35 protein-coding genes and 1 pseudogene (1 of these 36 only partly in view) are annotated in these 56,056 nt (G+C 67.6%); 24 read left to right on the forward strand and 12 right to left on the reverse strand.

The window, feature by feature from the left end:
- Both HUA78_RS19845 and HUA78_RS19850 read left to right on the forward strand, forming a co-directional pair.
- Positions 1 to 162 carry the 3' end of a class I SAM-dependent RNA methyltransferase gene (locus tag HUA78_RS19845; protein ID WP_174476922.1) on the forward strand. Its footprint begins 1,149 nt before the window's first position, so 162 of the gene's 1,311 nt are visible here — the last part of the coding sequence; its start codon lies off the left edge, out of view; it ends in the stop codon at positions 160 to 162.
- The gene (locus HUA78_RS19850; protein WP_174459111.1) at positions 162 to 1,559 is read left to right on the forward strand and encodes a VWA domain-containing protein; all 1,398 of its coding nucleotides are present in this window, start codon (positions 162 to 164) and stop codon (positions 1,557 to 1,559) included. Before HUA78_RS19845 ends, HUA78_RS19850 begins: the two co-directional genes overlap by 1 nt.
- A 21-nt stretch (positions 1,560 to 1,580) precedes the next feature.
- On the opposite strand, the gene HUA78_RS19855 is transcribed toward HUA78_RS19850, so the two are convergent.
- The 4 genes from HUA78_RS19855 to HUA78_RS19870 form a co-directional block, all read right to left on the reverse strand.
- Positions 1,581 to 2,504 (reverse strand): JmjC domain-containing protein, encoded by a 924-nt coding sequence (locus HUA78_RS19855; RefSeq protein ID WP_141644402.1) that lies wholly within the window; start codon positions 2,502 to 2,504, stop codon positions 1,581 to 1,583.
- A gap of 57 nt (positions 2,505 to 2,561) precedes the next feature.
- The gene (locus tag HUA78_RS19860; RefSeq protein ID WP_174476924.1) at positions 2,562 to 2,990 is read right to left on the reverse strand and encodes a YciI family protein; all 429 of its coding nucleotides are present in this window, start codon (positions 2,988 to 2,990) and stop codon (positions 2,562 to 2,564) included.
- Positions 2,991 to 3,121: 131 nt separating this feature from the next.
- Entirely contained in the window at positions 3,122 to 3,418 is a 297-nt protein-coding gene (locus HUA78_RS19865) for a hypothetical protein (RefSeq protein WP_141644404.1), read from the reverse strand.
- 144 nt (positions 3,419 to 3,562) lie between these two features.
- Complete coding sequence (locus HUA78_RS19870; RefSeq protein ID WP_174466269.1) at positions 3,563 to 4,207, reverse strand: glutathione S-transferase family protein; 645 nt, start codon at positions 4,205 to 4,207, stop codon at positions 3,563 to 3,565.
- 226 nt (positions 4,208 to 4,433) lie between these two features.
- On the opposite strand from HUA78_RS19870, the gene HUA78_RS19875 reads away from it, so the two are divergent.
- From HUA78_RS19875 to HUA78_RS19945, 15 genes are all read left to right on the forward strand, one after another.
- The gene (locus HUA78_RS19875; RefSeq protein WP_174476925.1) at positions 4,434 to 5,561 is read left to right on the forward strand and encodes a hypothetical protein; all 1,128 of its coding nucleotides are present in this window, start codon (positions 4,434 to 4,436) and stop codon (positions 5,559 to 5,561) included.
- Positions 5,549 to 6,211, forward strand: coding sequence for a hypothetical protein (locus HUA78_RS19880; protein WP_174476926.1), 663 nt, complete (start codon positions 5,549 to 5,551; stop codon positions 6,209 to 6,211). Before HUA78_RS19875 ends, HUA78_RS19880 begins: the two co-directional genes overlap by 13 nt.
- Positions 6,212 to 6,234: 23 nt before the next feature.
- Positions 6,235 to 6,807 carry an imm11 family protein gene (locus tag HUA78_RS19885; protein ID WP_371745618.1) on the forward strand — a complete coding sequence of 191 codons (573 nt, stop codon included), beginning with the start codon at positions 6,235 to 6,237 and terminating at the stop codon, positions 6,805 to 6,807.
- A gap of 22 nt (positions 6,808 to 6,829) precedes the next feature.
- Positions 6,830 to 7,660: an Imm49 family immunity protein gene (locus HUA78_RS19890; RefSeq protein WP_174476927.1), complete on the forward strand. Its 831-nt coding sequence runs from the start codon at positions 6,830 to 6,832 to the stop codon at positions 7,658 to 7,660.
- Between the two features lie 598 nt (positions 7,661 to 8,258).
- Positions 8,259 to 10,328 (forward strand): hypothetical protein, encoded by a 2,070-nt coding sequence (locus tag HUA78_RS19895; protein ID WP_174476928.1) that lies wholly within the window; start codon positions 8,259 to 8,261, stop codon positions 10,326 to 10,328.
- Between the two features lie 162 nt (positions 10,329 to 10,490).
- Positions 10,491 to 11,012 (forward strand): hypothetical protein, encoded by a 522-nt coding sequence (locus HUA78_RS19900; RefSeq protein WP_174466264.1) that lies wholly within the window; start codon positions 10,491 to 10,493, stop codon positions 11,010 to 11,012.
- Positions 11,013 to 11,085: 73 nt separating this feature from the next.
- Positions 11,086 to 12,474 carry a tRNA (N6-isopentenyl adenosine(37)-C2)-methylthiotransferase MiaB gene (gene miaB, locus HUA78_RS19905; protein WP_174463819.1) on the forward strand — a complete coding sequence of 463 codons (1,389 nt, stop codon included), beginning with the start codon at positions 11,086 to 11,088 and terminating at the stop codon, positions 12,472 to 12,474.
- 26 nt (positions 12,475 to 12,500) lie between these two features.
- Positions 12,501 to 13,016 carry a gamma carbonic anhydrase family protein gene (locus HUA78_RS19910; protein WP_174466263.1) on the forward strand — a complete coding sequence of 172 codons (516 nt, stop codon included), beginning with the start codon at positions 12,501 to 12,503 and terminating at the stop codon, positions 13,014 to 13,016.
- A 38-nt stretch (positions 13,017 to 13,054) separates the two neighbouring features.
- Entirely contained in the window at positions 13,055 to 13,525 is a 471-nt protein-coding gene (locus HUA78_RS19915; protein ID WP_141644409.1) for a cyclic nucleotide-binding domain-containing protein, read from the forward strand.
- A 27-nt stretch (positions 13,526 to 13,552) separates the two neighbouring features.
- Positions 13,553 to 14,572: a hypothetical protein gene (locus HUA78_RS19920; protein WP_174463818.1), complete on the forward strand. Its 1,020-nt coding sequence runs from the start codon at positions 13,553 to 13,555 to the stop codon at positions 14,570 to 14,572.
- 16 nt (positions 14,573 to 14,588) lie between these two features.
- Entirely contained in the window at positions 14,589 to 15,401 is an 813-nt protein-coding gene (locus tag HUA78_RS19925; RefSeq protein WP_174464536.1) for a DedA family protein, read from the forward strand.
- Between the two features lie 154 nt (positions 15,402 to 15,555).
- On the forward strand, positions 15,556 to 16,944 hold the full coding sequence (locus HUA78_RS19930; RefSeq protein ID WP_174455541.1) for an MATE family efflux transporter: 1,389 nt from the start codon (positions 15,556 to 15,558) through the stop codon (positions 16,942 to 16,944).
- Between the two features lie 157 nt (positions 16,945 to 17,101).
- Complete coding sequence (locus HUA78_RS19935; RefSeq protein ID WP_174464535.1) at positions 17,102 to 17,914, forward strand: DUF2092 domain-containing protein; 813 nt, start codon at positions 17,102 to 17,104, stop codon at positions 17,912 to 17,914.
- Positions 17,915 to 17,931: 17 nt separating this feature from the next.
- Complete coding sequence (locus tag HUA78_RS19940; protein ID WP_141641109.1) at positions 17,932 to 18,309, forward strand: hypothetical protein; 378 nt, start codon at positions 17,932 to 17,934, stop codon at positions 18,307 to 18,309.
- A gap of 49 nt (positions 18,310 to 18,358) precedes the next feature.
- The gene (locus HUA78_RS19945) at positions 18,359 to 19,684 is read left to right on the forward strand and encodes a tetratricopeptide repeat protein (protein WP_174464534.1); all 1,326 of its coding nucleotides are present in this window, start codon (positions 18,359 to 18,361) and stop codon (positions 19,682 to 19,684) included.
- A gap of 585 nt (positions 19,685 to 20,269) precedes the next feature.
- On the opposite strand, the gene HUA78_RS19950 is transcribed toward HUA78_RS19945, so the two are convergent.
- Together HUA78_RS19950 and HUA78_RS19955 are read right to left on the reverse strand one after the other, a co-directional pair.
- Positions 20,270 to 21,589 carry a carboxypeptidase-like regulatory domain-containing protein gene (locus HUA78_RS19950; protein ID WP_174464533.1) on the reverse strand — a complete coding sequence of 440 codons (1,320 nt, stop codon included), beginning with the start codon at positions 21,587 to 21,589 and terminating at the stop codon, positions 20,270 to 20,272.
- A gap of 86 nt (positions 21,590 to 21,675) precedes the next feature.
- Positions 21,676 to 23,094, reverse strand: coding sequence for a kelch repeat-containing protein (locus HUA78_RS19955; protein ID WP_174464532.1), 1,419 nt, complete (start codon positions 23,092 to 23,094; stop codon positions 21,676 to 21,678).
- Between the two features lie 424 nt (positions 23,095 to 23,518).
- Between HUA78_RS19955 and HUA78_RS19960 the strand changes: the two genes are divergently transcribed.
- The 3 genes from HUA78_RS19960 to HUA78_RS19970 all read left to right on the forward strand — a co-directional run bounded on the left by HUA78_RS19960 (position 23,519) and on the right by HUA78_RS19970 (position 27,459).
- Complete coding sequence (locus tag HUA78_RS19960; protein WP_174464531.1) at positions 23,519 to 24,460, forward strand: hypothetical protein; 942 nt, start codon at positions 23,519 to 23,521, stop codon at positions 24,458 to 24,460.
- Positions 24,461 to 24,828: 368 nt separating this feature from the next.
- Complete coding sequence (locus HUA78_RS19965) at positions 24,829 to 26,169, forward strand: PQQ-dependent sugar dehydrogenase (RefSeq protein ID WP_174463809.1); 1,341 nt, start codon at positions 24,829 to 24,831, stop codon at positions 26,167 to 26,169.
- Between the two features lie 201 nt (positions 26,170 to 26,370).
- Positions 26,371 to 27,459, forward strand: a complete 1,089-nt coding sequence (locus HUA78_RS19970) for a hypothetical protein (RefSeq protein WP_174464530.1) — start codon at positions 26,371 to 26,373, stop codon at positions 27,457 to 27,459.
- A gap of 201 nt (positions 27,460 to 27,660) precedes the next feature.
- Here the strand turns inward: HUA78_RS19970 and HUA78_RS45950 are convergent, their stop codons facing one another.
- Positions 27,661 to 29,208 carry a hypothetical protein gene (locus tag HUA78_RS45950; RefSeq protein WP_217442544.1) on the reverse strand — a complete coding sequence of 516 codons (1,548 nt, stop codon included), beginning with the start codon at positions 29,206 to 29,208 and terminating at the stop codon, positions 27,661 to 27,663.
- Between the two features lie 544 nt (positions 29,209 to 29,752).
- On the opposite strand from HUA78_RS45950, the gene HUA78_RS19980 reads away from it, so the two are divergent.
- The 3 genes from HUA78_RS19980 to HUA78_RS19990 all read left to right on the forward strand — a co-directional run bounded on the left by HUA78_RS19980 (position 29,753) and on the right by HUA78_RS19990 (position 33,454).
- Positions 29,753 to 30,529, forward strand: a complete 777-nt coding sequence (locus HUA78_RS19980; RefSeq protein WP_174464529.1) for an AraC family transcriptional regulator — start codon at positions 29,753 to 29,755, stop codon at positions 30,527 to 30,529.
- Between the two features lie 180 nt (positions 30,530 to 30,709).
- Positions 30,710 to 32,251: an alpha/beta hydrolase gene (locus HUA78_RS19985; RefSeq protein ID WP_174464528.1), complete on the forward strand. Its 1,542-nt coding sequence runs from the start codon at positions 30,710 to 30,712 to the stop codon at positions 32,249 to 32,251.
- 384 nt (positions 32,252 to 32,635) lie between these two features.
- Entirely contained in the window at positions 32,636 to 33,454 is an 819-nt protein-coding gene (locus tag HUA78_RS19990) for a helix-turn-helix domain-containing protein (RefSeq protein ID WP_174476929.1), read from the forward strand.
- A 170-nt stretch (positions 33,455 to 33,624) separates the two neighbouring features.
- Here the strand turns inward: HUA78_RS19990 and HUA78_RS19995 are convergent, their stop codons facing one another.
- Positions 33,625 to 34,533: an alpha/beta fold hydrolase gene (locus HUA78_RS19995; protein WP_217441636.1), complete on the reverse strand. Its 909-nt coding sequence runs from the start codon at positions 34,531 to 34,533 to the stop codon at positions 33,625 to 33,627.
- Positions 34,534 to 34,639: 106 nt separating this feature from the next.
- Entirely contained in the window at positions 34,640 to 34,993 is a 354-nt protein-coding gene (locus tag HUA78_RS20000; RefSeq protein ID WP_305798532.1) for a DoxX family protein, read from the reverse strand.
- A gap of 404 nt (positions 34,994 to 35,397) precedes the next feature.
- Between HUA78_RS20000 and HUA78_RS20005 the strand changes: the two genes are divergently transcribed.
- Positions 35,398 to 36,492, forward strand: coding sequence for a helix-turn-helix transcriptional regulator (locus HUA78_RS20005; RefSeq protein WP_174476931.1), 1,095 nt, complete (start codon positions 35,398 to 35,400; stop codon positions 36,490 to 36,492).
- Between the two features lie 61 nt (positions 36,493 to 36,553).
- Here the strand turns inward: HUA78_RS20005 and HUA78_RS20010 are convergent, their stop codons facing one another.
- From HUA78_RS20010 to HUA78_RS20020, 3 genes and pseudogenes are all read right to left on the reverse strand, one after another.
- Positions 36,554 to 37,288 (reverse strand): iron-containing redox enzyme family protein, encoded by a 735-nt coding sequence (locus HUA78_RS20010; RefSeq protein WP_174476932.1) that lies wholly within the window; start codon positions 37,286 to 37,288, stop codon positions 36,554 to 36,556.
- Positions 37,289 to 37,343: 55 nt separating this feature from the next.
- Positions 37,344 to 38,156 (reverse strand): GNAT family N-acetyltransferase, encoded by an 813-nt coding sequence (locus HUA78_RS20015; protein WP_174476933.1) that lies wholly within the window; start codon positions 38,154 to 38,156, stop codon positions 37,344 to 37,346.
- 303 nt (positions 38,157 to 38,459) lie between these two features.
- A pseudogene (locus HUA78_RS20020) lies at positions 38,460 to 56,042 on the reverse strand (non-ribosomal peptide synthase/polyketide synthase); the annotation flags it as partial.
- Positions 56,043 to 56,056: the final 14 nt, after the last annotated feature.

The raw sequence follows: 56,056 nt of genomic DNA on the forward strand, positions 1-56,056 counted from the left end.
TACGTGGCGTGTGACCCGGCCTCGCTCGCGCGGGACGCGGCGGGGCTGGTGGAGGCGGGTTACAAGCCCCAGGCGCTCCAGGTGGTGGACATGTTCCCCCAGACGCACCACGTGGAAGCCGTGATGTCCTTCGAGCGGCCGGGCACGGGGAAGGGACGCTGATGGACGCGCGCATCGTCGAATTCGCCGAGGTGCTCCGACAGAACGGTGTGCGCGTGAGTACCTCCGAGGTGCAGGACGCGCTGCGGGCCACCGCCGAGGTGGGGCTGGTGGACCGGGCCCTGTTCCGCGCGGTGATGCGCACCACGCTGGTGAAGCGTGAGCTGGACGTGGACACGTTCAACCGCGCGTTCGACTTCTTCTTCTCCGGCGCGGCGGCGACGTTCGAGGCCATCGACAAGTCCCTTGCCGCGCAGCTCCAGGAAGAGGGCTACCTGGACGGGGACACGCTGAAGATGGTCATCTACCAGATGAACCTCCTGCTGCCGGAGATGTCTCCGCTCGCGCAGGCGGTGCTGGAAGGGGACCGGGCGCGGCTGGCGCAGATCTTCCGGACGGCTTCGCTCCAGTTGGACTTGTCGAAGCTGGAGAGTCCGCTCCAGGGGGGATTCTTCGCACGGCGCATGCTGGCGGGTGCGGGCATGGAGCGGGCTCGCTCCGACATGAAGTCGCTGGAGGATGAGCTGCATGCGCGCGGCTTGTCTCCGGAGGGTGTGGAGATTGTCTCGCGCCACGTCGCCGCGGCGATGCGGAAGATTGAAGATGCCGCGCGCCAGGAGGTGAAGCGGCAGGCAGAGGCTCGCATCCGTCGTCGCACCGACACGGTGCAGGACAAGCCGCTGCATCTGCTCACCCAGGCGGAGGTGGACCAGATGGAGTCCGCCGTGCGCACGATGGCGGAGAAGCTGCGCAGTCGCTTGATTCGCCGGCAGCGCTCGCACCGCAAGGGCGCGCTCAATGTCCGCCGCACGCTGCGCAAGAACATGACGTGGGGTGGGGTGCCCATGCTGCCCCAGTTCCGTCGCCGCCGGCCGGAGCGTCCGGAGTTGGTGGTGCTGTGCGACGTGTCCGACTCGGTCCGCAACGCGGCTCGGATGATGTTGCTGTTCATGCACACGATGCAGTCGCTGTTCGTGCGCGTGCGCTCGTTCGTCTTCGTGTCAGACGTGGGCGAGGTGACGCAGTACTTCAAGGACCTCGACGTGGACGAGGCCATCGACATGGCGACGGCGGGCAAGACGGTGTCCCTGAGCGCCAACTCGAACTATGGCCGCGCGCTGGCGGACTTCACCCGGGACCACCTGGGCAGCATCACCCGCCGCACCACCGTCATGATCATCGGGGACGGGCGCAACAACTACAACGCCAACAACGTCTGGGCGCTGAAGGACCTGCGCCGCAAGGCGAAGCGACTGCTGTGGATCTGCCCCGAGCAGCGCGGCAACTGGGGCATCGGTGACAGCGAGATGCTCACGTACGAGAAGCACTGTCACCAGGCCGTGGTCGTGACCTCCGTCTCCGACCTGGCCCGCATCGCTGACCAGCTCGTTCCGGCTTGAGGGGCGGCTGAAGCCCACGCCCTAGCTCTCCTCCACGATCTTCCGGGCCTCCAACTCCAGGACGTGGGCCTGCAGCTCGTGCAGCAGCTCGGAGAGTCGCGTGTGGCACGCTCCGCTGCGCTCGGGGTCCGGCGAGCCGATTCCATCGGCGAGCGCGCGCCACCGCACGTCCTTCAGCAGCTGCTGTCGCAGCGCCGCGCTGACCACGTCCGCCCAGGTGGGCTGGCTGTAGGTGAAGTTCAGCGCCAGCGTGTCCTCCGAGGCCTCGGTGGAGTGCCAGTAGCCGCGCGGGACGAAGAGCACCGAGCCGGGCTCGAGCGTGATGACCTCGGCACCCTCGGGCATCTGCTCGGGTAGCTCCTGCTCCAGGTAGCTGGCCAGCTCGGGCGAGGGCGGGCCCATGTTCATCGCCCAGCGGTCCGTGGGCAGGGGCAGTTGTGTGTTGGGTGCGAGCGTCCAGCGCTTGGTGCCGCGCACCTGCACGACGATGTTCGCGTTCGCGTCGAAGTGGGGGCTGTTGCCGCCACCCGACGGCGAGGCATAGAAGATGGCCCGCGCCACGGCGTTGCGCGCGAGTCCCAGCTCGAACGCCACCATGTGCAGCCACTGCTCGACCAGGGGGAGGTAGCGCTCCGCCGAGTCGAGGATGAGCGCCATCCCGCTGCGGTACAGCGCCGCCGCGGTCTGCGCCTCCACCCGGATGACGCTGTGCTCATCGCGACGGTCCGGCAGCGCGACCATCACCGGGTTGCGGTAGGTGTGCAGCAGCCGCTCGAGGTCATGGAGCTCGGGGAGCGCCGCGAGCTCCCCGAGCCGTTCGAGCGGGCCGTGGCAGACCAGATGCCGCGTGGGCCAGTACTCCGCCAGGAACTCGCGCCCCGAGTGCGGCGCGAAGAGCTGTTCGAGGAAGGGGCGCTCCGATGACTCCAAATCCATGAGCGACATTAACACGCGAGCTCGTGGGGGCTTCGCAAGTCTCTTACGCGTTCAGGGGCCGCCGCGTCACTGCGACTTCTTGAAGGTCTGGCTCCAGGTGGGGGCTACCTGCTCGATGAGTGTCACCAGCGCCGGCGGAATGTCCCCGGTGCCGGTGAGGGGCCGGACCTCCATCACGTCGTCATTGCCCATCCCGCCCGGGTAGCGGCGGGCCCATTCAATGGCCTCCTCCTTCGACGCCACCTCCAGCACGTAGAAGCCGCCGATGAGCTCCTTCGTCTCCGCGTAGGGGCCGTCCCTCACGCTGGCCTTGCCGTCCTTGAAGACGACGTGCGCGCCCGGGGACGGGCTGAGGCCCTCGGAGGCGATGAGCACGCCGGCCTTGTGCATCTCCTCGTTGTATTTCATCTGCGCGATGAAGACGGCCTCGTCGAAGGCGGCATCCGGGGGTGTGGGCTCCAGCGTGGAAGGTCGGGGGATGAGCATGAAGCGCATGCGGGTGACTCCTGGAGTGGGGATGTGAGGCGTGGCTCCATCCCTACAACGAATGACCGTGCGGCGGTTCGACACGGACATTTCAGGGGACGCTGCCGCGCGCCGGTGGGCCCCTCGGCGCGTGGGGTGGCTCAGAATGTCCGGTAGCAGAACTGGCCCGGGTTTCCCTGGGTGCAGTCCTCGGGGCAGCTCTGCGTCGTTTCACCAGGGCAGCACGCCCTGTTCCCGCAGTACTCGCCAGGAGGGCAATCCGCCGGACAGCGCAGTCGCTCGATGGGCGCGCAGACCCCATCGCCGCAGACGGCGAGCTCGGACTCCGACGTGGCGAGCGCCTCCTCCACCCCGGGGTCCTCCTCCATCGCACCAGCACCACATCCCACGATGAGCCCCACTGTCAGGGCCACTACGACACTCCAAGCCGCCTTCATCGGAACGCTCCTTGTCGGGTCCGCCTGCATGAGGAATGCGCGCAAAGGCTAGCAGGCTTCGCGGACAGGACAACGGGGTGCGCATCCAGGCGTTGTCGCCGCATTGCCTGTCGGATGAAGTGCCCGTGGGGGGCGCGTGAGGCCTCAGGTTCTCACGCTCGCGGATGGCGGCATGGACGGTGCGGTGCGCTTCCACGCCTCGAGCTCCTGCACGCGACCGAGCCAGCTCCGAAGGTTCGCATGCTCCCCGAGAGGCAGTCGCGCCGGTCCGGCGAGGGCGAACGCCGCGGCCAACGAGAAGTCCGCGAGCGTCAGACGTTCCTGTGAGACCCACGTCTTGCCCGCGAGGTGCTCGTCCAGGACGCGCGCGTGCCGCGCGAAGAGCGCCTCGCCCCGTGCGACCTCCGTGGGGTTCGGCGGCCCACGGCCCGCCACCGCCTTCACGAAGTTCTCGAAGACCAGGATGGTGCATGCCTGCGCCATGTGCGCCGAGCACCAGAAGAGCCAGCGCGTCACGTCAGCACGCCCACGCGCATCCGTGGGAAGCAGGGTTTGTCCCGGCGTCATCTCGGCCAGGTACTGCATGATGGCGCGCGACTCCCAGAGCAGGAAGCCATCGTCATCGAGGACAGGAACGAGGCCGTTGGGATTGCGGCCCAGATGCGGCGTCGCGCGCTGCTCGCCGTTTGGCAGGTCCACCACGACGCGCTCGAGAGGTACTTCGAGGTGGGTGGCGACGAGCAGGACTCGGCGCGAGTTTCCGGACAAGGGGTGGAAGTAGAGCTTCATGAAGCGTTCTCCTGGACCGTGCGGATGGATGAAGGGGGAACCTGCCCGCCAGGGGTGACAAGGGCTTGTCAGGTATCTTCGGGCCCGTCCTGAGGCACCGCGCGCCCGGCGTGGAGGAAGGCGTTCGACGCGTAACGCGGAGCCGGCGTCTGTCCTTCCCATGCGCTCGGTGGCATACTGGGAGTTCGGACTCTGGGAGGGAAGTCGGATGGCATCCCACCAATCAATGTCAGTCTCCGTCGGGCTTTGCGCCATGGGCGCGGCGACCTCCCTGGGCCCTGTCACCCAGGCCGCCGCGGCTGCGAGGGCGGGCATCGTCCGCGCCAGTGAATTGGCGTTGAGCACCTGCCTCGATGAGGTGACGTCCGAGCGCGTTGCCCTCGTGGGCCACACCGCTGGCCCCCTGACCGAGGGCTTCGAGGGAATCGGTCGGCTCGTACAACTCGGTGTCGCGGCCTTGGAGGACCTGGAGGCGACCGTCCACGGAGACTGGTGGGGGCAGCTCGACTTTTTCCTCTGTCTTCCTCGAAGCCTTGGACATGGGACGAGTCCGACAAGGGAGTCCACCGAGGTCGCGGGGTTGCTGGCGGCCCGGATCCAGGCCGAGGCGCGCTTCATTCCCACGCCGATGTCACTCCATCTCTTCCAGGACGAGAGAGGTGGGACCATTCAGGCACTCACGAAGGCCATGGAGTTGCTCGCGGCACGGCGGTGCGACCAGGCGTTGGTGCTGGCCTGCGACTCACTCGTGTCGCCAGAACGAATCGAGGCACAACTCGAGACGCGTCGCCTCAAGACGCCCGATCATCCGGTGGGGTATTTGCCGGGCGAAGGGGCCGTGGCCTTGCTGCTGGAACGTCGGGACGCAGCCCGCGAGCGCGCGCGGCCTCCCATTGCCTACCTCTTCAGTCCGGTGACGGCCCAGGAGACGCAAAGCCGCGATGCGAAGGCTCCTCCCATGGGGCGGGCAATGGGGGAGAGCCTCACCATGGCCCTGGTGCGAGCAGGGGCCACGTCGATTCCGGAGGGAAGTCTCTATCTGGACCTCAACGGGGAAGAGTTCCGGGCGAGGGAGTGGGGCCAGACGTTGCTTCGGGCGCGGGACGCATGTCGCGTCGAGGAATGGAGGTCCGTCATTCCAGCCCTGAACTTCGGTGAACTGGGGACCGTGTCCCCACTGGTCTCGGTCTGTCTCGCCACGCGAGCCTTCGCCCGAGGCTACGGCCCAGGACGGCACGCGTTGATTCTGGTGGCTGGCGATGACGGCCACCGCGCAAGCGTACTGCTCGAACGCGGGCCCGACCTTCGGAGTCCGCCGTCGATGACCGCGGGGAGGGCGCAATGCGCCTTGTGAAACACATCGCGAAGACGCGCAAGCGGGAGATCGTCACGCAGCGGGTGAGCGGATTCCAGAAGAACTGCAACACCGGCTTCGAGAGGCCAGGGTTCTGGGAGGCACATCACATCGACTGTGTGTCCTCCGTGGGAAAGCGAAGGGGGGACTATCCCAAGTCGCCGCCAGACCTCGCCGACTACATCGAGGCGTGTCTATGGGTGACGCCGTGGGACATCAACGCCGCTCACAATCTCATCGGACTCCCCTTGAACCGGCAGTACCGGGACTCCGATGGAGAGAGCCCCGTGGACCTTCCTTCCCACCAGGTGGACCACAACACCCGGGATGGGTTCACGGACGAGGTTTCGAAGTACCTGAAGGAGAACGTCTGGTGCTCCCTCACCGCGAAGAAGAAGGTTCATGACGTCGACATCGCGAAGCTGAAGGAGGAGCTGCGAAGCGCCAGTATCGAATTTCGTGGGCGCCTGGAGTCCCGTGGCACGCGAAAAGGCGGCACGAAGCTCTGCTGGAGGAGCCGACACGACGAGGGCTTCGCGCGCAAGTGGTACTACCCCTTCTCGATGGGGAAGACGCCCAGCCATCGTTCTCCCGGCGTGGCGTATTCGCTGCTGGACTCCATCTTCAAGAAGATCAAGCTGCCGTTCTGATACCTGAGGTGAACGTGAGCGTCATGCCCGTCGTCTGGGAGTGGGATGTCGGAGATCGTTTTTGTGTCCTGGATGGCGTCCTGAATGTCGAGGACGAGTATCAGCTCAGCAAGGGCGTCAGCCGGGCACAGGGCTTTCCGGCCGATGCGAGCTTCGCCATGTCCGCCAAGCACCGGAAGTACATCGCCCTGGCGGATAACATCAGCAACCTGAACCGGGCGCTGGTGGTCTCCCGCCGGCTGAAGGACGTGATCGAAGCCAGGCGGCCGCGCGACGTCGAGTATCTTCGCGTTTCAATCATCGACCACAAGAAGAAGGTCGCCAGCGATGACTACTTCATCGTCAATCCGTTCAAGGTCGTCGACTGCATCGACAAGGATAAGTCCAAGTACCGGTGGAACAACATCGACCCGGAGAAGATGAGCTCCTGTACGAAGCTGGTGCTCAAGCCGGAGGCAATCAATCCAGAGCTGCTCCTGTTCCGACCCCAGCACCTCGAGTACTACGTCCTGGTCCACCCGGACCTGGCCGCGGCGCTGGAGGAGGAGGGGTTCACGGGCCTCCGCTTCACGCCCATCGACGAGTTCGAGTCCTGAGCTGCCCGGAGGGTGCATCTCGATGAGCTTGCACGCCCAGCAACAAGACATCATGGAGGAGCTCCAGGAGCATCTGGCCACCATCGCCGGGGGTGCTCCCGCCGTGGAGCTGGGGCGGGTCTACGAGGAGGTGGAGCAGTGCTTTCAGGCGACAGCCTGCTGTGCCTTGCTCGTGGCCGCGGACAGAGCGAGCTTCCAGAAGCACCTGTGCTGGGCGGCGCTGGCACGGCGGGATTATCTCCGTCGCATCCGTGACGAGGGCCCTCCGAACGATTTTCGGTGTGCCAGGGGCCGAAGCGAGGCCTTCTTCTGCGCGGTGGCCGCGGGCGACATCGCCTTGGCTGTCGAGATTGGCGACCTGTCTCCCTCGGTGTGGATACCGGATGGGGAATACGAAGATGACTTCGCGTATCAGTGTTTTCTCCACCAATGCCTGAAGCGCGCCGACCCAGTCGTCAGGGGGACAGTGCTTCGGCGATTCGAGGCGGCCGTCAAGGACAGTCACTCGAGCCGCTTCGACGTATGCACGGCGTTGCAGCAAGGCTCTCGTGAGGATTTCGAATCAGCCTTGGAGGCGGTCATCGACGGGCACTGCCTGGAACAGGACGACCTGAGTCCTCACTCCGAGGATGTGTCGACGTTCGAGCCGCGAAGCCGCGTCTTCATCGAGGGGCTGGCGCTGCTTCGAATCGCGAGCACCCAGGGGCTCCACTCCACGGCACGGACTTTTCGCCGATGCCCATGGAGTGTCCGTGAGTACGCCCTTGAGGGCAGGCCGGACGATATCTTCGCGGAGATGACGAAGCTGAGCGGAACACGGCGGCCCACGCGCCGAGGCTCGTCGCCGGCCTGACTCCCTCGCGCGTCACGGCGCGCTCCCTCAAGCAGGGTGGCGCCGGGGTTGGAGGAGGAGATCCCCGTCCATCCGCCAGCGCATGAAGGCCCACCGGAGTCCCTCACCCCCGAGCAGAAGAGCGATCTGATCGCCTTCCTGCGTCGGCTCTGAGCCGCACCAGCGAGTCACAGGTGAAGTTCCTGCGCGGCGCAGGAGCGAAGCCCGTGGTGCCCGCCCGCCTGCTACCCGCAAAGCGCTCCTGTTCTTCTCATCCTCGCGCCAGGCGTCCGCCGAGGACGCGAACGCGTTCTTGGGGAACGCGGGCCGTGCATGTCCTGGAGCGCTCGCTCGCCCTCCAGGCGGGCTGAGTGTGTTGCGGCACAGCGCTTGCTGTGCCTTGAAAAGTCGCCCGCAGTGGCACGGCGAGAAACCGCGTCGTGCCTCTCGACCTTGGCGCAGGCCCCCTCTTGCCTGCCCTGCGCCATGCATGACGGCCTGGGTAACGCCGCTTCGGAGCCCTCATCGGCCTACGTCCTCCCCGGACGCCGCCCACGGACGTCGACACGAAGCTCACGCATGTCTTTTACGCGCGAAGTCCTCGCGATGGATCCGATACATGTCTTGTGGAATTTGTGGGAAGAGCGTGGGGGCGGGCCAGGGTGCAAAGGCCGTTTTCTGCACCTCCTGCACGGAAGATCTGAAAGCAGAAGGCGTCCCCGTCGACTGGGCCACGAAACAGTACCTGGCGACTCGACTCCAATCGACCCTGCAGACGCTCCAGCAGCGTTATCAACGCTTGCGCGCCCAGTCGGCCGCTGGCTCGGGCGCCAGCGCCGTGGCATCCAAACCAAGCAAAGAACAGGTCCCGAAGAACCCCAAGGGGGCGGCGACAGGGTCAGCCGCTGCCGCTGCCGCCGCAGGGGCCTCTTCACTGGGAAAACACTGGGAAGGGAGAGGGGGGCATCGTCGACGCAAGCCGCTGACGCCTGAACAGCAGATCCAGTTGGACTCGCTCTATTCGGATTTGCAGCTCCCGTATGTGGACATCCTGGTCAACAGTGCGGACCAGAATGGTTTTGGCGACCTGATCAACGGCCTGCATACGGGGCGTCTGCTTCACCAGGGGACGGGATGGAGGATCGTCGCCACCTCGAACCATTCCCAATTCGACACGATGCTGTCGAGTTTTCCGTGGGTCAGTAAGGTGCAGGAAGTGGGATGGAGTCCGGATATCTCCCTGGAGACTCCTGCTGCCACCACTACGGAGGGGGATCTGGCTGTATCGGAGTATAGCTATCGCGTCGGGAGGGCGCTGGACGTCTTCACAAGGCAGTCGGGGTTGGGGGACGGTGAAATCGGTATCATGATCAACAAGGAGTTGAGAGCGCCGATCCCACTTGCCGAGTTGAAGCTGTCCGATGCCGAGAAGTCCGATGCCGAGAAGTCCGATGCCGAGAAGTCCACAAAGGCGCTTTGTGACTTCTTGAGGAAGTACCACCAGGGGTGTCGGTTCTTTTTTGGTTATGGTGCCGGCCAGAAGTCCAAGGCTCGATACGATCTTTTACTGGATCGCGTCGTGTTTGATGTCGGCATCAAGAATGCCATCGTCTTGCCCGTCAATCACAATCTCATGGAACAGGGCGGAGCGGGCGGTAAAGGTCGGCGCAATAAGGCGTCATACATCGGCGAGTATTGTCGGACTCGAGGACTCCGCGTTCTGGAGGTCGAGAAGAATAAGTGGTTCAGTGTGTCTACTCTGATCCAGGATGATCGGACGACAAAGGTTGTGGCCATGGAACCGGGCGCGGTGATTCCTTATTCCGTCATGCAGAAACTGTGGCGCGCCGCGGATAGGTCATTCACTATCGCAGAGGGGGATCAGTCTTTCGGTGAGGCTATTTCAGCAGGCATCCCGATGGCCTATCAACTCTGGCCTGATGGCAAAGGTATAATACACAAGCAGACATTGTTTGATAATTTTGTCAAGAGGAGTGGCGGTGGTGATGTTGCTGAGTTTGTCAGGGTATGTGCCAACTATCCGGATGGAGGAGTCGATGTTCGGCAGAGGGATTGGATTATCGAGCGCTGCAATGACAGGGATTTTTTGCGGCGATATGTCAATTCCATGGATCTGATCGCGAGCAATCACGATATACAGGGGCGACTGCAGTGCTTTGTCAAGCGGCACTGGTTGCGAAATAACCGGGCGCGGTTGCTGGGAATCAATTCGGATCTCGGTGCTTTGGTTGGAGAGATTGTCGAACTGGAGGATCGCGGAGAGTTCGATCTGGTTGTGGCGCAGACCCGGAAGATGGTTGCAATGTATCGCGCGGTGATCTTTGACTTCAATGTCAAGCAGGGGGTTCTGGATAAAGGCCCGGGTTCTGTTGCTAAAAGGGCCGCAGCCGTCAAGGACGCCTTGAATCCAGGGCCGGGCGGCGCAGCCGGGGCTCTGACTCATCCCCCTGTCGCGACGGGGACGTTCAATCCCGAACTCCTGAATTTGATTTCGGACTATGAGCGCACGGACGTTCTGCCCGCCATGGGTCCGATGGGGGCGGCAGGCGCCTCGCCAGCGGCAGAAGCGGCGGCAGCGGCAGCGGCGGGCGCCGCCCCTGTTGGCGTATCGGCCGCGGCGGCAGCGGGGGTGGCCTCGCCTTCAGGGAAGCAGGGAGCCCCTTCGTGAGCTGAACGAGCGCATCCTGGCGAGTGCAGGTTCCGCGGGTGGGGACGCTCGGCGGCGCGCTACCTGGGCATGTTCAGATTCGCGCCAGGAGAGGAGTGTCGCGAACCCTACCGCGACGGGACGGGCCCTGTTACACCTGCCCGGCCTTTCCCCAGGAGTCCCATGGCCCCCTCACTCTTCGACGACCACGGCTACCAGGACGTCCCCAACCGCGAGACGGGTACCCACCTCTCCGCGGCGGATGACCGGACCCTTCGCATGGCCATGCCGCCCGTGGACGGCGCCTTGCTCGATGCCCTGGTGCGCTACCAGGAGACCTTCCTGGCCCACGCCGGCTCGGACCCAGGGGCGGAGACCCTGGCCCGGGCCCACGGCCTGGCCCAGACGGCCTCCGGCCTGGACTCCCAGGCGCTGGAGCAGGGCATCGCCATGCTGCGCGCCTTCGGGGGCCGCCGGTGGACGGCTCGGAAGCTGGACGACAAGCTGCGTCAGCTCGAGGCGACCTCGGAGGGCCCGCCGGAGGAGCTGCGGACCCGCGTCCGGGACGAGCTGGGAAAGCAGGAACGGGAGACGGTGGCCCTGGGCCGCCGCTATGGCGAGGCCACCCTGGCGCTCCTCCGGGAACGCGAGGCCTCCCTCCTGGACCTCCACACCCGGATGACCGGACTGCTCAGTCAGGGATGACCACGGGCCCAGGTTCGGTTGATTTCCGTGCCCGACCGTCGCATAAGGGCACGTTCTTGCTCAGAGAATCCCCATGAAGCGCTACTTCATCCACACCTTCGGCTGCCAGATGAACGTCAACGACTCGCTCCGCATGAGCGAGGTGCTGGCGAAGATGTCCTACGAGCCGACGCCTGTGCCGGAAAACGCGGACCTCATCATCCTCAACACCTGCTCCATCCGCGAGAAGGCCGAGGACAAGATGCTGTCCGCCCTGGGCCGCTACAAGCCCGTGAAGGCCAGTCGCGGCGCGCTCATCGGCGTGGGCGGCTGCGTGGCCCAGCAGGAGAAGGACCGCCTCATCAAGAAGGTGCCGTACCTGGACTTCGTCTTCGGTCCCGACAACATCGCCCGCCTGCCGGACATCATCGGCCGCGTGGAGTCGGAGCGGGCTCGGGTGGTGGAGACCGCCTTCGTGGACTCGGAGGAGTACGTCTTCCCGCGCGCGGACCCGGAGACGTCTCGCGGCAAGGTCACCGAGTTCGTCACGGTGATGAAGGGCTGCGACAACGTCTGCTCGTTCTGTGTCGTCCCGCACACCCGCGGCCGTGAAGTGAGCCGCGCCTTCCCGGAGGTCCTCCTGGAGGTGGACTCGCTGGCGAAGGTCGGCGTGCGCGAGGTGACGCTCATCGGCCAGAACGTGAACTCGTACCTGGGCGGTGTGTCCTTCGCCCAGTTGCTCCTGCGCACCGCCGAGGTGCCGGGCATCGAGCGCGTGCGCTTCACCACCAGCCACCCGCACGACCTCTCCGACGAGCTGATTGAGGCGTTCCGCACGCAGCCCAAGATCGCGCCGCACTTCCACCTGCCCGTGCAGTGCGGGAGTGATCGCATCCTGAAGATGATGCGCCGCGACTACACCGTGGTGCAGTACATGGAGCGGCTCAACAAGCTGCGCGAGGCGCGGCCGGGCATCGCCGTCACCACCGACATCATCGTGGGCTTCCCCGGGGAGACCGAGGAGGAGTTCGAGATGACGATGAAGCTGACCGAGGAGGTCCGCTTCGACAACCAGTTCTCCTTCATCTACAGCCCCCGCCCCAAGACGGGCGCGGCGCTGCGCGAGAAGGACTGGGGCCCCATTCCGCACGAGGTGAAGATCGCCCGGCTGGAGCGCTTGCAGAAGCTGCAGCGTCGCATCAGCGCGGAGACGACCGCGGCCCTGGTGGACTCGGTGGTGGAGGTGATGGTGGAGGGCCACTCGCGCTACGACGCCGCCAAGCGCTTCGGCCGCACGCCGGAGAACCGCACCGTCAACTTCGAGGGCGACGCGCCCACGGGTTCCTTCGTGACGGTGAAGGTGGATCGCTCCACGCCCAACCAGCTCTCCGGAAAGCAACTGGCGGTGTTGCAGTTGCCCACCGTGGAGCCGCTGCCGGTGGCGCCGCCCGTCTCGCCGTTCCACGTCGTCGCGGAGGCCTGAGGGCCGCTCGCGCAAGAGGTGACTGCATGGCGCTGAGAGCGTTTCGCGGGGTGACCCCCCGCGTCCACCCGAGCTGCTTCGTGGACGACTCCGCCCAGGTGGTGGGGGACGTGGAGCTGGGCGAGGACTCCTCCGTCTGGCTCAACACGGTGATGCGCGGCGACGTGAATCCCATCCGCGTGGGTAAGCGCACCAACCTCCAGGACTTGTCCCTGGTCCACGTCACCGGCGGCAGGTCGAGCACCGTCATCGGTGACGACGTGACAGTGGGACATCACGTCGTGCTGCACGGCTGTACGGTGGGCAACCGCGTCCTCGTCGGGATGGGCGCCATCCTCCTGGATGAGGTGGAGATAGGGGACGACTGCATCATCGGCGCGGGGACGCTGCTGACTCCCGGGACGAAGGTGCTTCCTGGCTCCATGGTGATGGGGGCTCCCGGCAAGATGAAGCGGCCCCTCACCGAAGCGGAGCGCGAGTTCCTCCTGATGTCCGCCCATCACTACGTGCAACTGGCCTCCGAGTACCGCGCCAGCCGCTGACTCGCCGGCCCGCGCGGCCCGTGTTAGGACCCAGCCTCATGGCTCTCGTGCCTGCGAACACCCTCAAGGCGTGCCCTCTCTTCAAGGGCTTCACGGACACCGGCATCCAGATTTTCGCGGGCGTGGCCGTGCCGCGTGCCTTCCCGAAGGGCACCGCGCTGTTCACCGAAGGCAAGACGGGGGAGTCGCTCCTCATCGTCGGTGAGGGCACGGTGCGACTGAGCGCCAGGAGCCCCTCGGGTGACGACGTCCCGTTGGGCGAAGTGGGGACCGGCGAACCCCTGGGCGAGCTGGCCCTGGTGCAGAAGGGTGAGCGGCTCTGCACCGCCACCGCCGTCACGGATGTCTCCGCGCTGGAGATTCGCGCCGCGGACTTCCAGAAGCTCCTGGCCACCAAGCCGCAGGCCTGCGTGAAGCTGCTGATGGGCATCGTCGGCTTCTTCGGCCAGAAGGCCCGCGACAACCGGGACATGATTCGCACCCTCATCGGAAAGGCTCCGGCCGTCTGAGAGGCCCGTGGTAGCGTGGGCGCCGGTATGCGAGCCCCCCACCTGGCCTTCCTCCTACTGCTCGGGGTCCATGCGTCGGCCCCCGCGCACGCCGGGTCGACCGCTCAGGTTTCCATCGCCCCCGAGGAGGACTGGTTCGCGAGCCAGTACACTCCGGGTGGCCTGGAGGTGCGCGCCGATGTCCGCGTCTTCACGCTGTTCGCCCTGCTGAACCGCGCCGGCTACGACGCCGGCCCCGTCGAGCGGGCCCACCCCGTTCCCACCTATCGCTACGGCCGCGCTCGCACGCTCGTCCGGGAGAAGCTGGCGACAGCGGCCCCGTCGGTGCTCGAGGAAGCGCGGGCCTACTTCGCCGCGCACCCGGAGCCGGTGGAGGTGTACCTGGCGCGCATCCTCGGAGGCCCCGATGTGCCGGGCGCTCCTGGGGACCTGGTGGGGCTGGAGGCGCTGCTGGCCCGCGTGGAGCGTGAGTGGCCCGTGGCGGCGCTCCGAGCGGAGACGCTGCCCGACTTCCGCGCCGCGCAACGCGCCTGGTTGCCCCTGCTGGACGGCCCGTTCAAACAAGCAGCCCGACTTCTGGGCCTACGGGAAGGTGAGCCAGCACCCCGGGTGGTGGTTAATCTGCTCGAAGCCGAGGGAAGCGTGCGACCGGTCGACACGGGGCGCGGGTGGGTGATTGTGGTGGGGCCTGCGACGCGAGCCCCCGAGCCCGAGCCCGTGGTGCGCGAGCTGGCGCGGGGGCTGTTGTCCTCGCGACTGGCCGGCCGCCTGGGTGCTCGCTGGGCGGGTGGGGCGGCGGCGCTGAAGGACGCGCGGGCGAAAGGGGCGGGCGAGGGGACGGTCGACGACTACGGGGTGGCGCTGCTGAGCCGAGCGCTGGCCCTGACGGCGACGGGGGCACCAGCGGGGGCCTACGAGGCGGCCCAGCGCGAGGGGTACTTCGGTTTGAAGACCCTGTCGCGGAGTTTTGAGGACACGCGCCCGGTTGATGTGTGGGCGCTGGATGGGCTGGCTCGGGCGGTGACCCAGCAAGCCAATCGGAAGTGAACGGACGGGACAACGCGTGCAAGACCTTCTCACCAACCTGCTCGGCGACTCACAGGGTTTCATCGCCTATGCCACCGTCTTTGGCATCCTCGTGGCCTGCGGCCTGGGGGTTCCCCTGCCGGAGGACATCTCGCTCATCCTGGGCGGCTTCCTGGCGCACAAGGGCGCCGCGAGCCTCCCGGTGATGATGGCGGTGGGCTTCGCCGGCATCCTCGTGGGTGACAGCCTCATCTTCTTCGCCGGCCGTCGGCTGGGCGGAAAGCTGGGGCGCAACGGCGATGGCAAGGGCGGAGGCTTCTTCGCGCGCATCGTCACGGCGGAGAAGCGCGCGCGGGTGGAAGGGCTCTTCGAGCGCCACGGACAGAAGATTGTCTGCATCGCGCGCTTCATGCCGGGCGTGCGCGCCGTGACGTACTTCACCGCGGGCTCGGTGGGCATGTCCTACTGGCGCTTCATCTTCTGGGATGGGCTGGCCGCGCTCCTGTCCGCGCCCATCTTCGTGTGGCTCGGCTTCCACTTCGGCGGCGAGCTGGACATGCTCATCTCCAAGTTCAAGGAAGGCCAGTACGCCGTCATGGGCGTGCTCGCGGTGGCTGGCATCGGCTACTTCCTGTGGCGACGCAGCCGCGCGGCGGCGAAGAAGCAGCAGGAGAGCCTGGCTCCCAACTCGCCCGTGTCGACTCCGTCGCTCTCCTCCAACGAGTCCTCGCCCCCGAGCGCGTCTCGCAACAACGTGAAGGGCGGCTCCGAGCCGCTGTTCAAGGTGAGCTCCACCTCCTCGGAGAAGTCGCCGGTGGTGGACTCCTCGCGCGAGCTGATGAAGCACTGACGACGCGCGTGACTCGCCCGTCACGTGCGCACGTTCGTCATTTGAGCTCATAGGAGCCGCGAGGCTCCCTGAGTCCATGGCAGGCAGGCGCGAACGGGCTGGCGACGCAGTGCGGCGACTGTTAGTCCCTCGCGCGAGTTCAGCGCGGCGGACCATGGCAGACACGACAGTGCAGGGCCCCACCCGGATGGGGTTGTTTCGGCTGACCTGGCCGATCTTCCTGGAGCTCCTCCTCTTCATGATGATGGGGACGGCGGACACGCTGATGCTCAGCGGTGTGTCCGACGACGCGGTCTCCGCTGTCGGCGTCGTCAATCAGTACCTGTTCATCTGCATCCTCATCATGGAGGTGGTGAGCAACGGCGCCTCCGTCGTGGTGTCCCAGTACCTGGGTGCGCGACGTTCGGAGGAGGCCGCGCGCATCTCCGCGGTGGCCATCACCCTGAACCTGTTGCTTGGCGTAACGGTGAGCGCGGGGCTCCTGCTGTTCGGCGATGCGCTGCTGCTGCGGATGAACCTGCACGGCATCGTGTTGGAGCACGCGCGCACGTACATGGGAATCGCCGGAGGGTTCATCTTCCTCCAGGCGCTCATCAACGTCTGCTCCAGCCTGATTCGCACCTACGGCTTCACGCGCGAGTCGATGTTCATCGCGCTGGGGATGAATGCGCTGCACGTGGGCGGCAATGCGCTGCTCATCTTCGGGCTGCTTGGCGTTCCCCGACTGGAAGTGGCCGGCGCGGCCCTGTCCACGGTGGGAAGCCGCGCGGTGGCGCTCGTCGTGTTCGCCTGGCTCCTGTACCGGGTGATGGACGTGAAGATGCGGGCGCGCGACTACGTGACGTTCTCCCGCGACACGCTCCGGAAGATCCTCCGGGTGGGGATTCCCTCCGCCGTGGAGCAGGGCACGTACCAGTCCTGCCAGGCGGTGTTCCTCTACTACGTGACGTTCCTGGGGCCCACGGCGCTGGCCTCGCGGCAGTACGCGAATGCCATTTCCCAGTACATCTTCCTGTTCAGCCTCGCTGTCGGCATGGGCACGGCCATCATCGTGGGCCGGCTGGTGGGCGCGGGGCAGGTCGACGAGGCGTACCGCCGGGTGCTCCAGAGCCTGAAGTGGGCGGTGGCCATCACCTTCGTCGTGGACGTGGCGGCCATCCTGGTCCGCGCGCCGCTGGTGGGGTTGTTCACCCATGACGGCGACATCGTCCGGCTCACGTCCCAGGTCATCGTCCTGGGGCTCCTGCTGGAGACGGGGCGCTCCTTCAATCTGGTCTTGGTGAACGCGCTGCGGTCCGCGGGGGATGCTCCCTTCACCGTCTACATGGGCTTCTTGTCCATGGTCTGCATGAGCCTGCCGCTGGGCTACGTCCTGGTCTTCAAGCTGAACCTGGGGCTCGCGGGCGTGTGGCTGGCCGTCGCCGCCGATGAGTGGCTGCGGGGCATCTCCATGTGGATTCGGTGGAAGAGCCGCGCGTGGGAGCAGAAGTCCCTGGTCGACCCGGTGGAGGCGCCCGCCGTGGTGGCCGTCGTGAGCGCGTAGCCTTCAGTCATCTCAAAGACCTGGCGTGCGCGGCGGGGGCTTGCTCCAGGCTTGGTGGCATGAAGTGAGCAAGGCCCGCCTGGACTTGCTCATGCCCCACGCATCTCCAAGTTGATGCGGAGCTGACTTCTGGACATCCGCAGGGGAGGCGTTCGGTATGGGGCTTCAAGGCATTGGTTCGAAGAAGCGGCTGCTTTCGCTGGTGCTCTGCGCGGGCGGACTGGTGAGTGGTTTGTCGCCCGCGCTCGCGGCACCAGGGCAGGCAGCCGCGGGTCCCCAGGATGCTCCCGCGGTCGACCCCAACGCCATCAAGGCCTTGGAGGAGATGGGCGGCTTCCTGAGGAGCTTGCCTGCATTCGCGATCACGGCGGAGACGACCACGGACGAGGTCCTGGACAGTGGTCAGAAGATCCAGCTGTCCTCGGAAGCAGAGCTCCGCGCGCGCCGCCCCGACAAGCTCAGGGTCGACATCAAGTCTGACCGGAAGCAGCGCCAGTTCTTCTATGACGGGAAGACCTTCACGGTGAATGGCCCGAAGGGCGGTTACTACGCCTCGTTCGATGCTCCTCCCACGCTGGCGCAGACCATCGCCACCGCCGAGCATCGCTACGGTGTCGAGATTCCATTGGTCGACCTCTTCTACTGGGGGACGGACAAGAGCGGCATCAAGGACATCCAGTCGGCTATCGACGTGGGGCCCGCCACCATCGACGGCGTGGAGACCGAGCAGTACGCCTTCAAGCAGCAAGGCGTGGACTGGCAGGTCTGGATCGAGAAGGGGGACAAGCCCCTGCCTCGGAAGCTCGTCATCACGAACACCCAGGACCCCACGCAGCCTCAGCACGTCGCGGTCCTCGATTGGAACCTGAAGCCCAACGTCGGCAACGCGGTGTTCGCGTTCAACCCCCCGAAGGGCTCCCACCGGATTCAATTCGATGCAGGCCCGTCGAATCCCGGAAGAAGCCCGTGAGCCAGGAGCCTGAACCCATGAGCCCCCATTCATTCCTGAAGTCCCTCGCGGTCGTCCTTGGCTTCGGACTGCTCGCAGGAAGCGCCGAGGCGCGTGCGGTCCGCACCACGACGAGGACTCACGTCAATTCCAACGTCAATCGGGATGTCGACGTGCACCGCGACATCGACGTGGATGTCGACCGGAACTATCACCCGGTCGCGACGGCCGCCGCCGTGACGGCGACCGCCACTGTCACAGCGGCGGCCATTGGCTCAGTGGCCCGCTCGCTTCCTCCGGCGTGTTCAACGGCCGTGGTCAGCGGCGTCACGTACCAGAACTGCGAAGGCACCTGGTACCAGCCTCGCTACTCCGGTACCGAGGTCTCCTACGTCGTGGTGAACCCGCCCAGGTGAGCCGCGAGCCCGGTGGATGGGGCAGGGCGGTGGACTAGAGTCGCTTCCCATGAAGCGACTCCTCCCCGTCTGCCTCATGGTCCTCGTGGGCTGTGCCACCACGAAAGCACGTCCGCCCGAATACGCGACGTTCATCCAGAACGACTACACCGCGGCGATCGCCCAGGCCCGCGCCGAGCACAAGCCGCTCTTCGTCGACTTCGGCGCGGTGTGGTGTCCGCCCTGTCGGACCATGGAGGCCCAGGTCTTCGCCGCGCCAGACTTCATCGCGAAGGCGAAGGACTATGTCCTGCTCGCGGTGGACGTGGATGACCCCATCAATGAGCCGCTCCTCGAGCGCTTCCCGGTGGACAACCTGCCCACGTTGCTGGTGCTCGACTCCGAGACGGAGACTCCCGCGGTGCGCTGGATGGGAGGCGCGGCGCTGGAGGATGTCCTGGCGTTGCTCGACGATGCGCGGCGCGCGCTGAGCGCCCAGGTGTCGGGGCCGGAGCTGCTGCTGCTCGAGGGCGACCGCGCCCATGCCCGGAGGGAGCACGAACTGGCCGCGCGGAAGTATCAGGAGGCGGTGGAGCAGGGCCCCAGGGATTGGATCCGTCGCACCCGGGCGGTGGAGTCCGCGCTCAATGCACTGTGGAACGCGGAGGCCTTCCAGGCCTGCGCGGAGTACGCGGTGAGGACCGTCCCCAGCCTCGACGAGGAGGGGCAAGCGGGCCCGGCGAGCACCGGCTATTCGTGCGCGAGCTACGCCAACGAACCCAAGCCCTGGGCCGCGCCGGCCATGAAGGCGCTGGAGGTCTACTTCGAGAAGGCCTTCGAGCAGGCCCAGAAGCACGGCACGAAGAGCCAGACCTGGCTCTACGACTCCATGGCGGACCTGCTCGCGGCGAGGGGCGACAAGGAGGGCGCCCGGAAGCTCTCCGAGGAGTACTACGCGAAGGTGCTCGCGTACCGCGCCGAGGAGACCACCGCGCGGGGCAGGGCAGCGTGGGACTCGCAGCTCTACAGCGCCGCCGAGTTGAGCGGGCACCTGGCGGACACCCTCGAACTCTTCGTCCAGACGGAGCGCGAGCTCCCGGACGACTTCTCCGCCAGTACACGGGTGGCCGCGAACCTCCGAGAGCTCGGCCGCTATGACGAGGCGCTCGCCGCGACGGACCGTGCGCTGAAGCGGGCCCAGGGCGGCCGACGGTTGGCGGTCTGGCTGAGTCGGGCGCGGACGCTGGAGCGGGCGGGACGCGAGGACGAGGCGCGCAAGGACCTGGAGACGGCGCTCGCGGAGGCGGAGCGGCTGCCCAGGATGCAGCGGGAGTTCTCCCAGTACGCGGTGGACGCGGTGCGCGCCGCGCTGTCCTCGCTCCCAGGCGCGAAGTGAGTACCGCTATTCCAACAAGGGCCTGTCGGTCGTAAACGCGGGCCAGGTGAGCTCCCTGCTGGTCTCGCGCGACGTGAGCTTCATTGGCTTCGGCTCAGCTACATCATCGTCCGCAACTGATTCAACGGGTGGGTTGGCCCTCGCTCCAGGGCCAACCCGCATCCCCCACCCAGGAGGAGCGAATCGTGTCCGTGCTCCAGCATGGGCGCATCCTGGAATAGGTCCAGGCGACTGGAGCGCCCCTATCGTCAGCGCGTGCGGCAGACTGAACGGGTGCTGCCGTCCATGCTCGATATGACCGTGGAGATCCGCATCCACGGTACCGACCTCATTTCCCGGGATGCCAGCACCCGCCCGTTCCTCCTCGGGCAGCGGGCCTTCACCGCAGGACAGGCTCAGGACAGCGCAGGCGCCAAGAAGAACACTTCTCCAGCCACAATCACTGTTCATCGGGTTTCTCCTTGTCCGGGTGCCGCATTCCCTGTGAGTCATTTCCCTCCGAATCGAACGGTCGGAGGCTTCGACGCCGAGCGACGAGCGGCCTGTCCCGCTCGGGACTTGAGGGGACAGGCCGGTGGGAAGCGACTACAGCTCTGTCGTGAACTGCACGCGCGACTTGCAGGGGTGCGTGCCCTGGGCCACGTCGTCGAAGTCGATCATGTTGCCGCTCGGGTCCTTCGGGTAGCCGGTGCCTCCCCACGGAGCGCCCGAGTTGAACCGGGTGACTCCGCCCGCCGTGGTGTACAAGGGGTAGCCGGCCGAGGCGGCGGGCGTGGAGGAGATGTCCAGGTTCTTCGCGCAGTTCGTGGGAGCGCCGGCCGGGAACGTGATTCCCACCTCCTGCAAGGCGTTCGCGCGGATGTTGTAGAGCACGATGAAGGGCGACGCCTGGGACATCGTGTCGGTGCGCGGCATGAGCGTGCCCGCAGCGTTGGGCAGCTTCAGGCTGAACTGGACGGTGCCCGTCGTGCCGAAGCAGGTCTCCGGGAAACCCACGAGTTCGATAATGGTGCAGGCGGGCTCGCGCTTCTCGATGTCCGCGTTCCACATGCCCAGCCCGCCCGTGCTGATGGGGACGGCGCCGGAGATGCTGCTCGTGCCCTGCATGGTGAAGGTGGTGCCCGTTGGGCCGAACTGCATGCTGGCGGACTTCTCCTCCCACTTGCCCGTCGTCTCGTTGAACTTCCACATCGCGAGTCGACAGGTGCCGTCGGAGACACACGCCGGCATGCTACCCACCTGCGTGGGCACGGGGATGAAGCCCGTCGCGGTGGCACCCGTCGCCAGGTTGAGGGCCGCGCCGCTGGCATCGGTGGCGCCCACGAAGACGGCGCCCACGGACTCGAGCGCGACCTGCTGCCCGCTGGAGTTCACCGCCGTGAAGTCGCCAGGCATGCGCATCGGGTCATAACTCGCGACGGTGATGCTGACCGGGCCCGTGGCCGGCACGCCGCTGGCGTTGACGAGCGTGTTCGCCTTCAGGTTCACCTTCACGCCGCTGGGCGTGGTCACCGTGCTGTCCACCGTCGGGCTGACGGTCTGCACGAAGCCCGTCTCAAGGGTGTGGTTGAGGCTCGTCTTGCTCGCCGAATAGAACTCGGTCGCCGAGGCCAGTCCGTTCTTCCGGAGGGTGAGGACGTAGCCGTTGGCCGACGCCACGACGGACATGAAGTACCGGCCGGTGGTGTCCGTGGTCCGGGAGATTCCGTTGATGACCACCGTGACGCCCGCCTGCACGGCGCCCGCCGAGTTGCGCACCGTGCCCGAGAAGACGGCCGACGTGGCGAGGTCCGCGTTAGCCTCCCGCGTCTCATCGCCCACGGCCTTCGAGTCCTCCAGCGCTCCGCAGCCAGTCGCAAGCAGCGCGGGCACGACGAAGATGCTGCACAGACGTCTCAGATTCATGGCAAGCCTCCATGCTGGGTTTGAACAGACACGAATCCACCGCGCCCCCGTCGTCTCCGGAGGCGCCCCGCCCTGACTGGCCGCGACTACTGGATGTTGAGGGTGAGGGTGCCGCACCGCGTCCGGTAGCCATCCACGACGATGCGAAGCTGCCGTCCCGCCGAGAGCGTCACGGCGACGGACGACTGGAACGTGCTGGCGTTCACGTCGTCGTTGCATCCGAGCGCCGCGCCGGTGTTCGCGTCGAAGAGGGACAGCACGGTGTCGAAGGAGGAGCCCGTCGTCGACACGGTGAAGGTGCCGGACGAGGGCGCCGTCCAGGTGAAGCTCCGGTCTGGCGCGGTGCTGCCGGCGCTGCACGCGGGCGTGGAATCGTTGGTGGCGGTGCACGTGTCCGCCTGCACCAGCCCCGAGCCCAGGCTGCTCCCCAGGTCGCTCCCCACGTCGGGCGAATACAGGTCGGCCGTCGCGAGATGGCCGCTGCCACCGGTTCCGCCCGTCACCAGGACCTTCCCATTGGCGAGCAGGGTCGCGGTGTGCTCACCGCGGGGGCTGCTCATCACGCCGGCGCTCGTCCAGGTGTTGGTCGCCGGTGCGTAGAGCTCGGCGCTGTCCCGGCTATAGGCCCCCGCCGCCAGGACCTGACCGTTCGCGAGCACGGTCGCGGTGTGCATGTAGCGACCGATTCCCATGGGCGCCACCGGGGCCCAGGTGTTGGTCGCAGGGTCGAATGCATCCACACTGGGCGGCAGGCCCGTTCCGCTGTTTCCCCCCACCGCCAGCACCTTGCCGGTGGGGAGGACCGCAAGGGGGAACAGCGCTCGGGCCGTGCTCATGGAGCCCACGGACGACCAGGAGTTGGTCGCCGGGTTGTACACCTCGGCGCTGGACCAGAAGGGAGTCCCCCCGCTGTAGCCCCCCGCCACCAGCACCCTTCCATCCTCCAGCAGGGCCGCGCTGTGCTGCTTGCGGGCGCTGCTCATGGAAGGCACGGCCGTCCAGATGTTGGTCGCCGGGTCGTACAGCTCGGCCGCGTTCGTCGACGAATTGACGGGAGCGCCCCCGGCGACCAGCACCTTCCCGTTCTGCAGCCGGACCGCCGTATGGAAGGCGCGCGGGCTGATCATGGAGGCCACGTCCGTCCACGAGTTGGTCGCCGGGTTGTACAGCTCGGCCTGGGCCAGGGTGCCGGTGGGGCTCTCTCCTCCCGTGACGAGCACCCTACCGTCCTGCAACAGGGTGGCGGTATGGGCCCGGCGTCCACGGAGCAGGGTGCCGGCCGATGTCCACGTGTTGGTCGAGGGGTTGTACTGCTCGGCGGCGGTCGGGAAGTTCCAGGTCGTCGTGATGTAGAAGCCGCCTGCCACCAGCACATTGCCATTCGCCAGCCGGGTCGCGCTGTGGAGCGACCGGAGACCCAACATCGGCGCCGCAGGCGACCAACCCGCTGCCCAGGCCCCACTCCACGCCACGCTGGCGATGAGCAGGGAAATGATGAAGGCCATGCGGCTGGAAAGGTTTTTGTTCACTGACATGCGCACCCCCGTTCACGGATGGTGTGCTAATTATCACTTATTCATGGATTGCAGCTAGGTAATTACTATCGTGGATTCCACGTATGACGTTGCTGAGAGGCAGCGACATCGTCTCATCCTGGAACCCGTGGGTCACCGTGTGGGCGTGAAGCACCAACATGTCCGGCGAGATCGGAAACGGCCGCCCGGAGGGTAATCCATCACTCTTGCGTCACTCCACCACCGAGAGTGGTCTGCTTTCACGAAGATTGTCATAGCACCGAGACTTTTCCTTTGTACGCTCTCCGTCTAGCCTTGCTGCGCAGGTGCGAGCCGGGTTGTGGGATGGCAGAGCTGCGGAAGAAGCAAGGTCCAGCCTGATGTCGAACACAATGAATACACGTGGGGTCATGACATGCTTCGCATCCAATTGATTGTGTCGTTGACGCTGCTTGTCCTGTCGAAGCCTGCCGCAGCCGAAGCTCTCAGCGTCGTCAATGTCGGTGCACCAGCGATCAACTGTGTCTTCGACACCCGTTGCACGCTGTCTGTCACCGACTCGAGCGCCACCATCCCTCTGCCAGGAACCTCCGGGACCGCGCGCTTGCAGACGCGCACATTCACAGGAGCGACCGGTGCCCCGGCTCAGGGGTACTACGGCTACGAGTACGTGGTCGACCTGACCAATGCCACCGGCATCACCCACATCCCTTGCGTCCAGTCGCTACGAGTCTCCTTCGGTCCTGTGGCCTCCTTTCAGTACAACGGCACGGGGCCGACCGATCAGGTCTATGTCGTGACTTCCGGTGGGAGCGGCACCATCGGGCTCTCCTCCGCCAACAAGGTGGGCAATGAATTCACCTTCACCTTCGCAACCCCGGTTTGCGCTGGAGGAAGTCCCGGGACTGGAAAAAAGAGCTTCTTCTTTGGCCTTGCTTCCGCCTCGGCCCCCACGGCGGTGACCGCGGTGATCGTGAGCAGCGGAACGTCCCTCTCCATCGGGGCGCGCGCCCCCATACACGACAAGTGCACGTCCGGAGTTCCGTTGTCACCGGCTTCCGACCCGTGTGTCTCGTCGGTCTGCACGGCCGACGCGTACTGCTGCAGTTCCTCATGGGACAGCCGTTGTGTGGGCGAGGTCCGAACAGTCTGTGGCAGCCTGACGTGCGCAGAATCGGACGGCACTTGTGCGCATTCGCTCTGCACGCCAGGTGCCTCTCTCGTGAACCACTGTGACAGTGCGAAGGCTGACTGCGTTTCAGCGATCTGCGCGGTCGATCCATTCTGCTGCTCCGTTTCTTGGGACAGCCTCTGTGTAGAAAAGGTCGGGAGCGTCTGCGGCAAGAACTGCGAATGAAGCGACCGTGAATGGACACTGGGGTTTCTGGGTGGCGCCCCAAACGCTCACGGACCCACCACACGAAGTGCGGGAGCGCCACGGAAGCGTGTCCGACCGACGGGTGACGTCCGCCGGATGCTCCCTTCCGCTCGCGCCGCAGGGAGCCGCGCTGTCCGCACTCCCAGGCGCGAAGTGAGGTCCGGTGTGCCAGGTGCTCCCCCTGGCCCATTCCCTCCGTCTCCTCCCGTGACACGGTGATTTTACATCGTCGGATGCCCGGCACCGCACGGCCGTGGGTTGAATCGCGGCCTTCCCGCCACGAGACTTGCGCGCCAGCAGGCAGGTCAGCACCTTCCCGCCGCCCCATCCCCCCAGGAGAGAGTCGCATGCGCATCCTCTCGGTGCCCCTCATCGTCGCCGCCCTCCTCGCTGGTTGCAGCGAGGACCCTGACCCCACGCCAACGCCCCAAGACTCGGGCGTCCCCCAACAGGATTCGGGTGTCCCGCCGGAAGACGCGGGTGTCCCGCCGGAAGACGCGGGTGTCCCGCCGGAAGACGCGGGTGTCCCGCCGGATCCGCTTCCCAGCGGTCCTGAGGTTCCGCAGGGTCCGCCCAACGTGCCCGAGTTCTCTCGAGCCTTCCCCGAGCAGACACGCGCGCCGGCCATTCAATCGAAGACGGCAATCCAGGTCACCGAGATTGCTTCTGGCTTCAGGAACCCCTGGGCCATCGCCTTCCTGCCCGACCAGCGCATGCTCGTGACGGAGAAGGCCACCGGCTCGCTCTACATCGTCACTCCGCAGGGCGCGAAGTCTCCCGCTGTCACGGGGCTGCCCGCCGTGGATGCCCGTGGCCAGGGCGGACTGCTCGACGTGGAGGTCGGTCCCGACTACGCGCAGAGCAAACTCGTCTACTGGACCTATGCCGAGCCACGCCAGGGTGGCAACGGGCTGGCGGTGGCGCGCGCGAAGCTCGTGGAGGAGGGCTCGCAGCCTCGCGTGGAAAACGTTCAGGTCATCTTCCGAATGATGCCGACACTCGAGTCGACGCTGCACTCGGGGGGACGGCTGGTGTTCACCCCCGACGGCAAGCTGTTCGTCACGCTCGGAGAGCGCTCCATCCTCGCGGGCCGGGTGCAGGCGCGGGACGTGAAGAGCCACTTCGGCAAGGTGGTTCGCATCCATCCCGACGGCTCGGTGCCCCAGGACAACCCGTTCGTGAACACCCAGGGCGCGAAGCCCGAAATCTGGTCGGTGGGTCACCGCAACATCCTGTCGGCGGCGCTCGACAGCCAGAACCGGCTGTGGACGGTGGAGATGGGGCCCAAGGGAGGGGATGAGCTCAACCGGCCCGAGGCGGGCAAGGACTATGGCTGGCCCACCATCGGGTATGGCGAGGAGTACTCCGGCGCGCCCATCCACGACAGCCCGCAGGGCCCGGGCATGGAGCAGCCCGTGTACTACTGGGACCCCGTGATTGCCCCCTCGGGGATGGCCATCTACACGGGGACCCTGTTCCCCGAGTGGCGCAACGACATCTTCGTGGGCGGTCTGGTCAGTCAGGCCCTCGTGCGGCTCATGATTCGCAATGACCGCGTGGTGGGCGAGGAGCATCTCCTCAAGGGCCGCAACGAGCGCATCCGCGAGGTGGTGCAGGGGCCCGATGGAGCCCTCTACCTGCTGACCGACGCCACCAATGGCAAGCTGCTCAAGGTCACACCGCGCTGAGGTTTCCGCCCACCGCGGCGGGATTCGCGCTCCCCAAGTGACTGGGTCCTCGGGGAGCGCGTCCCGGCGCCGCGCTGAGAGGGGCGTGGTGGCGACCGGTCGTTTGGCGATTGGCCGTCAGGGGCCTCGCGCGTCAGCCCCTTCCCGGGTGTGTGCGCCTCCGGGGGGCGGTGCGGGTGGGGCTCTGGTAGACGTGGAGGAATGAGTCGACGACGTGCCTCGGAGGAACTCCACGCGCTGCTGGGGGAGCCGGCGCCGGACTGGGAGCGCCTCAGCAAGGTGCTCAAGAAGCTCCCGGTGGACGTGGACCCAATGCTCGCGGCGGGGGCGGCGCTGCAGCTCCTTCCAGCGGACCGCTCGTTCTTCGGGTCCTTCGGGCAGCACTGTCAGCGGTTGCCCGCGCCTGTCATCCGCGCGGTGCTGGAGCGGCTCGCGAGGGATGTGCGTCCGGCGGTCTTCTTCCTGCGCGAGAGCGTGGACCGGGAGGGCTCCGACGAGGCCCTGTGTGCGTCGTGGCGGACAGCGCTCCAGGGGATGCTGGATTTGAATGTGACGTATGGCTGGGGCTCGAAGCAGCGCAAGACGAAGCTCCAGGGGCTGGCGGAGAACCCCGTACTGCTCCAGGCGATCCAGACCGTCGTCGTGGCCAGCGAGGAGGTGTCCCTGGACATGCTGGCGGTGCTGACCATCGACGCGTCCGAGGCGTCGCTCGACGCGCTCATCCCCCATGTCGAGCGGGCGGTGCAGTCTCAGGGGTGGGAGTTGGACAGGCTGGAGGACCTGCGGACCCACGCGCGCTCCACGCCGGCCCTGGATGCCCTGTTCGAGCGGATGGAGGCGCTGCTCCAGGCGCGTCGTGCCCGCTCGCCGGCGCTGGAGCTGGCGCGCGCGCTGGGGTTCGGCGAACTGGACGTCTTCTGGTTCAAGCTCTACGCGACGGGCGGCGAAGAGGGAGACGCGCGGTCGATGACCTACCGCTACCACTGTCATCTGACGGTCGACAGCCGGGCTCCGGTCTGGTTCAGCTTCTCCATGTCCACCTGGGGCCCGGACGGGGAGCCAGGGCGAATCGTGCCGGTCTTCGACTTCGACAGCGAGAGGCTCCAGAACGACACGCTCGGGCTGGGGGCCTGCGAGCCCACGCGGTTCCCCGAGTGGATGGCCCTGGCCGCGAAGCGGCTGCGGAGCGATTGGGACCTCGAGCAGGTGTCGGTCATGAGCAGCCTGAGGGGCCGGCAGCGCACGCGGCTCGTCAAGTGGCTGAGGGGTGAAACTCCTCCTGGGAAATAGGCCGATGATTTCGGCCTGATCCGGCAGTCAATGCACGTGAACCCTCAGCCACGTCCTTGGAGACGCATGGCTGACTCAGGACGGCGCATCGCGGTCCCAGAAATAGAAAGGCCCTCGGAGCTTCCCTGCCGCCGCAAGGTTGCTCCGAAGGCCCCTCTACCGAGCAGATCCCCCGCTCGGGTCACCCACTTCGATTCAAGCTCACAGCATGCTGGCGATGTCCTTCACCGGCTGCGGAGCGGCCTCCGTGTTGGCCAGCGCGCCCGCCGCGCCACCGAGCAGGAGCGAGGCCGGGTTCACCCGGCCCGTCGTGACGGCCCCGAGGACCCCCTCCGCGGCGCCCTTCAGCGTGTTGACGTAGCCCTTGGCCGCGCCCTCGAAGACGCCCTTCGCGCCACCCTCCGAGTTGCCGATGCCCGTCAGCACGTTGCTCACCGCCGGCAGGAACCACAGGTGCTTGCCCGCCTCACCCGCGGCCCACTGGAAGTTGTCCTTGTTGCTCCCGTCCGCCTTGACGTGCGTGTCCTTCGTCGTCGGCAGCTTCTGCTCGCCCAGGAACGAGTAACCCTGCTCGGCGAAGTCCTTCACCATTCCGGCCTCGGTGCCGTGCCGCGCATCACCGCTCTTCGTGATGCCCTCGATGTTGCCGTCACCCTTGCCGTTCTTCACCTTGCTGTCCCGGTCCCCACCGGTCGACGCCTTCGCGCTGTCGATGAACTCCAGCACCTTGGCCAGGCGGAACACCGCGTCCGGGTTCTGCTTCGCGTCCTTCAGGTCCAGCTTGGGGTCGATGCCCGTCTGCTTGCAGAGCTGGTCGAACTTGATGTCCTTCTGACGGCCCAGGTTCTTCAGCGCGGGCGAGTCGTCGACGATCTGCGCCGCCGAGCGCTTGTCCCCGGCCGGGCGCTTGTCATTGGCGCTCGGGATGCCGGAGGACTCCGGCTCGGCCTGCGGCGCGGCGCGCGGCGTGGCCTCACGGGCCGGCGCGAAGTCCCTCAACTGCGGGGGCAGCCCGCGCGGCGCGGGGTTGACGGGCTCCTGGAGCGAGGGCGGAGGAGCGAAGTCCTGGAGCGAGGGCGGGGGAGCGAAGTCCTGGAGCGAGGGCGGGGGAGCGAAGTCCTGGAGTTGCGAGGGCAGCCCACGGGGAGCGAAGTCGACGAGGCCCGGCAGCGAGGGCACCTGCATGCCCTCCAGCATGTTCGGCGTCATCATCGGCGGCGCGGTGGGGAGCCCGAGACCCTGCGGGAGCCCGTCCATCGAGGGTAGGCCCCTCGGCATGGGCGCGTTCATGGGCGAGAGGGTGTCCATCGCAGGCATCCCGCCCATCCGCATGGGGGCGTTCATGGGCGAGAGCTGCTCCATCGACGGCAGTCCTCCGGCCATCATGGGCGAGAGCGCCTGCATCGCGGGCTGTCCTCCGGCCATCATGGGCGAGAACGCCTGCATCGCAGGCAGGGCGGCGCCTGACACATTCGAAAGCGTCTCCATCGCGGGCAGGGCGGCGCCCGACACACTCGAGAGCGCATCCAGCGCGCGCGTGCCCCGACCGCCGGGCGCGGGGTTCCTGCCCTCGAACCCATCCGTCGGCCGCTGCGCCTGCGAGGGCGCACCCGAGGGGTTGCGAACCTTCGCGTCCTGCTGCGCGGGGACAGCGGAGGGCGTCTTCTTCGGAGGGGTGACCGAGGCGGAGTCCGGCGTGTTCTGACGCAGCTTGGAGGGGGAGAGAGACGAGGGCTTGGTCTTGATCATGGGCGTCACCTGTTTCAGGACAGCGATGGGGGACCGTCGCGGCGAGGAGTTCGTCGTCTCGCCCGTGCATTCCCTCATTGCAGCGCGAATGCCAGCCATCCTGTCTCCGCAACCCCGCGACTTCACTGGAGCGGAGTGTTCCACTTGGGCCCCCAGCCGATGACTGCAGTCATCAGGGGACTGGCTCCAGTCATCAGCGCGCACCCGCGACGCCGGACCCCGGAAACACGAAGGGCCGTGTTCCCCTCGAGGAACACGGCCCAGGTGCTCGGCTCCGCGCGTGACGCGTGGCCGGGTTCTTCAGTACGGCCCGCCGCCCACCGCGGAGACGAGGTGGCGGAGCGGTGCTTTCATGCTCTCGACCATGACCGGCTCCGGTTCAACGACCCGACGGGAAGGTGCGCGGTCGCCTCGGCAGGCACGGTAGTCTTGACGCGCCGCCTTCAGACCCGCCAGGTTTCCGTCAATCGTCCTGACGCATACCCCGCACGCACGAGCTTCGCCCAACCACGCTTCGAAGCGCCTCTTCTAGGGAGCCAGTGCGATGAACCATATCAAAGGCTACGCTGTCATCGACGACGAGATGCGAATCGACGGGCTGCGTGTCATCGAGGTGCGTCACGCGCCCGCGCTCGTCTTGCCTACGCATACGCACGACACGGCGAAACTCGGCGTCTTGCTGGCGGGCGGGGGCAGTGAACGGGCCGGGCTCGAGCTCGAGAGCCACACGCCGCTCGCCCTCTTCACGCGTCGACCCTATCGCCCTCACGAAACCCAATACCACGCGCAGGGCGCTCGCTTGCTGTTCGTCCAGATGGACCCCGACGACCGACGGGCGCGCGCCGCAATCGACCCGCCCCGCCTCGATCCCGCTACCGCCCTGCAACTCGGAGGGCACCTGGTGCGGGCGTTCGGCGAGCTCCGCTCGCGCCGGAGCCGTCTCGTACGTGATGCGGCCCACATGATTCTGCACACGCTCAATGAAATGCGCCGACCGCGCCCGCCAGCCTGGCTCGACGAGGCACGCGAGCTCCTCGTGGCGAACATGGTCCGGCCGCCAACGCTGAGAGAACTCGGGCGCGTCGTCGGCGCGCACCCCGTGCATCTCGCGCAATCTTTTCGCGCCCACTGGGGCATGACGACGCGCCACTATTTGCGCGCCCATCGCGTGTTTCGCGCGCTGGAGTTCATCGACCGCGGGGTCGGGCTCGCCGAAGCGGCGGCGGTGGTCGGCTTTGCCGATCAGAGTCATATGACGAGGGCCATTCGCCTCGAGCGGGGCGCCCCGCCGGGGGCGCTGCGACGGCAGTCGCCGACGTGAGACGCGTTCGCGACGGATGGGGCGCGGCCCACGACGCGCGTCAAGCCTCCCTAATCGCGTTCAAGAACCGCAGTACGCCCGCGGGTAACGTGAGCCTTCTGACGGGCCCTTAGGTCACGCCTCGCTCGAGAGGTGCCTGGGCCCAGTCCAACGCACGCGTCACACCAGGAGGGCTTCGCCATGGAGAAATCAATCGCGCGCATCGAACCGACGTGGTTCGGTCGTACAGCCGGGGCGTTCGTGGCCCTCGCGCTCGCCAGCATCACCTCGCAGGCCCACGCCGCGAGCGCGCACAAGGCCGGCGAGGTGGTGATGGAGACCGCGTCGGCGAAAACGGCCGGGGGCGAGACGGTCCGGTTCGAGATAGGCACCCTCTACGTGCCAGAAAACCGGGCCGTCCCGGGCAGCCGCGTCATCGGCATCGGGTTCGCCCGTATCCGTGCGGCACAGCCCACCGGCGCTCCGCCAATCTTCGACATGGCCGGCGGGCCCGGGAGCAGCAATCTCAGAGCCTTTGTCGACGGAGACCCCTACGGACAGGATTTGCTCCAACTCTTCGCAAGGCTCAGCGCCGCGGGCGACGTCGTGGTCGTCGACCAACGCGGCTATTCGAAGCGCGGAGAAGTGCTGGAATTCGCCTGGCCACAGCGACCCCTGGACAGGCCGGGTTCGCCGTCGGCCGACGCCGCGAACATGGTGAAGGCGGCCCGAGAAGCAATCGCGGCCCACCCGGACAAAGACCTCGCCGGGTACACCATCGTTCAGTGCGCCGAAGACGTGAACGATCTGCGGCGGGCCCTTGGGTATGACAAGATCACGCTATTCGCGGAGAGCTTCGGGTCGCAGTGGGCCTTCGCCGTGATGCGGCTTCACCCCGAAATCGTGGCCCGCGCACAGTTGGCGGCCGTCGAGCCGCTCGACTTCGGGTACGACATGCCCTCGCACGTCCTCGCGGCGCTTCAACGCATCGCCTTCGACGCCGACCGAGACCCCGGGCTCGCGCCCTACCTGCCGAAGGGCGGCATCATGACCGCGTTGCGTGCGGTGCGCGACCGCTTCGCGCGCGCGCCGATCACGGTCAAGGTCAAGGACGAGATGACGGGGAGGGTTCAAGATGTGGTGCTCGGGCTCAAAGAGCTTCGCGACTCGCTCGTCGTGCCCGCCCACGTGTGGCCGGCCTTCGTTCTGTCGCTCTATCATGGCCACTATGACGACTGGGCGCGCGAGCTCGTGAAGCAGAGCAAAGACAACCAATTTCCCCTCATCGGCCCGCTGATTGATACGAGCCTGGGGGTGACGACGGCCCGCGAGCACCTGCTTCGAACCGACCTGGGCGGCGATCTCCTGGGCATGGGCGCACTCGACGCGTACACCGCATCGGCGCCGGTCTGGCCAAGCCCGGACGTGGGCGACGACCTGCGGGTGCCGGTGTTGAGTTCCACCCCGGTGCTCTTCATTCACGGCGATTGGGACACGTCTACGCCCGTCGAAAACACACTGAGCATGCTGCCGTATTTTCCGAACAGCCGAACAATCCTGGTGCACCGCGGCAGGCACGGCGCTCGCTATGCCCTTCTCGATCAACAGCCCGCCGCCCGGGCGGCAATCATCGAGTTCCTCAAGACCGGCGACACCCGTGCGGTACCGACCCACGTGACGCTGCCCGCCCCGCCTTTCAGGCGGCCAGCTTTCCCGGCGCCCGAAAAGCCGTCGGGCCCCTAGGCGGAGGAGCCGAGGAGGGCCGCTGACTGCGTACCGGGCCCAGGACTGGGGGCATGCGCTCTGGCGAGTGGACCGGCTTTGAATCCAGGGGCGCGTGCTACCAACCCGCATGGCACGCTACACTTGATGGCGTCGAGCAAGCAGTGCGGCTTCGTGACCGAAGTGTCTGTCATCGGGCGTACCGCATGCTCATGATCGTCATGGAGGACTGCGCTTTCTCAGACAAGGAAAGCAAAGCAGCTTCGTCACGAATTGTTCGCTGGAGACACGCTGCCGAGCGAGAACCGCGAGGGTGAGGCGACTTCAGTGTCTGAGCTGGCGAAGCAGAGCGGGTCTTGGCATTTTCGTTGAACCGTGGCGCCCTTGGTGCCATGAGCATGTGTCATGCCGAGGCTGTTCCCTCCCAGCGAACAAATGATGCCGTTCGTGCCTTCTGTCAGGCTGTTCGCGCCTGGCGAGCAACTGGCGCCCTTCGTGCGTTCGATCATGGTGCTCGAGGGAGGCCAGGAAGGGACGCGCACGTTGCTTCCCGACCCCGGCATCACTCTCGGCATCGCCTTCAGGGGCTCCGCGAGCCAGATTCAGGGGAGCTCCGAGCGCAAGCTCCCAAGCAGCGCCATCTCAGGCATGGGCTCCATCGTGCGCCGGATACGGGCCTCGGCGAACGGGGGGAACGTCCTCGTGACGTTCAAAGAGGCAGGGGCCGCGCAGTTCTTCGCGGAGCCCTTGCACGAGTTCCTTGATACGATTCAGGCACTCGACGATCTGGTGCCACGCGCAGATGTGGATCGCCTCTCGTCCCGCATAGCGGATTCGGAGAATGCCACGGAGCGGTCGGAGCTTGTGGAGCAGTTCTTGTGCGCACGGTTGAGGCCTCGGGAGCCCGATCGGATTGTCGCAGCGGCAGTGCGCGCCATCCGCGCGGCTCACGGCTCGCTTCGGATTGGCGCGCTCGCCAAGTCACTCCACATCAGCCAGGACGCGTTCGAGAAGCGCTTCCGCCGCACCGTCGGCACGTCACCCAAGCACCTTGCGTCCATCATCCGGTTGCGCCAGGTCGTCGACTCCTACCGACCGGGCATGAGCCTGTCGCGGCTATCCCTCGACGCTGGCTATTGCGATCAATCTCACTTCCACCGTGAATTTCGGGCCGCTGTAGGATGCGCGCCAAACCGCTTCTTCAAGTCGGAAGAGTATTACTGACGCGTTGGGGCGGCGTCGGGCCCGGCTCCACATCCTTGAGCCAGGCCACGATTTCTCCGTGCCTGGTCAGTCCTTGCTTGGCGACAAGCCTGGCGAAGTCCTCCAGTCAGTGCCCGTCTTCTCCTTGATGGAGTCGAGACACGCTTTGAATGACATGCATTCTCCGGAGGTTAGGGCTTTGCGGCCGGCATCGGCTCGTCGAGGAACGCCGGGACGATGGGCTCCAGGAGATCCGTCCGAGTCAGGATGCTCCAGTGGCTCACACCCGGCAGCACGGCCAGGCGGGAGCTCGGCGGGTTGCCCATCGCGCCGTCTGCCTTACCGCCGCCCAGCACTCCAAGCATCTCGACGAGGTGGGCTGGAGGCATGTTGTCGGTGTCCCCGGCCACGATCAGCGTCGGCGCCTTGAGGGTTCGAAGGGTGTCCGTCCAGTCATACTCTTCCCCAGCCAGCAGCTGCCTCAGCTTGGACACCAGCACGGGCCAATCTCCCGGCCTGGGCGCAACCCTGACATAGGCCTCGTGCGGGGGAGAGCCTGCCAGCGCGTCGGCGTCCATGGAGGCCATCCCAGCCCGGACCTCGGGGTACCAGCCGTTGCTCTTGAAGGGCGCCGAGACGACTACCAGCTTGCGCACCACGCTCGGATGCCGGATGCCCAGCTGAATCGCGACGCCGCCTCCAAGGGAGAAGCCGCAGACGTCCGCGCTCTCGAACCCAAGGTGCTTGATGAGCGCAGCGATGTCGTCCGCCATCAGCTCGTACTTCATCGGGCGATCGATGTCCGCCGTGCGGCCATGGGCCTGGAGCTCCACCGCGATGACCTGCCGGCTCCGGGCGAGCGTCGACAGAAAGGGCTCCGTCGTATCGATGGTAGACAATCCACCGTGGAGCAGCACCACCGGTCTGCCGGTGCCATGAAGCTCGTAGTACAGATTGATGCCGTTCACCGACGCGTAGGCGCCCGGGGTGCGATTCTCCGGGGCCTTGGGGGGCGGGTTTTCAGAGTCGCATCCCGTCACCCAGAGGGTCGAGCAGAGGATGGCCATCACAGCGAGCGTGAACCTGTTCATTGTCTTCATGGGGTTTTCTTGAAGTCCCTGCGGAGTTGAATGTCTCAGTTGAAAACCAGCGATTGCTTGCGAGTTCTTCGGAGTGGCCTTGGCTGCGCCATTCGCCGCCCCCGACTCACTGCGCCTCACGAAAGGGGAGGAGGGAGCGCAATCGCTCATTGCGCAGCCAGAGCCCGACCCACAGGAACGCCGCGAAGTAGACGGGGGAGAGCACATGCGTGAAGAGCGGGCTCTCGACTCGAACGTGGGTCGCGATGGCGCCGCCCAGGTAGCCTGTCCACAGCACCGCGCCGAGCACCGAGGTGCGCGGGACGAGGTACACCGCGAGGAACACGAGCTGGAGCACTCCCAGTCCTACGACGACGCTCGCGGGGTAGCCGAGCTGGAGGGTGCCCTCCACGAACTGCGGCGCGGAGAGCACCTTGCCTACGGCGTCGAAGATCAGGAAGAGGACGGCGAGGCCGCTCAAGATGCGCCCCGTCCACAGGGCTTTCTTTGAAGCACCGGCAGAGTGGGGGGGTGAAACGGAAGAGGACGAAGCGGCGTGGACTGCGGTCAAGGGGGCTCCGTGAGGGGGTAATCGGTCTCGATGCATGGACTTGCCAGCCCCACCGAAATCATCGGCTGGCCGCAAAGAAGTATTCGTTGGCCCGCCATGGGTCTTGAACGAATTCATTGACCTGCTCTCTTCAATGCTCAATCACTCGCCTCCAACTCGAAGGGGCTCCGAACTGGAATGGCGTTGTGCGTGGAAGGAGCGCTGCCAGGGTTCCGTCAATTGCCCCGAAGGGCGAGGGACAGATTTTCAGTCCGGCTCTAAGGACGGGGGACAGCCCCGCATACCTCACGGGGTTGCCTGCCAAGGAGCGGCGGATGTTCAACCCACGGGACTTCAACTCTCGCGAGCTCAGGGTCCGGGACACAGTCACCGTGGCCCTGGGCGGTTCGCGGTCCCTTCCGGAGGTCCTTGAAGCGACTCGAGCGCCGCTTCTCGAGTTCGTCCAGGCCGACTCCATGGCCCTGTGCCTCATGCGCGTCGCGCCTTCGCTCGACTTCCGATGGCACGTCCCCGGCCACCCCATCCCGATACTCAAGGAGTACGCCGGACTGGTCGACCATGACTTCCTCCGGGCCCCCATCCTCGCCCAGCCCGAAGTGCCCACCTGCGACACGCAGCTTCTCTCCCGCGGGGAGTACGAACGAACCCTCGTCTACCAACGCAGCGTGGAGCTCGCGCTGCCGCTGGAACACATCATGGCCGTCCTCGTGCCCATCCGCCCCGGCGTCGTCGGCGCCTTCGCGTTCTACCGGCACACGCGGTCCGCCTTCTCCTCCCAGAGCATCACCGCGCTCTCCAGCCTCACCAGGCACCTGGCCAACTCCGTGGGCAACTGCCAGGACTACCAGGACCTGACCGCCCGCACCCAACTGCTCCAGGAGCTCTTCCAACGCAAGGACTCCGCCTTCCTCATCCTGGAGCCTCCCACGCGTGAGGTATTCCGCTCCCCGCACGCCACGGCCCTGCTGGAGCGCTGGTTCACCCCTTCGGACGTACACGCCTCCGGCCTCCCTCGCGTCCTCAAGGAGCGACTGGACGCCCTGGCTCGGATGGACTTGGACTCGCGGCTCGGAAAGACTTTATGGGTCATCAATCATCCCGAGGGCTACCGCACGTGCCGGTTCGTCGAGCTGCCCGCCAGTGACGGCCCCCGCCAATGGGCCCTCCTGCTGACCGAGTTTCCCCACTCCATCCCGCTCCCCTTGCACATGCAGCGCGAGCTCACGCCCCGCGAGCTCGATATCGCGAGGGGTGTGCTTCGAAACTGGTCCAACGGACAGATCGCCGATGAGCTCAAGATCTCGGGCCAGACGGTGAAGACCCACGTGCGAAACCTCTTCGGCAAACTGGGCGTCGATGGTCGCGCCGATTTCCTCTACCAGGCAGCCCTCCTCAACAGGCCCGTGTGAGGCGTCCTCCCGAAGGCCAGGGTTCGAACGGGAGGTTCCCCCAGCCTGTGTGCGGTTGTCTCTACCCCGCGAGGGGTAGGGTGGAGGCTCCGCCCTCCCGGAAGATGCACGGGTAGACGCTCCGGGCGATGCGGGCCGAGAAGAGGATCGCCTCCTGGTCATCCGGCTCCGTCAGTCGTCCGAGGAGCCGCGCCATCTCCGCCACGTGGTCGCCATCCAGTGCCCCGTGGCTGCGCAGGAACGTCACGGACTTGTGGATGTTGGGAATGGCGGAAACCTCCTTCAGTCGCCTGGCCCACACGCCCGCCCGCGTCTGCGACAGGTACTCCAGCACGTACGCGGTCCCCAACACCGCCGTCGGCACGCCCGCGCGGGACGTGAAGAAGTTCCACCCCGTATAGGCCTCCACCGCCGGGCTCCGCGCCGCCGTCTCCACGGACTCCTCCGAGCACCCCAGGTTCTTCAGGTCCGACAGCAACCACCGGTCGTGCCCCCGTTCCTCCTCTCCCTTCTGGATCAGCAACTGCGCCAGCTCCGGGTGCCGGCCCAGCCGCTTCAGCCGCTCGCCCGCCTCGCCGAGGATCGGCGTGCTCCATCGGGCGTAGTGGTACGTCTGGACGAGGTAGTGGATGTAGCCCGCCGTATCGAGGGAGCCCTCGAAGAGGCGGTGGCCGTCGGGCCGCGCATCCACCGCCGCCACCAGCCCTCGCGCCTCCGCGTCCAGCTCCACCAACCAAGTCGTTCCCGCGTGATTCTTCGCCTGTGTTCGCACGTACGTCTCCTGTCCGGTGCCCATGGGGCTCCCGGTCGCCGCGTGTTGAAGGTGAAAGGAAGGGAGCAACCGCTCCGGTCTAGGCGGTGGGACTCACGTCGTTCTCCATCGCGTGGAATCGCGCCACGGAGTCCGCCGGGATTTCATTGAGCGCCATGACGAGCGGCAGCGTGAACCACTGGAAATACGTGTCGTAGAGCGGCTCCGCGATGAAGCGCGCCCCCATCGTCCTGGCGAAGAGCGAGGGCGCCCTGGGCAGCCGCAGTCCGTCCAACAGCCCCTGCGCCGCCTGTGCCCGTTCTTCGGGCGTGTAGAAGGGACTGCGAGGCTGCAGCGGGGCCCTACACGGGTCGGTCACGGCCACGCGCCAGTGAGGACTCAGCCATCCCCGGTGGGCCGCCACCTGCCAGGAGAGGAGCGCGTCCTCGGGCGAGTCAGTCTCCAGGTTCGCGGAAGCAATCCAGTGTGTCACTCCGCGCCGCCGGCTCTCCGCGTACATGCCCGCCTGCAGCCACGTGACGGCCTCCGAGCGCCGCCACTTCGGCAACACGCAGAAGCGCGAGGGTTCCGCGAACAGCCTTCCCGGCTGGAGCAGACCCGAGAGGTCCACTCGCTGCTCCAGCTCGAGCCCCACCTTCCCACCCAGGTTCGCCGCCACCTCCGCGTTGGGCAACGCGACTCGCATGGTCGCCACCGGCTCGTCGCCGGCATGGACGAGCACATGCACCGTGGTGTCGAGCGTGTCGACGCACGTCACCTCCCGCCGAGACAGCGCGGACTGATCGGGCAGCAATCCCAGTTCTCCGCCGAAGACAGCCCAGCGGATGCGAGCCACGTCATCGAGCTCCCGCTGGGTCGCGGCAACACGCCAGCGCCATTGCCTGCACGTCATGGGTACTCTCCTGGTAGCGAAGCGGGCCGGTGTCTCACCGCCCTCGCACGTCCTTTCGTCGCGGGTGGCTCGAGTTCGACCGCGGCCCCGAGACAGGCCTCGCGAGCCGCTGCGCACGTGCTCCGCTCCAGCGGGTAACAGTTCGCCCCATCACAACGGCGTCCAGGTCTCTCCAAGCCGTTGACGGGTTCAGAGCCCACAACGAATGGAGAACATGCACATGACGCAGTGGAAGCGAGTCCTCACGTGGCTGCCGCGTCGGACCTCCATGTCCGTGTCGCGGCAGCCACCTCACGTGCCTGCTCAGCGCGAGGACTTCAGCGCATCCCGCAATCGCTCGGCCAGGGTTTGCACGCCGGGCTCACGCAGCAGTCCGTAGTGGTCTCCCTTCACCGGGTGACGCTCCAGTCCTTCACCGATGAGCGCGGACCAGCCGCCATCCGTGGGCAGCTCCGCGTCGTGCTCGGTGGCCTTGAACAGCACCGCGCGCGTGGACAGCGGCTTCGCCACGTAGCGACGCGCGGCACCCAGGTTCGCCTCGAACACCCGCAGCAGGGCCTTCAGTTGTTCGGGGTCCGTTCCAGGAGGAAGGACTCCCGCTTGGGTGCCCGCCGCGAGCAGGTGCTCCAGGACCGCGTCCGGCTCCAGCGCCGCGAGCGCGCCGAAGTCGAGAGCGAGGTTCGTCAGCGACGCCCCGAGCAAATCTCTCGCGAACATGCCGACCACCTGCAACCGATCCAACTCCGACGGCTCCTGGGCCCGCGTCACATCCGGGGCGTAGCTGTCGATGAGCGCGAGCAGCTCCACCTGCTCCCCCTGCGCGCGGAGCTGCTGGGTCATCTCGTAGGCGATGACGCCGCCGAGCGACCAGCCTCCCAACAGGTAGGGCCCCGAGGGTTGGACCTCACGCATCGCCGTCACGTAGGCCTGGGCCATCTCCTCGACGGTGCCTCGCGGTGCTGCTTCCCCGTTCACGCCCCGCGACTGGAGGCCGATGAAGGGACGCTCCGCTCCGAGTCGACGGGCCAGTTCGGCGTAGGCGAGGACGTTGCCTCCCACGGGGTGCACGCAGAAGAACGGCGTCTTCCCGCCAGGGCGCGGGGCTCCGAAGGGCACCACGGTGGAGGGGGTGAGAGGGGCGTTGTCGCTGAGGAGGACCGCGAGCTGCTCCACCGTGGGCGCCTGGAAGAGCGCGGCCAGCGGAACCGGGCGGCCCACCGCCTCGCTCACCGCCGCCATGAGGCGCACGGCCATCAGCGAGTGACCCCCCAGTTCGAAGAAGTTGGCGCGGACTCCGACGGCGCGGACTCCGAGCACCTCTTCCCAGATGCGCACCAGCCGCAGCTCCAGAGGTGTCCTCGGCGGCAGCGCGGACTCCGTTCCGGACGCGTCGACGGACGGTTCCGGCAGGGCCCTCGTGTCCACCTTGCCGTTGAGCGTCAGCGGCAGGGCGGGCAGGGCGACGAAGGCGGACGGCACCATGTACTCGGGCAGGCGCTGCTGGAGCCATGTTCTCAGCGTGGCCACATCCGGCGCGGGCGGCGTCGAGGCCACGACGTAGGCCACGAGCCTCTTGTCTCCCGCGCCATCGTCTCGCGTCACCACGACCGCGTCTCGCAGGGACTCGTGCTCGCGCAAGACCGCGGCGATTTCGCCCGGTTCGACCCGGAAGCCGCGCACCTTCACCTGGAAGTCCATGCGTCCGATGAACTCCATGCGGCCATCCGCGAGCCACCGGACCCGGTCTCCCGTGCGGTACATGCGTGCCTCGCTCGCCGTGCTGAACGGGTCCGCGAGGAAGCGCTCCGCCGTCAGCTCGGGACGCCCGAAGTAGCCTCGGGCCACCTGGGGGCCACCCACGTACAGCTCGCCGGGCATCCCCACGGGGACGGGCCGCAGGCCCGCGTCCAGCACGTACAGACGTGTCTGTCCCAAGGCCCGACCGAGCGGGACCTGCGCGGGGGCCTTGTCACCGGGCGGCAGCTCCACCCGCCCCGCGAGGACACCCACCGTCGCCTCCGTCGGCCCGTAGTGATTGAAGACCTCGCACTCCGGCGCGAGCGCGTGGACCTTCTCCAGAAGGGCCCACGACGACGACTCGCCGCCCAGCACCAGTCGCTTGCGAGGAAGGACACGTCGCGGCTCCGGCACCGTCAGCAACGCGGCCAGATGCGACGGGACGATCTTCACGCAGTCCACCGCGTGGCGCTGGAAGTACTCGGCCACTCCTTCCGGGCTTCGTGCCCGCTCCTGCGTCAACACGTGCAGCAGCCCACCCGTGACGAGCGCGGGGAACAGCACTGTGTTGCCCAGGTCCGCGGCGAAGGTGGAGACCATCGCGAAGCTCGAGCACTCGGTCAGCCGCAGCCGGTCGATGGCCGCGTGCACGTAGCTCATGAGCTGGCCGTGCGGCACCGCGACGCCCTTGGGCCGACCCGTGCTGCCCGACGTGAAGAGCACGTAGGCCAGGTGCTCCAGGCCGACTTCGACTCCCGTCGCGTGGACAGGCTGGTTCGCGAGCAGCGCCGCGTCCTCATCCATCCGCACGCACCGGACGTCGAGTCCGTCGAAGGCACCCGCGAGGCGCGCCTCCGTCACGACGATGGGTGCGGACACTTCTTCCACGAGGCCGCGCAGGCGCGCCGCGGGCTGTGACGGCTCCAGCGGGACGTAGGCCGCTCCCGCCTTGTGGACCGCGAGCAGCGCGGCGACCACCTCCACGCCACGCTCCAGGCACAGGGCCACGGGCACATCCGGCCCGGCACCCAACGCGCGCAGATGATGCGCGAGCTGATTGGCGCGTTGGTCGAGCTGGCGGTAACTCCACGCCTGGTCCTCGCAGCGAAGCGCGGGGGCTTCGGGAGTCCGTGCGGCCTGCTGCTCGAAGAGGCGATGGAAGGGATGCCCCGGCTGCACACTCGCTTCGACCGAGGGGGCGTCCAGGAGCAGTCGCTTCCGCTCGTCATCCGTGAGCAGCGAGAGCGTGGCCAGCGGAGCATCCGGCGTGGCGAGCGCGCGCTCCAGCAGGTGCTGGAAGTGGTGCATGAGGCGCTCGGCGGTGGCCGGCTCGAACAGGTCGGTGCTGAAGACGAGACCGCCCCGGTAGCCGTCGGTCGCTCGGACCATGTGGAGATTGAGCTCGAACTTGGTCGAGCTGTGCTCCACGTCCACGCTCTTGAGCGTCAGGTCCGACAGCGCGACTTCGGGAGTCGGTGCGTTCTGGAGCACGAACATGGCCTGGAACAGGGGTGTCCGGCCCAGGTCCCGCGCGGGCTGGAGTTCTTCCACCAGTCGCTCGAACGGGAGGTCCTGGTGCTCATAGGCGCCGAGTGTCGTGTCACGCACCTGGGCCAGCAGACCTCGGAAGGTCAGCTCCGGCGTGAAGCGCGCGCGCAGCGCCAGGGTGTTGATGAAGACACCCAGCATGCCCTCGGTCTGTGCATGTCGACGGCCCGCGATGGGCGAGCCGACCACCACGTCGTCCTGTCCCGAGTACCGCTGGAGCAGGGCCTGGAACGCGGCCAGGAGCAGCATGAAGGGCGTGACCTTCTCGCGGCGGGTCGCCGCGTCCACCGCGTCGCTCAGCGCGGGAGACAGTCGCAGGGACGCCAGTCCGCCATGGGACGAGAGCGCGGCCGGACGAGGCTTGTCCGTGGGCAGCTCCAGCGCAGGGGCGGCGCCATCGAGGTGACGCTTCCACCACCCGAGTTGCTCACTCAAGGCCTCACCCTTGAGCCAGCCTCGCTGCCACACCGCGTAGTCGGCGTACTGCACCGGCAGCTCCGGCAAGGGCGACGGCGCTCCTCGCTGGAAGGCCTCGTAGAGCTGGGTCAGCTCACGCACCAGCACGCCCATGGACCAACCGTCCGAGACGATGTGGTGCATGCACACGAGCAGGACGTGCTCCGTCGGCGTGACGTGCAGCACGGTGACTCGCAGCAGGGGACCCGCGGCCAGGTCGAACGGACGGAGCGCGTCCTCCGTGGAGAGGCGGAGCACTTCGGCCTCACGCTGCTCGGGAGGCAGCTTCGTCAGGTCCACCGCGTGGAACGGCGGAGTCGCCGTCGCATGGATGACCTGTCGCGGCTCGCCGCCTTCCATCGTGAAGGTCGTGCGCAGTGACTCGTGACGCTGGACCAGCGCGTCGAAGGCACGCTGGAGCGACGTCAGGTTCACCGTGCCCAGGAGCTTGAGCGCCCAGGGGATGTTGTAGTGCGCCTGTCCGGGCTGGAGCTGGTCCAGGAACCACAATCGCTGCTGCGCGAAGGACAGCGGGAGCGCGCCTCCTCGCGGCACGGGCACCAGCGGCGGCAGCACCGCGAGCCCTCGTTCCATGGACAGCCCGCGCTGGAGATGCTCCGCGAGCCCCGCCAGCGTGGGGGATTCGAAGAGTGTACGGACGCCCAGCTCCAGGCCCAGCTCCGCGCGGATGCGCGCCACCAGTCGGGTGGCCATCAGCGAGTGGCCGCCCAGTTCGAAGAAGCTGTCGTGACGGCCCACGCGGGGGACCTGGAGCAGCTCCGTCCACAGCTCCGCCAGTCTCGACTCGAACGGGGTCGCGGGCGGCTCGTGCGCCCTCCCCATGTCGAAGCCAGACGCGTCCGGCACCGGCAGGGCCTTGCGGTCTACCTTGCCGTGCGTCGTCTGCGGCAGGGCGGACAGGTACATGACGTGCGCGGGCACCATGTACTCAGGCAGCCGTTGCCGCAGCCACGCTCTCGGCTCCTCACCGGTGAGGGCCTTGCCGTCGGCCGTGACGACGTAGGCCACCAGTCGCTTGTCGCCGGGCACATCCTCCCGGACGACGACGGCCACCTCGCGCACCTCGGGATGTGCGCGCAGGGCGGACTCGACTTCGCCCAGCTCGATGCGGAAGCCACGCACCTTCACCTGAAGGTCGATGCGTCCGAGGAAGCGGAGCGCGCCGTCCGGCGTCCAGCACACGCGGTCTCCCGTGCGATAGAGCCGCTCTCCCGGCGTGGTGGAGAAGGGATGCGGCACGAAGCGCTCGGCGGTGAGCGCCGGACGTCCCTGGTAGCCGCGCGCCAGACCCGGGCCTCCGATGAACAGCTCGCCGGGCACGCCCACCGGGACGGGCCGCAGCGACACATCGAGGACGTAGACCTGGGTGTTCGGAATGGGGCGGCCGATGGGAACCGAGTCGCCCAGGGGCTCGCCCGGTGTCAGCGCCTGTTGCGTCGTCACCACCGTGACTTCCGTGGGGCCATACGCGTTGGTGAGCGAGAGCCCACGCGCCAACCGCTCGCGAGCCCTGGGGACGGGCAGCACGTCGCCACCCACCCACAGCCGGGGCAGGCGGGACAAGGCCTCCGGCTCATGCTGCTGCATGACGTCGAAGAGGGCGGTGGCCAGCAACGCGGTGGTGACGTGGTGATCGTCGATGACGCGGGCCAGCTCCGTCACCTCTGGAGTGCTCGGCGGGTACACGGCGAGCCGTGCTCCCGTGAGCAGAGCGCTCCAGATCTCCAGCGCCGTCGGGTCGAACGTCAGTGGAGCCACCTGGAGGATGACCTCGCCAGGCTCGCGAGACGCGAAGCCCATGCCGGAGACGAGGCGCAGCACACCCCGGTGGGTGATGGCCACGCCCTTGGGCGTTCCCGTGGAGCCCGACGTGTACGTGACGTACGCGAGACTGTCCGACGCCAGCGGCACGGAGAGCGGCTCCGCGGACTGGCTCGTGATGCGTCCCCCGTCGGTATCGAGCGCCACCACGGGCCACGTACCCGAGGGCAGCACGCCCTGGATCGCGCTCACGGTGAGGACCCCCGCGACGCTGGAGTCCTCGAGCATGAAGGCGATGCGCCGTGACGGATGCGCCGCGTCGAGCGGGACGTAGCAGCCACCAGCCTTGAGGATGCCCAGCAGGGCCACGTACAGCTCCAGGCCGCGCGGAATGCACACGGCGAGGCGCGGCTCCTGCCCCAAGCCCAGGGACAGCAAGTGTCGAGCGAGCTGGTTCGAGCGCGCGTCGAGTTCCGCATAGGTGAGGTGCTGGCCCTCGAACTGAATGGCGATGGCCTTGGGCGTGCGCCGGACCTGCTCAGAGAACTGCTGGGGCAGGGTGGCTTCGGACGGGTAGTCCGCGCGCGTGTCATTCCATTCGACGAGGACGCGCTGGCGTTCGGTCTCCGTCATCAGCGACAGGGAGGAGAGCGGCGCATCGGCTTCGGCGACGGCCGCTTCCAGCAGGCGCAGCAGGTGCGCCCCCAGTCGCTCGATGGTGGAGTGCTCGAACAGCTCCTTCTTGTAGGCCAGTCCTCCGCTGTAGCCCTCCGGCGTTCGGGTCAGAGCCAGCTCCAGCTCGAAGCGACTCACGGAGTGTTCCACGTCCACGCTTCGCAGCGTCAGCTCCGGCAGTGCCACCTCCGCGTCTGGCGTGTTCTGCAGGGCGAAGAGGACCTGGAACAGCGGAGTACGGCTCAAGTCACGAGTCGGCTGAAGCTCCTCCACCAGTCGCTCGAAGGGGATGTCCTGGTGCTCGTAGGCCCCGAGCGTCATGTCCCGCACCTGGGCCAGCAGGCCCCGGAACGTGAGGTCCGGAGCGAAGCGGGCGCGCAGCACCAGGGTGTTGACGAAGAAGCCAATGAGGCCCTCCGTCCGGGCATGGTGGCGACCCGCGATGGGCGAGCCGATGAGGATGTCGTCCTGCCCCGAGTACCGGTGCAGCAAGGTCTGGAACCCAGCCAGCAACAGCATGAAGGGCGTGACGCGCTCACGTTGAGCGAGGGCCTCAAGCGCGTTGCTGAGCGCGGGTGACAGGCTCAGGGGGATGCTGGCGCCCTGGTGCGAGAGCACCGCCGGGCGAGGCTTGTCGGTGAGCAAGTCCAGCATGCCGGCTGCTCCCGAGAGCCGGCCCTTCCACCAGTCGAGCTGCGTCTGAAGCGTCTCACCCTGGAGCCAGTCGCGCTGCCAGAGGGAATAGTCCGCGTACTGAATCGGCAGCTCCGGCAGCGGTGACGGGAGGCCCTGGCGGAACGACTCGTAAAGCTGGACCAGCTCGCGCACCAGCACCGTCTGAGACCAGCCGTCGGAGATGGCGTGGTGCATGCACAAGAGCAGCACGTGCTCGTTCGGCTCCAGCACCACCAGCGTGGTGCGCATGAGGGGACCCGAGGCGAGGTCGAACGGACGGCTCGCATCCTCCATCGCGAGCCGCGTCGTCTCTTCCGCTCGCTGCTCGGCGGACCGGCTCGTGAGGTCCACCATCCGGAGGTTTCCGGGCAGGGCGGGGTGGATGACCTGATGAGGCTCGCCTTCCACCGCGCGGAACGTGGTGCGCAGCGACGCGTGGCGGCGCACCAGTTCGTCGACGGCCTGCTGGAACGCGGTGGGTTCCAGGCGCCCGGACAGGCGCAGCGCCACCGGTATGTTGTAGACCGACGTGCCCGGCTGGAGCTGATCCAGGAACCACAGGCGCTGCTGCGCGAAGGACAGGGGCACGATGCCCTGGCCGCGAGGCTTTCCCAGCTCCGGCAGGGAGCTGCTCGACGTCGCGCTGGTGAGGCGCTCCGCGAGCCCCGCCAGCGTGGGGGACTCGAAGAAGGCTCGCAGTCCCAGCTCCACGCTGAACTCGTCGCGGATGCGCGCCACCAGTCGGGTCGCCATCAGCGAGTGGCCGCCCAGATCGAAGAAGCTGTCGTGACGGCCCACCGTGGGGACTCGCAGCAACTCGCGCCACAGCTCCGCCAGTCGCTCCTCCATGGGCGTCGCGGGCGGCTCGTGCGGACTCCCTGTGTCGAAGCCAGACGCGTCCGGAACCGGCAGGGCCTTGCGGTCCACCTTGCCGTGAGTCGTCTGCGGCAGGGAGGAGAGGTACATGACGTGCGCGGGCACCATGTACTCGGGCAGCCGTTGCCGCAGCCACGCCTTGGGGTCCTCGCCGGAGGGAGCGTTGCCGTCGGTCGTGGCGACGTAGGCCACCAGGCGCTTGTCGCCGGGCACGTCCTCCCGAATGACGACTGCCACCTCGCGCACCTCGGGATGCGCGCGGAGGGAGGACTCGATTTCACCCAGCTCGATGCGGAAGCCGCGCAACTTCACCTGGAGGTCGATGCGTCCGAGGAAGCGGAGCACACCGTCCTGCGTCCAGCACACGCGGTCTCCCGTGCGATAGAGGCGCTCACCGGGCGTGGTGGAGAAGGGATGCGGCACGAAGCGCTCGGCGGTGAGCCCGGGACGTCCCTGGTAGCCTCGCGCGAGGCCCGGGCCTCCGATGAACAGCTCGCCGGGCACGCCCACCGGGACGGGCCGCAGCGAGGCGTCGAGGACGTAGACCTGGGTGTTCGGAATGGGGCGGCCAATGGGGATGGAGTCGCCCAGGGGCATGCCCGGTGACAGCACCTGCAGCGTCGCCGCCACGGTCGCTTCCGTGGGGCCGTACGCGTTGATGAGCGCAAGCCCTCGCGCCAGCCGCTCGCGAGCCGTGGGGACGGGCAGTACGTCGCCTCCCACCAACAGCCGAGGCAGTCGGGACAGGGCCTCCGGCTCGTGCCGCTGCATGACGTCGAAGAGGGCTGTGGCGAGCACCGCGGAGGTGACGTGGTGCTGGTCGATGACGCGGGCTAGCTCCGCCACCTCCGGTGTCCCCGGCGGGTACACGGCGAGCCGCGCTCCCGTGAGCAGCGCGCTCCAGATCTCCAGTGCTGAGGGGTCGAACGTCAGCGGAGTCACCTGGAGGATGACCTCGCCGGGCTCGCGAGACGAGACACCCATGCCGGCGATGAGCCGCTGCACGCCCCGGTGGGTGATGGCCACGCCCTTGGGCATGCCGGTGGAGCCCGACGTGTACGTGACGTACGCGAGGTTGTCCGAGCAGAGCGGTACTGAGAGCGGAGCCTCGGATTGGGTCGCGATGCGCACCTCATCGGTGTCGAGCGCCACCACGGGCCAGGCACCCGAGGGCAGCACGCCCTGGACGGAGCTCACGGTGAGGACACCGGCGACGCTGGAGTCCTCGAGCATGAAGGCGATGCGCCGCGACGGATGGCTCGAATCGAGCGGGACGTAGCAGCCGCCGGCCTTGAGGATGCCGAGCAGCGCCACGTACAGCTCCATGCCGCGCGGAATGCATACGGCGAGGCGGGGCTCCTGCCCCAAGCCCAGGGACAGCAAGTGTCGAGCGAGCTGGTTCGAGCGCGCGTCGAGTTCCGCGTAGGTGAGGTGCTGGCCCTCGAACTGGAGGGCGATGGCCTCGGGCGTGCGCCGGACCTGCTCGGAGAACAGCAGGGGCAGGGTGGCCTCGGACGGGTAGTCCGCGCGGGTGTCATTCCACTCGACGAGGACGCGCTGGCGTTCGGGCTCGGTCATCAGCGACAGGGTGGAGAGCGGCGCGTCCGCGTCGGCGACGGCTGCTTCCAGCAGGCGCAACAGGTGCGCCCCCAGTCGTTCGATGGTGGAGCGCTCGAACAGGTCCGTCTTGTAGGCCAGTCCTCCGCTGTAGCCCTCCGGCGTTCGGGTCAGGGCCAGCTCCAGCTCGAAGCGACTGACGGTGTATTCCACCTCCACGCTTCGCAGCGTCAGCTCCGGCAGTGCCATCTCCGCGTCTGGCGTGTTCTGGAGGGCGAAGAGGGCCTGGAACAGCGGAGTGCGGCTCAAGTCACGCGTCGGCTGAAGCTCCTCCACCAGCCGCTCGAAGGGGATGTCCTGGTGCTCGTAGGCCCCGAGCGTCATGTCGCGGACCTGGGCCAGCAGGCCCCGGAACGTGAGGTCCGGAGCGAAGCGGGCGCGCAGCACCAGCGTGTTGACGAAGAAGCCGATGAGGCCCTCCGTCCGGGCATGGTGGCGACCCGCGATGGGCGAGCCGATGAGGATGTCGTCCTGCCCCGAGTACCGGTGCAGCAAGGTCTGGAAGCCGGCCAGCAACAGCATGAAGGGAGTGACGCGCTCACGTTGAGCGAGGGCCTCCAGTGCGTTGCTGAGCGCGGGTGACAGGCTCAGGGGGATGCTGGCGCCCTGGTGCGAGAGCACCGCCGGGCGAGGCTTGTCGGTGAGCAGGTCCAGCATGCCCGGGGCACCCGAGAGCCGGCCCTTCCACCAGTCGAGCTGCGTCTGGAGCGTCGCGCCCTGGAGCCAGTCGCGCTGCCAGAGGGAGTAGTCCGCGTACTGAATCGGCAGCTCCGGCAGCGGAGACGGAAGGCCCTGGCGGAAAGCCTCGTAGAGCTGGACCAACTCGCGCACCAGCACCGCCTGGGACCAGCCGTCGGAGATGGTGTGGTGCATGCACAAGAGCAGCACGTGCTCGTTCGGCTCCAGCACCAGCAACGTGGTGCGCATGAGCGGCCCCGAGGCGAGGTCGAACGGAAGGCTCGCGTCCTCCATCGCGAGCCGCGTCGTCTCTTCCACTCGCTGCTCGGCGGACCGGCTCGTGAGGTCCACCACCCGAAGGTTTCCGGGCAGGACAGGGTGGATGACCTGATGAGGCTCGCCTTCCACCGCGAGGAACGTGGTGCGCAGGGACTCATGGCGGCGCACCAGGTCGTCCACGGCTCGTTCGAACGCGGTGTGCTCCAGACGTCCGGACAGGCGCAGCGCCACGCGCATGTTGTAGAGCGACGTACCCGGCTGGAGCTGGTCCAGGAACCACAGACGCTGCTGCGCGAAGGACAGGGGCACGGAGCCTTGTCCACGACGCCGTCCCAGCTCCGGCAGGGAGCTGCTCGACGTCGCGCTGGTGAGGCGCTCCGCGAGCCCCGCCAGCGTGGGGGACTCGAAGAAGGCTCGCAGCCCCAGCTCCACGCTGAACTCGTCGCGGACGCGCGCCACCAAGCGCGTCGCCATCAGCGAGTGGCCACCCAGCTCGAAGAAGTTGTCGCGACGGCCCACCGTGGGGACTCGCAACAACTCGCGCCACAGCTCCGCCAGTCGCTCCTCCATGGGCGTCGCGGGCGGCTCGTGCGCGCGGGTGACGCGGTGGAGGTTCGCATCCGGCGCGGGCAGGGCCTTGCGGTCCACCTTGCCGTTGGGCGTGAGCGGCAACACGGCGAGCGGCACGAAGGCCGCCGGCATCATGTACGCGGGCAGCCGCCGCTGGAGCTGGTCATGCAAGGCCAGCACGTCCAGCTCCGGCACCGCGTCCTGCGTCGCCCCGGAGGGCACCACGTACGCCACCAGGCGCTTGTCACCGGGGACGTCCTCACGCACCTGCGCCACCGCGTCCCGCACCTCGGGGACCGCGCGGAGCGCCGCTTCGATTTCACCCAGCTCGATGCGGACTCCGCGCAGCTTCACCTGCGTGTCGCCTCGACCGAGGTACTCCAGGCCCCCGTCCCGCTTCCAGCGGGCCTTGTCGCCCGTGCGGTAGAGCCGTTCGCCCTGGCCGAAGGGATTGGGGGTGAAGCGATCCGCCGTCAGGTCCGCGCGTCCAAGGTAGCCGCGCGCGACGCCCTCGCCACCGATGTACAGCTCGCCCACCACGCCCGTCGGTGTGGGCTCGAAGGCACTGTCGAGCACGTACGTCGTCACGTTCGTCAGCGGTCGACCGATGGGCACTTCCCGCGCGCCCTCGTCGTTGCTCACCGCCATCAGGTCCACCGCCGTGGCCACCGCCGTCACCTCGGTCAACCCGTAGGTGTTCCGCAGGGGAATGGCCGTGCCCGCGCCGCGCCGCCATGCGGCCAATCGCTCGGGGGCCGCGCGCTCACCGCCAATCACCACCCACTTGAGCTGCTTCGGCAAACGGGCGCGGCCCTCCTCCAGGCTCGCGGTGATTTCGTGCCAGAACGCCGTGGGCAGGTTGAGCTGCGTCACACCCGCCGCCTCGCACTTCGCGAGGAACACCGCCGGCGCGTCCAACATGTCCGGCGTGCGCAGCACCAGCGTCCCGCCTCGCGTGAGGCAGGGATAGATCTCCTCCGCGCTCGTGTCCCAACTGATGGACGCGAACTGAAGCATCCGGTCGCCCGGCTCCACGGGATAGGTCTTCCACGCCGCCCGCGTGAAGTTCACCAACGAGCGGTGTTGCACCACCACGCCCTTGGGGCGCCCCGTCGAGCCGGACGTGTACAGCACGTACGCCGCCGCCTCCGGAGGCACGTCCACCGTGAGCGCCGCCACGTCACCCTCGCGAGGCACGGTGTCCACGTCCAGCCAGTCGCGCCCGGCCAGGTCTCCCAGCTTCTCGCGCGCCGGTCCGCGCGACACCACGACGCGCGCGCCGCTGTCCTCCAACATGAAGGCCAGTCGCTCCGCCGGGTACTCCGGGTCCAACGGCACGTAGGCGCCACCGGCCTTGAGCACACCGAGCAGCGACACCAGCAACTCCACCGAGCGCTCCATGCACACGGCGACGCGCGTCTCCAGGCCGACACCCAGCTCGCGCAGGCGCCGCGCCAGCCGCGTGGCCCGGGCCTCCAGCTCGCGATAGGTGACGGAGTCCTCGCCCGACACCACCGCCACCGCGTCGGGAGTCCTGGCCACCTGCGCCTCGATGAGCGCGTGGATGCGCGCATCCGCGGGCAGCTCCTCGCGCTCGCCCGTCCACTCCAGGAGCAACTGCTGGCGCTCCTCCGGTGACAGCAACGGCAGCTCCGACAGCGGCGTCTCCGGCTGCGCGACGATGGCTCGCAGCAACATCAGGAAGTGCAGGGAGAAGCGCTCCAGCGTCGCGGGCTCGTAGAGGTCGGTGCTGTAGCTGAAGGCACCGTTGAAGCCCTCGGGGGTTCGGGTCAGGTCCAGCCCCAGTTCGACCAGAGCGAGGCCCGTTTCGTCGAGGTCGGCCGGAGACACGGACAGCTCCGGCAGGACGATCTCCGGCAGCGGCGCGTTCTGGAGCGTGAACATGGCCTGGAACAACGGGGTGCGGCTCGCGTCGCGCCGCGGCTGGAGCTCCTCGACCATCTTCTCGAAGGGAACGCCCTGGTACTCGTACGCACCCAGCGTCCTGTCGCGCATCTGCGCCAACAGTTCGCGGAAGCCCTGCTTCGGGCCGAAGCGCGCGCGCAGCACCAGCGTGTTCACGAAGAAGCCAATCAGCCCCTCCGTGTCCCCCAGGTTGCGGTTGGCGATGGGCGAGCCGACGAGGATGTCATCCTGCCCCGAGTACCGGTGGAGCAACGTCTGGAACGCGGCCAGCAGCACCATGAAGGGCGAGGCGCCTTCCTTGTGCGCCAGCGCCTCCACGGCCTGGGAGAGCTTCAGCGGAAGGCGCACATCGACGAGGGCGCCCCGGTGACTGAACACCGCCGGACGCGCCTTGTCCGTGGGCATGTCCAGCGCGAAGGGCGCTCCTTCCAACTGCTGCTTCCACCAGCCGACCTGCTCCGTGAGCGTGTCGTCTCGCAACCATGAGCGCTGCCAGACGGCGTAGTCCGCGTACTGGATGGACAGCTCCGGAAGCGGCGACGGGAGCCCTCGACGGAAGGCCTCGTACAGCGCCGTCATCTCGCGCACGAACACGCCGAGCGACCAGCCGTCCGACACGATGTGGTGCACGTGGAGGACCAGGATGTGCTCCTGGGGCCGGAGCTTCAGCAACAGCGTCCGCAGCAACGGGCCGCGTGCCAGGTCGAACGGACGACGGGCCTCTTCGTTCACCAGCCGGTAGGCCTCCGCGGTGCGCAGGTCCTCCGAGTCCATGTCCGACAGGTCCACCTTCTGCACGGGCACGACGGTCGCGGGGCTGATCTTCTGGACGGGCTGGCCCGCATCGGAACTGAACGTGGTGCGCAGCGACTCGTGGCGCCGGACCAGCTCGTCGAAGGTTTGACGGAGGGCGCGCTCATCCAGCGTGCCTTCCAGGCGCAGGGGGAGCGGGCTGTTGTACAGCGTGGACCCCGGCTCGAGCTGGTCAATGAACCACAGGCGTTGTTGGGCGAACGACAGCGGCAGGTCGTCCGTGCGCGGGACGCGCGTGAGGGCCGGGGCCTTCACCTTCGTGGCCGACCCGAGCTTCGCCGCCAGCTCCGCCACCGTGGGTGCGCTGAACAGCCTGGCCAGCGGAAGCTCCACGCCCAGCGCGGCGCGGATGCGCGACACCACCTGCGTCGCCATGAGCGAGTGGCCGCCCAGCTCGAAGAAGTTGTCGTGGCGGCCCACGGTGTCGCGATGCAGGACTTCCGCCCAGATGGTCGCGAGCTGGGCCTCCAGCGGGCTTCGCGGTGCCGCATCCTCCGGTGTCGTCGTCACGGACGTCTCCGGAACCGGCAGGGCCTTGCGGTCCACCTTGCCATGCGTCGTCTGAGGGAGCGCGGACAGGTACATGACGTGCGCGGGCACCATGTACTCGGGCAGCCGTTGCCGCAGCCACGCCTTGGGGTCCTCGCCGGAGGGAGCGCTGCCGTCGGTCGTGGCGACGTAGGCCACCAGGCGCTTGTCGCCGGGCACGTCCTCCCGAATGACGACGGCCACCTCGCGCACCTCGGGATGCGCGCGGAGGGAGGACTCGATTTCACCCAGCTCGATGCGGAAGCCGCGCAACTTCACCTGGAGGTCGATGCGTCCGAGGAAGCGGAGCACACCGTCCTGCGTCCAGCACACGCGATCTCCCGTGCGATAGAGGCGCTCGCCGGGCGTGGTGGAAAAGGGATGAGGAACGAAGCGCTCGGCGGTGAGCGCGGGACGTCCCTGGTAGCCTCGCGCGAGGCCCGGGCCTCCGATGAACAGCTCGCCGGGCACGCCCACCGGGACAGGCCGCAGCGAGGCGTCGAGGACGTAGACCTGGGTGTTCGGAATGGGGCGGCCGATGGGGATGGAGTCGCCCAGGGGCATGCCCGGTGACAGCACCTGCAGCGTCGTCACCACGGTGGCCTCCGTGGGGCCGTATACGTTGGTGAGCGAGAGCCCTCGAGCCAGCCGCTCGCGAGCCGTGGGGACGGGCAGCACGTCGCCACCCACCCACAGCCGGGGCAGTCGGGACAGGGCCTCCGGTTCATGCCGCTGCATGACGTCGAAGAGGGCGCTGGCGAGCTGCGCGGTGGTGACGTGGTGCTCGTCGATGACGCGGGCCAGCTCCGTCACCTCCGGCGTCCCCGGCGGATACACGGCGAGCCGCGCTCCCGAAAGCAGCGCGCTCCAGATCTCCTGCGCTGAAGGGTCGAACGTCAGCGGAATCACCTGGAGGATGACCTCGCCCGGCTCACGCGACGCGAAGCCCGCGCCGAAGATGAGTCGCAGCACGCCCCGATGGGTGATGGCCACGCCCTTGGGTGTGCCAGTGGATCCCGACGTGTACGTGACGTACGCGAGGTTGTCCGAGCAGAGCGGTACGGAGAGCGGCTCCGAGGACCGACTCGCGATGAGGGGAGAGTCGGTGTCGAGCACCACCACGGGCCAGGGCCCGGAGGGAATCACGCCCTGGACGGAGCTCACGGTGAGGACACCGGCGACGCTGGAGTCCTCGAGCATGAAGGCGATGCGCCGCGACGGATGGCTCGAATCGAGCGGGACGTAGCAGCCGCCGGCCTTGAGGATGCCGAGCAGCGCCACGTACAGCTCCAGGCTCCGCGGAATGCACACGGCGAGGCGCGGCTCCTGCCCCAAGCCCAGGGACAGCAAGTGTCGAGCGAGCTGGTTCGAGCGCGCGTCGAGTTCCGCATAGGTGAGGTGCTGGCCCTCGAACTGGAGGGCGATGGCCTCGGGCGTACGCCGGACCTGCTCAGAGAACAGCAGGGGCAGGGTGGCCTCGGACGGGTAGTCCGCGCGGGTGTCATTCCACTCGACGAGGACGCGCTGGCGTTCGGCCTCCGTCATCAGAGAGAGGGCGGAGAGCGGCGCGTCGGCTTCGGCGACCGCCGCTTCCAGCAGGCGCAGCAGGTGCGCCACGAAGCGCTCGGCGGTGGAGCGCTCGAACAGCTCCGTGTTGAAGGACAGGATTCCGCTGTAGCCCTCCGTCGTTCGGGTCAGGGCCAGCTCCAGCTCGAAGCGACTGGCGGTGTGTTCCACGTCCACGCTTCGCAGCGTCAGCTCGGGCAGTGCCATCTCCGCGGTCGGCATGTTCTGGAGGGCGAAGAGGGCCTGGAACAGCGGAGTGCGGCTCAAGTCACGCGTCGGCTGAAGCTCCTCCACCAGCCGCTCGAAGGGGATGTCCTGATGCTCGTAGGCCCCGAGCGTCATGTCGCGGACCTGGGCCAGCAGGCCCCGGAAAGTGAGGTCCGGATCGAAGCGGGCGCGCAGCACCAGCGTGTTGACGAAGAAGCCGATGAGGCCCTCCGTCCGGGCGTGGTGGCGACCCGCGATGGGCGAGCCGATGAGGATGTCGTCCTGCCCTGAGTACCGGTGCAGCAAGGTCTGGAACCCGGCCAGCAACAGCATGAAGGGCGTGACGCGTTCACGCTGAGCCAGGGCCTCCAGCGCGTTGCTGAGCGCGGGTGACAGGCTCAGGGGGATGCTGGCGCCCTGGTGCGAGAGCACCGCCGGGCGAGGCTTGTCGGTGAGCAGGTCCAGCATGCCCGGGGCACCCGAGAGCCGGCCCTTCCACCAGTCGAGCTGCGTCTGGAGCGTCGCGCCCTGGAGCCAGTCGCGCTGCCAGAGGGAATAGTCCGCGTACTGAATCGGCAGCTCCGGCAGCGGTGACGGAAGGCCCTGGCGGAAAGCCTCGTAGAGCTGGACCAGCTCGCGCACCAGCACCGTCTGGGACCAGCCGTCGGAGATGGTGTGGTGCATGCACAAGAGCAGCACGCGCTCGTTCGGTTCCAGCACCAGCAACGTGGTGCGCATGAGGGGACCCGAGGCGAGGTCGAACGGAAGGCTCGCGTCCTCCATCGCGAGACGCGTCGTCTCTTCCGCTCGCTGCTCGGCGGACCGGCCCGAGAGGTCCACCACCCGGAGGTTTCCGGGCAGGGCGGGGTGGATGAGCTGATGAGGCTCGCCTTCCACCACGCGGAACGTGGTGCGCAGGGACTCGTGGCGGCGCACCAGTTCGTCCACGGCTCGTTCGAACGCGGTGTGCTCCAGGCGCCCGGACAGGCGCAGCGCCACGGGCATGTTGTAGAGCGCCATGCCCGGCTGGAGCTGATCCAGGAACCACAGACGCTGCTGCGCGAAGGAGAGCGGGAGTCGTCCCGTGCGGTCCACGCGAACCAGGGGCGGTTGCTCCCCGCTCGGGCTCGTGCCCTGGGAACGGGCATCCAGACGCGCCGCGAGCGCGGCCACGGTGGGCGCCTCGAACAACGTGCGCAGGGGCAGCTCCAGGCCCAGCGCGCCCCGGACGCGGACGACCACCTGCGTGGCGAGCAGCGAGTGGCCGCCCATCTCGAAGAAGCCGTCGTGAATTCCGATGCGCTCGATGCCGAGCACCTGCGCGAAGAGCGTGGCGAGCGTTTCCTCCAGCGGTGTCCGGGGCGCCACGTACCTGCCGGGCTGCGCGACGGGCGCCTCCGGAGCGGGCAGGGCCCTTCGGTCCACCTTGCCGCTAGGAGACAGCGGCAGCACGCCCAGGTGCGTGAAGGCCGACGGCACCATGTACTCGGGCAGGCGCGGCTGGAGATGGGTCTTCAGCAGTTCAGCCGTCAACGGCTCCGCGTCTCCCGTGACGTAGGCGACGAGGCGCTGGTCGCCGGGGACGTCCTCGCGAACGAGGACGACGGCGTCGCGGACGGAGGGGTGAGAGAGGAGAGCGGCTTCGATGTCACCCAGCTCGATGCGGAAGCCGCGCAGCTTGACCTGGAAGTCGGAGCGGCCGAGGTACTCGAGGGTGCCGTCAGGCAGCCAGCGAGCGACGTCGCCGGTGCGGTAGAGGCGGGCCTCGGGAGCGTCGGAGAACGCATCGGGGATGAAGCGCTCGGCGGTGAGCTGGGGCTTGCGCCAGTAGCCGAGGCCAACCTGGACGCCGCCGATGAAGAGCTCACCAGGGACGCCGATGGGAGTGGGCTGGCCGAGGGAGTCGAGGACGTAGAGGCGGGTGTTGGCGACGGGCCTGCCGATGGGGACGGAGGAGCGGGAGGAGC

Source organism: Myxococcus sp. CA033, assembly GCF_013336625.1.
Taxonomy (GTDB): Bacteria; Myxococcota; Myxococcia; order Myxococcales; family Myxococcaceae; genus Myxococcus; species Myxococcus llanfairpwllgwyngyllgogerychwyrndrobwllllantysiliogogogochensis.

Bases quoted from the DNA above. Each gene is read 5' to 3' on its own strand.
- HUA78_RS19850 (WP_174459111.1), top strand. From the start codon at position 162: ATGGACGCGCGCATCGTCGAATTCGCCGAGGTGCTCCGACAGAACGGT.
- HUA78_RS19855 (WP_141644402.1), bottom strand. From the start codon at position 2,504: ATGTCGCTCATGGATTTGGAGTCATCGGAGCGCCCCTTCCTCGAACAG.
- HUA78_RS19860 (WP_174476924.1), bottom strand. From the start codon at position 2,990: ATGCGCTTCATGCTCATCCCCCGACCTTCCACGCTGGAGCCCACACCC.
- HUA78_RS19865 (WP_141644404.1), bottom strand. From the start codon at position 3,418: ATGAAGGCGGCTTGGAGTGTCGTAGTGGCCCTGACAGTGGGGCTCATC.
- HUA78_RS19870 (WP_174466269.1), bottom strand. From the start codon at position 4,207: ATGAAGCTCTACTTCCACCCCTTGTCCGGAAACTCGCGCCGAGTCCTG.
- HUA78_RS19875 (WP_174476925.1), top strand. From the start codon at position 4,434: ATGTCAGTCTCCGTCGGGCTTTGCGCCATGGGCGCGGCGACCTCCCTG.
- HUA78_RS19880 (WP_174476926.1), top strand. From the start codon at position 5,549: ATGCGCCTTGTGAAACACATCGCGAAGACGCGCAAGCGGGAGATCGTC.
- HUA78_RS19885 (WP_371745618.1), top strand. From the start codon at position 6,235: ATGCCCGTCGTCTGGGAGTGGGATGTCGGAGATCGTTTTTGTGTCCTG.
- HUA78_RS19890 (WP_174476927.1), top strand. From the start codon at position 6,830: ATGAGCTTGCACGCCCAGCAACAAGACATCATGGAGGAGCTCCAGGAG.
- HUA78_RS19895 (WP_174476928.1), top strand. From the start codon at position 8,259: ATGTCTTGTGGAATTTGTGGGAAGAGCGTGGGGGCGGGCCAGGGTGCA.
- HUA78_RS19900 (WP_174466264.1), top strand. From the start codon at position 10,491: ATGGCCCCCTCACTCTTCGACGACCACGGCTACCAGGACGTCCCCAAC.
- miaB (WP_174463819.1), top strand. From the start codon at position 11,086: ATGAAGCGCTACTTCATCCACACCTTCGGCTGCCAGATGAACGTCAAC.
- HUA78_RS19910 (WP_174466263.1), top strand. From the start codon at position 12,501: ATGGCGCTGAGAGCGTTTCGCGGGGTGACCCCCCGCGTCCACCCGAGC.
- HUA78_RS19915 (WP_141644409.1), top strand. From the start codon at position 13,055: ATGGCTCTCGTGCCTGCGAACACCCTCAAGGCGTGCCCTCTCTTCAAG.
- HUA78_RS19920 (WP_174463818.1), top strand. From the start codon at position 13,553: ATGCGAGCCCCCCACCTGGCCTTCCTCCTACTGCTCGGGGTCCATGCG.
- HUA78_RS19930 (WP_174455541.1), top strand. From the start codon at position 15,556: ATGGCAGACACGACAGTGCAGGGCCCCACCCGGATGGGGTTGTTTCGG.
- HUA78_RS19935 (WP_174464535.1), top strand. From the start codon at position 17,102: ATGGGGCTTCAAGGCATTGGTTCGAAGAAGCGGCTGCTTTCGCTGGTG.
- HUA78_RS19940 (WP_141641109.1), top strand. From the start codon at position 17,932: ATGAGCCCCCATTCATTCCTGAAGTCCCTCGCGGTCGTCCTTGGCTTC.
- HUA78_RS19945 (WP_174464534.1), top strand. From the start codon at position 18,359: ATGAAGCGACTCCTCCCCGTCTGCCTCATGGTCCTCGTGGGCTGTGCC.
- HUA78_RS19950 (WP_174464533.1), bottom strand. From the start codon at position 21,589: ATGAATCTGAGACGTCTGTGCAGCATCTTCGTCGTGCCCGCGCTGCTT.
- HUA78_RS19955 (WP_174464532.1), bottom strand. From the start codon at position 23,094: ATGGCCTTCATCATTTCCCTGCTCATCGCCAGCGTGGCGTGGAGTGGG.
- HUA78_RS19960 (WP_174464531.1), top strand. From the start codon at position 23,519: ATGCTTCGCATCCAATTGATTGTGTCGTTGACGCTGCTTGTCCTGTCG.
- HUA78_RS19965 (WP_174463809.1), top strand. From the start codon at position 24,829: ATGCGCATCCTCTCGGTGCCCCTCATCGTCGCCGCCCTCCTCGCTGGT.
- HUA78_RS19970 (WP_174464530.1), top strand. From the start codon at position 26,371: ATGAGTCGACGACGTGCCTCGGAGGAACTCCACGCGCTGCTGGGGGAG.
- HUA78_RS45950 (WP_217442544.1), bottom strand. From the start codon at position 29,208: ATGATCAAGACCAAGCCCTCGTCTCTCTCCCCCTCCAAGCTGCGTCAG.
- HUA78_RS19980 (WP_174464529.1), top strand. From the start codon at position 29,753: ATGAACCATATCAAAGGCTACGCTGTCATCGACGACGAGATGCGAATC.
- HUA78_RS19985 (WP_174464528.1), top strand. From the start codon at position 30,710: ATGGAGAAATCAATCGCGCGCATCGAACCGACGTGGTTCGGTCGTACA.
- HUA78_RS19990 (WP_174476929.1), top strand. From the start codon at position 32,636: ATGCCGAGGCTGTTCCCTCCCAGCGAACAAATGATGCCGTTCGTGCCT.
- HUA78_RS19995 (WP_217441636.1), bottom strand. From the start codon at position 34,533: ATGAAGACAATGAACAGGTTCACGCTCGCTGTGATGGCCATCCTCTGC.
- HUA78_RS20005 (WP_174476931.1), top strand. From the start codon at position 35,398: ATGTTCAACCCACGGGACTTCAACTCTCGCGAGCTCAGGGTCCGGGAC.
- HUA78_RS20010 (WP_174476932.1), bottom strand. From the start codon at position 37,288: ATGGGCACCGGACAGGAGACGTACGTGCGAACACAGGCGAAGAATCAC.
- HUA78_RS20015 (WP_174476933.1), bottom strand. From the start codon at position 38,156: ATGACGTGCAGGCAATGGCGCTGGCGTGTTGCCGCGACCCAGCGGGAG.